The 57,671-nt window shown below is 74.1% G+C and carries 15 protein-coding genes (1 of these 15 running past the window's edge); 7 read left to right on the top strand and 8 right to left on the bottom strand.

Annotation, left to right across the window (positions count from 1 at the left end; genetic code table 11):
* The 6 genes from OO63_RS03155 to OO63_RS03130 form a co-directional block, all read right to left on the bottom strand.
* Window positions 1-16,651, bottom strand: partial view of a type I polyketide synthase gene (locus OO63_RS03155; RefSeq protein WP_051810491.1) — the 5' portion only. The gene continues 2,744 nt to the left of window position 1, outside the view; 16,651 of the gene's 19,395 nt are visible here — the first part of the coding sequence; it begins with the start codon at window positions 16,649-16,651; its stop codon lies off the left edge, out of view.
* Window positions 16,652-16,692: 41 nt separating this feature from the next.
* Complete coding sequence (locus OO63_RS41985) at window positions 16,693-27,648, bottom strand: type I polyketide synthase (protein ID WP_428835922.1); 10,956 nt, start codon at window positions 27,646-27,648, stop codon at window positions 16,693-16,695.
* Between the two features lie 410 nt (window positions 27,649-28,058).
* Entirely contained in the window at window positions 28,059-30,695 is a 2,637-nt protein-coding gene (locus tag OO63_RS47350) for a type I polyketide synthase (protein WP_051810489.1), read from the bottom strand.
* A 53-nt stretch (window positions 30,696-30,748) separates the two neighbouring features.
* Window positions 30,749-43,903, bottom strand: coding sequence for a type I polyketide synthase (locus OO63_RS47345; protein ID WP_106983541.1), 13,155 nt, complete (start codon window positions 43,901-43,903; stop codon window positions 30,749-30,751).
* A 1,671-nt stretch (window positions 43,904-45,574) separates the two neighbouring features.
* The gene (locus OO63_RS03135; RefSeq protein ID WP_030363377.1) at window positions 45,575-46,378 is read right to left on the bottom strand and encodes an NAD(P)-binding domain-containing protein; all 804 of its coding nucleotides are present in this window, start codon (window positions 46,376-46,378) and stop codon (window positions 45,575-45,577) included.
* A 46-nt stretch (window positions 46,379-46,424) separates the two neighbouring features.
* Window positions 46,425-47,387 (bottom strand): alpha/beta hydrolase, encoded by a 963-nt coding sequence (locus tag OO63_RS03130; RefSeq protein WP_030363378.1) that lies wholly within the window; start codon window positions 47,385-47,387, stop codon window positions 46,425-46,427.
* A 93-nt stretch (window positions 47,388-47,480) separates the two neighbouring features.
* Here OO63_RS03130 and OO63_RS03125 point away from each other — a divergent pair, with 93 nt between their 5' ends.
* Window positions 47,481-48,056 carry a TetR/AcrR family transcriptional regulator gene (locus OO63_RS03125; protein ID WP_030363379.1) on the top strand — a complete coding sequence of 192 codons (576 nt, stop codon included), beginning with the start codon at window positions 47,481-47,483 and terminating at the stop codon, window positions 48,054-48,056.
* 146 nt (window positions 48,057-48,202) lie between these two features.
* Here OO63_RS03125 and OO63_RS03120 read toward each other — a convergent pair whose 3' ends face one another.
* Window positions 48,203-49,663 carry an FG-GAP and VCBS repeat-containing protein gene (locus OO63_RS03120; protein WP_157853934.1) on the bottom strand — a complete coding sequence of 487 codons (1,461 nt, stop codon included), beginning with the start codon at window positions 49,661-49,663 and terminating at the stop codon, window positions 48,203-48,205.
* Window positions 49,664-50,019: 356 nt separating this feature from the next.
* Between OO63_RS03120 and OO63_RS03115 the strand changes: the two genes are divergently transcribed.
* The gene (locus OO63_RS03115) at window positions 50,020-51,903 is read left to right on the top strand and encodes a protein-arginine deiminase family protein (protein WP_051810487.1); all 1,884 of its coding nucleotides are present in this window, start codon (window positions 50,020-50,022) and stop codon (window positions 51,901-51,903) included.
* Window positions 51,904-52,029: 126 nt separating this feature from the next.
* Entirely contained in the window at window positions 52,030-52,689 is a 660-nt protein-coding gene (locus OO63_RS03110; RefSeq protein WP_234311458.1) for a hypothetical protein, read from the top strand.
* Between the two features lie 17 nt (window positions 52,690-52,706).
* Here OO63_RS03110 and OO63_RS03105 read toward each other — a convergent pair whose 3' ends face one another.
* A complete protein-coding gene (locus OO63_RS03105) occupies window positions 52,707-53,393 on the bottom strand; it encodes a GntR family transcriptional regulator (protein ID WP_078618844.1) in 687 nt (228 codons plus the stop codon).
* 110 nt (window positions 53,394-53,503) lie between these two features.
* Here OO63_RS03105 and OO63_RS03100 point away from each other — a divergent pair, with 110 nt between their 5' ends.
* The 4 genes from OO63_RS03100 to otnK all read left to right on the top strand — a co-directional run.
* Window positions 53,504-54,502 (top strand): phosphoglycerate dehydrogenase, encoded by a 999-nt coding sequence (locus tag OO63_RS03100; protein WP_030363384.1) that lies wholly within the window; start codon window positions 53,504-53,506, stop codon window positions 54,500-54,502.
* Window positions 54,503-54,621: 119 nt separating this feature from the next.
* On the top strand, window positions 54,622-55,470 hold the full coding sequence (locus OO63_RS03095; protein ID WP_234311459.1) for a hydroxypyruvate isomerase family protein: 849 nt from the start codon (window positions 54,622-54,624) through the stop codon (window positions 55,468-55,470).
* Entirely contained in the window at window positions 55,467-56,270 is an 804-nt protein-coding gene (locus OO63_RS03090) for a hypothetical protein (RefSeq protein ID WP_234311460.1), read from the top strand. Before OO63_RS03095 ends, OO63_RS03090 begins: the two co-directional genes overlap by 4 nt.
* A partial coding sequence (otnK, locus tag OO63_RS03085) for a 3-oxo-tetronate kinase (RefSeq protein WP_063750351.1) occupies window positions 56,258-57,671 on the top strand: 1,414 nt, incomplete at its 3' end. The genes OO63_RS03090 and otnK, both read left to right, overlap by 13 nt.

The raw sequence follows: 57,671 nt of genomic DNA, 5'->3' as shown, positions 1-57,671 counted from the left end.
CCGACAACGCGAGGATGGCCTTGCTCCGCAGCGCGGCGATCTTCGCGGCGTCGGCGAGCGAAAGGGCGCCCGCGACGTGCGCGGCGGCGATCTCACCCTGACTGTGCCCGACGACCGCCTCCGGCTCCACACCGTACGAACGCCACAGCGCCGCCAGCGACACCATCACCGAGAACAGCGCGGGCTGCACGACATCCACCCGCTCCAGCGCTTCCGCATCAGCAAGCACGTCCCACAGCGACCAGTCCACATACGGCGCCAGCGCCTCAGCACACGCCTCCATCGACGCCCGGAACACCGGCGACGACTCAGCCAGCTCAGCCCCCATGCCCAGCCACTGCGAGCCCTGGCCGGGGAACACGAACGCCACCTTGCCCGCAGGTCCGGCGACGCCCGTCGCCACCCGCGCCGACTCGACGCCCCGGGCGACCGCCGTGGGTCCCTCGACGACCGCGGCGAGACCGGCGAGCAGTCCGTCACGGTCCTGGCCGACGACGACCGCGCGGCTGTCGAAGGCCGACCGCGACACGGCGAGCGTCGCGGCGACGTCGCGCGGGTCGAGGTCGGGGTGCGCCGCGAGGTGGGCGCGCAGCCGGTCGGCTCCCGCGCGCAGCGCCTCGTCGTCCTTGGCCGAGACGAGCAGCGGCACCACGGACGTGTCCGGTTCGGCGCGCTGGTCGGTGGATTCGGTGGCGGGTGCCTGCTCGATGATGGCGTGCGCGTTGGTGCCGCTGAACCCGAACGACGACACGCCGAACCGGCGCGGCCGGTCGGTGTCCGGCCAGTCGTGCACCTCGGTGAGGAGCGCGACGTCACCGGTCGACCAGTCGACTTCCGACGTGGGCTCGGCGACGTGCAGGGTCTTGGGCAGCACGCCGTGCCGCATCGCCATGACCATCTTGATGATGCCCGCGACCCCGGCCGCGCCCTGCGTGTGCCCGATGTTGGACTTGACCGAGCCGAGCCACAGGGGCTCGCCCTCGCGGTCCTGTCCGTAGGTGGCGAGCAGCGCCTGGGCCTCGATGGGGTCGCCGAGCTTCGTACCCGTGCCGTGGGCCTCGACGGCGTCCACGTCGGACGCCCGGAGTCCGGCGCTCGCGAGGGCCTGGCGGATGACCCGCTGCTGCGAGGGGCCGTTGGGGGCGGTGAGGCCGTTGGACGCGCCGTCCTGGTTGATGGCGGATCCCCGGACGACCGCGAGCACTTGGTGCCCGTTGCGCTGGGCGTCGGAGAGCCGTTCCAGGACGACCGTGCCGACGCCTTCGCCCCAGCCGGTGCCGTCGGCGTCCGACGAGAACGGCCTGCACCGGCCGTCGGTGGACAGGCCCCGCTGGCGGCTGAACTCGATGAACGAGCCCGGCGTCGACATCACCGTCACGCCGCCCGCGAGCGCCATCGAGCAGTCGCCGGTGCGCAGCGCCTGCACCGCCATGTGCAGCGCGACGAGCGAGGAGGAGCAGGCGGTGTCGACCGTGACCGCGGGTCCTTCGAGCCCGAAGGCGTAGGCGACGCGCCCGGAGACGACACTGGCCGCATTGCCCGTGCCGATGAACCCTTCGACGGTCTCGTCGCTGTTCGCGAGAAGCAGGGTGTAGTCCTGCACGTTCGAGCCGGTGAAGACGCCGATGTCGCGCCCCCGCACCGCGCTCGGGTCGATCCCGGCGCGCTCGAACGCCTCCCATGACGTCTCCAGGAGGAGGCGCTGCTGCGGGTCCATGGCGAGGGCCTCGCGGGGCGATATCCCGAAGAACGTCGGGTCGAACTGGTCCGCGTCGTACAGGAAGGCTCCTTCCCGTGCGTACGAGGTGCCCGCGTGGTCCGGGTCGGGGTTGTACACGTTCGCCAGGTCCCAGCCGCGGTTCCCGGGGAACTCGCCGACGGCGTCGACGCCGTCGTGGACGAGCCGCCACAGGTCCTCGGGCGAGTTGACGCCGCCGGGGAAGCGGCAGCTCATGGCGACGATCGCGATCGGGTCGTCGCTCACCGATGCCACCGTGCGGGTGGCCGTCACGACGGCGGGAGCGCCGGTGAGTTCGGTGCCGAGGTGCGCGGCGAGGGCCGCGGGGCTCGGGTGGTCGAAGACCAGGGTCGCGGACAGGCGCAGCTCGGTGGCGGCGCCGAGGCGGTTGCGCAGTTCGACGGCGGTGAGCGAGTCGAAGCCCAGCTCCTTGAACGCGCGGTCGGGCACGATAGTGTGCGCCGAGCCGTGGCCGAGGACCACGGCCACGTGCTCCAGGACCACGTCGAGGAGCGCCTTCTCCCGCTCGGCCCCCGTCAGCCCTGCCAGCGACCGGGCCAGCGCGGATCCGGCGGCGGCACCGGACTCGGCGGTCCTGCGCGCGGCGGTGCGCACCAGGCCGCGCAGCAGGTGCGGTACGGGGTTGGTGCGTGCCTGCCGGTGCAGGGCGGGCAGGTCGAGCGGGACCGGCGCGAGGACGGCGCGGCCTGTGGTGCCCGCCGCGTCGAACAGCGCCAGACCCTGGGCCGAGCGGAGCGGGATGACACCGCCCCTGCTCATCCGCTTCACGTCGGCCTCGTCGAGCTGTCCGCTCATGCCGCTCGCGTCCGCCCACAGGCCCCAGGCCAGGGAGGTCGCGGGCAGCCCGGCCGCGCGGCGGTGCTGCGCGAGGGCATCCAGGAACGCGTTCGCCGCCGCGTAGTTGCCCTGCCCCGGGCCGCCGAACACGCCGGCGACGGACGAGAACAGCACGAACGCCGACAGGTCCAGGTCGCGGGTCAGCTCGTGCAGGTGCCAGGCCGCGTCGGCCTTGGGCCGGAAGACGGTGTCGATCCGTTCCGGGGTGAGCGAGCCGATCGTGCCGTCGTCGAGGACACCGGCGGTGTGGACGACGGCGGTCACAGGGTGCTCGGCCAGGAGCGCCGCGACGGCGTCGCGGTCGGAGACGTCACAGGCCGCGTACGTCACTTCGGCGCCCAGCGCGACCAGTTCGGTACGCAGGTCCTCGGCGCCCTCGGCGGCGGCGCCACGCCTGCTCACGAGCAGCAGGTCGCGTACGCCGCGCTCCGTGACCAGGTGCCGGGCGACGAGGCCGCCCAGCGTGCCGGTGGCGCCGGTGACCAGCACCGCGCCGGAGCCGAAGCCCGGGTCGTCCACCACGGAGGGGCTGACCCTGGTGAGGCGTGGGACGCGGATGTCGCCGGACCGGAGGGCGAGTTGGGGTTCGCCGGTGGCGAGTGCGGCGGGCAGCGCGTCGAGCGAGGCCGCCTCCTCGTCGAGGTCGACCAGGACGATCCGGTCCGGGTTCTCCGACTGGGCCGTGCGCACCAGGCCCCACACGGCGGCGTCGGCGACGTTCCGTACGTCCTCGTCGTCCGTGGTGGCGACCGCGCCCTTGGTCACGACGACCAGGCGGGCCGCCTCGAAACGCTCGTCGGACAGCCAGGCCTGGACCGTGGTCAGGGCCCAGTGCGCCGCTTCGTGCGCGGCGGCGACGGGGTCGGGCGTGGAGGCGGTCGGGCACGACAGGACGGCGAAGTCGGGGAGTTCCGTCGCCCCGGCCAGTTCCTCCAGGTCGGACAGGTCGGTCCGCCGGGTCGTCGGTGCCTCGCCGTCGGGCAGCGGGGCGGATGTCCAGTCGACGCCGAAGAGTGCGTCGCCGCGCTCGTCGCGGGCGAGCTGGTCGGCCTGGACCGGGCGCAGCATCAGCGAGTCGATCGTGGCCACCGGGGCGCCCGCCCCGTCCGCGATCACCAGTGTCACGCCGTCCGCCGTGTCCGTGGGCGTGAGGCGCACCCGCAGCACGGTCGCGCCCGAGGCGTGCAGGCGCATGCCCCACCACGAGAACGGCAGCTGGTCGGGGTCCGTGCCGTCGGTGAGGCCGATGGCGTGCAGGGCCGCGTCGAGCAGCGCCGGGTGCAGCCCGAAGCCGTCCGCCTTCACGCCGTCGGGCAGCGCGACCTCGGCGAACACCTCGCCGTCCTTGCGCCAGGCGGCCTTCAGGCCCTGGAACACCGGGCCGTAGCCGAACCCGGCGTCAGCCCGCTCGTCGTAGAAGCCGTCCAGGTCCACGACCTCGGCCCCCGCGGGAGGCCACACCTCCAGGGAAACCCCCTCGGCGCGGCCGCCCTCGCGCAGCACACCGACCGCGTGCCGGGTCCACGCACGACCGTCCTCGACATCACCCTCGCTGGAGTAGAACGTCAGCTCGCGCCGACCCGACTCGTCCGACGCGCCGACCCACACCTGCATCCGCACCGAGCCGGACTCGGTCAGGACGAGCGGCGCTTCGAGCGTCAGCTCCTCGACCAGGCCGCAGCCGACCTGGTCCCCGGCGCGCACCGCCAGCTCGGCGACCGCGGCGCCCGGCAGCAGTGCCGAGCCATGGACCACGTACTGGGCCAGCCACGGGTGCGTCTGGACCGAGACCCGCCCGGTCAGGAGCACACCGTCCGTGCCGCCGACGGCAACAGCCGCCCCCAGCAAGGGGTGTTCCGCCGAGCCGAGGCCGATCGCCGCGGCGTCGCCGGTCGAGTACGAGGCGTCCAGCCAGTAGTACTCGCGCTGGAAGGCGTACGTCGGCAGGTCGACGCGGCGCGTGCCACTGCCGTCGAAGAACGCCTCCCAGGCGACCTGGACGCCGCGCACGTGCAGTTGTCCGGCGGCGGTCGTGGCGGCGACGTCCTCGGGGCGGTCGCCGCGCAGCATCGGTACGAAGACCGCGTCCGGGGCGGACTCCTGGCCAAGCGCCGACAGCGCCCCACCGGGGCCCACCTCGACGAACATCGCCACACCCTCGGCGGCCAGAGCGCTCACGGCGTCGGCGAACCGCACCGCCTCACGGACGTGCCGCACCCAGTACTCGGGCGAGGCCAACTCCTCGGCAGACGCCCGGGCACCGGTCAGCGTCGACACGATAGGGAGCGACGGCTCTCCGTACGACACGCCCTCGAGGACCGCGCGGAAGTCGTCCAGCATCGGATCCATCAACGGCGAGTGGAACGCATGGCTCACCTTCAGGCGGGTCGCCTTACGGTCCTCCGCACGCCAACGCTCGGCAACCGCCTCGACATCGGCGGCCACACCGGAGACGACAACTGAGTGAGAACCATTAACCGCCGCAATACCCACCGTCTCCGGCAAGCCCTCATCAGCGACCTCCGCCTCGGACGCCTGGATCGCGACCATCGCACCACCGGACGGCAGCGCCTGCATCAACGCACCCCGCGCCGACACCACCTTCACCGCATCCGACAGCGACCACACACCAGCCACATGCGCCGCAGCCAGCTCACCGATCGAGTGACCGGCCAGCACATCCGGACGGACACCCCACGACTCCAGCAACCTGAACAGCGCCACCTCGACCGCGAACAGCGCAGGCTGCGTCACCCCCGTCTCGTTCAGCTCGGCCACCGCCGCCAGAGCCGTCAGGAACTCGTCCCGCTCACCGCCGACGACCACCGCACGGTGCTCGAGGACCGCCCGCGACGACACCAGGGCACGCCCCACGTCCGGCACGGTCAGCTCGGGGGCCGAGTCCACGAGGGACTTCAGCCGCGCGGCCTGCGCCCGCAGCGCTTCGGCGCTCCGGGCCGAGAGGACCCACGGCGCGATGCCGTCGGGCACCGGCGCCGCGTCTGCGGCAGGCTCCTCCCCCACCGGGGCCTGTTCGATGATGGCGTGGGCGTTGGTGCCGCTCACGCCGAACGACGACACACCGGCCCGGCGCAGATGGCCGGTCTCCGGCCACGGCTGGGTCTCCGTGAGGAGCTTGACGGCGCCCGCCGACCAGTCGACGTGCGACGACGGCGCGTCCACGTGCAGCGTGCGCGGGAGCACACCCTGACGCATCGCCATGACCATCTTGATCACACCGGCCACACCGGCGGCGGCCTGCGTGTGGCCGACGTTCGACTTCACCGAGCCGAGCCACAGCGGGTCACCCGCACGGTTCTGCCCGTACGTGGCGAGCAGCGCCTGCGCCTCGATCGGGTCGCCGAGCTTCGTGCCGGTGCCGTGCGCCTCGACGGCGTCCACGTCGGACGGTGCCAGGCCGGCGCTCGCGAGCGCCTGGCGGATCACGCGCTGCTGGGAGGGGCCGTTCGGGGCGGTGAGGCCGTTGGACGCGCCGTCCTGATTGACCGCCGAACCCCGTACGACGGCGAGGACCTTGTGGCCGTTGCGGCGGGCGTCCGACAGCCGCTCCACGAGGAGCATGCCGACGCCCTCGCCCCAGCCGGTGCCGTCCGCGCCCTCGGCGAACGCCTTGCACCGGCCGTCCTCCGCGAGCCCGCGCTGGCGGCTGAACTCGATGAACGCACCCGGCGTCGACATCACCGTCACACCGCCGACCAGAGCGAGATCGCACTCGCCCTTGTTCAGCGCCTGGCCCGCGAGGTGCAGGGCGACCAGCGACGAGGAGCACGCGGTGTCCACGGTGACGGCCGGGCCTTCGAGGCCGAATGTGTACGAGAGGCGGCCCGAGATGACGCTCGCCGCGCTGCCCGTGCCCGCGTACCCTTCGGCGCTCTCCCGCGCGGCCATCAACAGCGCCGCGTAGTCCTGGCCGTTGGTGCCGACGAACACGCCCGAGCGGCTGCCGCGCACCGCGTGCGGGTCGATCCCGGCCCGCTCGAACGCCTCCCAGGACGTCTCCAGGAGCAGCCGCTGCTGCGGGTCCATCGCCAAGGCCTCGCGCGGCGATATCCCGAAGAAGTCCGCGTCGAACTCCCCGACGTTGTGCAGGAATCCGCCTTCACGCGCGTAGGTCGTGCCCGCGTGGTCGGGGTCCGGGTCGTAGAGGGACTCCACGTCCCAGCCGCGGTCGGTGGGGAAGCCGGACAGCGCGTCCGCACCGGACTCGACGAGCCGCCACAGGTCCTCGGGTGACTCGACGCCGCCGGGGAAGCGGCAGCTCATGCCGACGATCGCGATCGGCTCGTCGGTCGTGGCCATGGCCGTGCCGGTGACCGTCTCGACCACGGTGACGCCCGCGAGTTCGGCGCCGAGGTGTGCGGCGAGCGCCGCGGGCGTCGGGTAGTCGAAGACGAGGGTGGCGGGCAGGGCCAGTTCGGTCGCCGCGTTGAGGTGGTTGCGCAGTTCGACGGAGCTGAGCGAGTCGAAGCCGAGGTCCTTGAACGCGCGGCCGGGTGCGACGGCGCCCGCCGAGCTGTGGCCGAGCACCACGGCCACGTGGCCGAGCACCAGGTCGAGGAGTGCCTTCTCGCGGTCCGCGAGACTCAGGCCGGCGAGCGAGCGGGCCAGCGCCGAACTCGCGCCGGGGCCGGACTCGGCGGTCCTGCGCGCGGTACCGCGCACCAGGCCGCGCAGGAGGTGCGGAACGGGGCGGGTGCGGGCCTCGCGGCGCAGCACGGCCAGGTCCAGGGGCACCGGCACGAGCGCGGCGCGGCCGGTCGAGCCCGCCGCGTCGAACAGGGCGAGGCCCTCGGCCGTGCGGAGCGGGAGCAGGCCGCCCCGGCCCATCCGCTTCATGTCGGCCGCGCCGAGGTCGCCGGTCATGCCGCTGGCCTCGGCCCACAGGCCCCAGGCCAGCGAGGTGGCGGGCAGCCCGGCCGCGCGGCGGTGCTGCGCGAGCGCGTCGAGGAACGCGTTCGCCGCGGCGTAGTTGCCCTGGCCGGGGGCGCCCAGCGTGCCCGAGACCGAGGAGAACAGGACGAACGCGGACAGGTCCAGGTCGCGGGTCAGGTCGTGCAGGTGCCAGGCCGCGTCGACCTTCGGGTGGAAGACGGTGTCGATACGTTCCGGGGTGAGCGAGCTGATCACGCCGTCGTCGAGGACGCCCGCGGTGTGGACGACCGCAGAGACGTCGTGCTCGGCCAGCAGCGCGGCGACAGCCTCGCGGTCGGCCACGTCGCAGGCGGCGAGCACCACTTCGGCGCCCTGCGCGGCCAGTTCGGCCCGCAGTTCCTCGGCGCCTTCGGCGGCGGCGCCGCGCCTGCTCACCAGGAGCAGATCGCGTACGCCGCGCTCGGCGACCAGGTGCCGGGCGACGAGGCCGCCCAGGGTGCCCGTGGCACCGGTGACCAGCACCGCGCCCGACCCGAAGCCGGGGTCGTCCACCACGGACGGGCTGACCCTGGCCAGGCGCGGGGCGCGTGCGGTGCCCGAGCGGAGCGCCAACTGCGGCTCGCCGGTGGCGAGCGCGGACGGCAGCGCGTCCAGCGAGGCCGTCTCGTCGTCGAGGTCGACCAGGACGATCCGGTCGGGGTTCTCCGACTGGGCGGACCGCACCAGGCCCCACACGGCGGCCTGCGCGACGTCCTGTACCGCCTCGTCGGCCGAGGTGGCGACGGCACCCCTGGTCACGACGGTCAGGCGGGCCGTGTCGGAGCGCTCGTCGGCCAGCCAGTCCTGGACCGTGGTCAGCGCCCAGTGCGCGGCGTCGTGCGCGCCGACGGCCGGGTCGGACGCCGAGGTGTCGGGGCAGGACAGGACCACGAAGCCGGGCAGTTCCATGGGCAGCGACTCGGTGAGCGCTTCCAGGTCGGCCCGTTCGGCCGTCGGGGCGTCGCCGTCGGACAGGGGCACGGGCACCCAGTCGACGCCGAACAGCGATTCGCCGAACAGCGACTCCGCGTCGTGCCTCGACAGCGTCTCCGTCACGGGACGCAGGACGAGGGAGTCCACCGTCGCGACGGGGGCGCCCGCGCCGTCGGCGAGCGTCAGCGTCACCGCGTCCGCTCCGGCGGGGGCGAGGCGCACCCGCAGCGCCGTCGCGCCGGAGGCGTGCAGCCGCACACCCGACCACACGAACGGCAGCCTGTCGTCGGCGTCCTCGCTGTCCGTGAGGCCGACGGTGTGCAGTGTCGCGTCGAGCAGCGCCGGGTGCAGCCCGAAGCCGTCCGGCTTCACGCCGTCGGGCAGCGCGACCTCGGCGTACACCTCGCCGTCCTTGCGCCACGCGGCCGTCAGGCCCTGGAACACCGGCCCGTAGCCGAACCCGGCGTCAGCCCGCTCGTCGTAGAACCCCTCCAGGTCCACGACCTCGGATCCCGCAGGAGGCCACACCTCCAGGGAGACCCCCTCGGCGCGGCCGCCCTCGCGCAGCACACCGACGGCATGCCGGGTCCAGGACCGTCCGTCCTCGACGTCACCCGCACTGGAGTAGAACGTCAGCTCACGCCTGCCCGCCTCGTCCGACGCACCGACCCACACCTGCACGCGCACCGAGCCGTCCGAAGGCAGGACGAGCGGCGCCTCAAGAGTCAGCTCCTCCACCAGATCGCACCCGACCTGGTCCCCGGCGCGCACCGCCAGCTCGACGAACGCCGCACCGGGCAGCGACGCCGCACCCTGGACGACGTACTCACCCAGCCACGGATGCGTCCGAACCGAGAGCCGACCCGTCAGCAGCACACCGTCCGTGCCGCCCACAGCAACAGCCGCGCCCAGCAGCGGGTGTTCCGCCGAACCGAGTCCGGCCGCGGTGACGTCGCCCGTCAGCGCCGACGCCTCGGGCCAGTAGCGCTCGTGCTGGAAGGCGTACGTCGGCAGCGCCACGCGGCGCGCGCCGCGCCCTGCGAAGAACGCCGCCCACTCGACCTGGACACCACGCACGTGCAGCTGTCCGGCCGCCGTGGTGGCGGCGGTCGCTTCCGGCCGATCAGCACGCAGCAGGGGTACGAAGACCGCGTCCGGGGCGGACTCCTGGCCCAGCGCCGACAGCGCCCCGCCGGGGCCGACCTCGACGAACGTCGCCACTCCCTCGGCGGCCAGAGCGCCCACGGCGTCGGCGAAGCGCACGGCCTCGCGCACGTGCCGCACCCAGTAGTCCGCAGAGGCCAGCTCCTCGGCCGTGGCGAGCTGTCCGGTCAGCGTCGACACGATCGGGAGCGACGGCTCTCCGTACGACACGCCCTGAAGGACCGTGCGGAAGTCATCCAGCATCGGGTCCATCAACGGCGAGTGGAACGCATGGCTCACCTTCAGACGGGTCGCCTTACGGCCCTCCGCACGCCAACGCTCCGCCACCGCCTCCACGTCAGCGGCCACACCAGAGACGACGACTGAGTGAGGACCATTAACCGCCGCGATACCCACCGTCTGCGGCAAGCCCTCATCAGTGACCTCAGCCTCGGACGCCTGGATGGCGACCATGGCGCCGCCCTCGGGCAGCGCCTGCATCAACGCACCACGCGCCGACACCACCTTCACGGCATCCGCCAACGACCACACACCAGCCACGTGCGCGGCCGCCAGCTCACCGATGGAGTGGCCCGCCAGCAGGTCGGGGCGCACACCCCACGACTCAAGGAGACGGAACAACGCCACCTCGACCGCGAACAGCGCGGGCTGCGTCACCCCGGTCTCGTTCAGGGCGTCGGCGTCCTCGCCGAACAGCACGCCACGTACCGACGGGTCGAACTCACCGAGGACAGCGTCCAGCGCCTCCGCGAACACCGGGAAACGCTCCGCCAGTTCACGCCCCATGCCGAGCCGCTGCGACCCCTGCCCCGAGAACAGGAAACCCACCCGGCCGGGCTCAGCGGCGACACCCGCGACCACGGCACCGCTCGACTTGCCATCGGCCACCGCCGCCAGAGCCGTCAGGAACTCGTCCCGGTCACCGGCGACGACCACCGCACGGTGATCCAGGGCCGACCGCGTCGTGGCGAGCGAGTAGCCGACGTCGGCGAGCGTGTGCTCGTCGACAAGGGACGTGAGGCGCTCGGCCTGCCCGCGCAGGGCGTCCTCGCCGCGTGCCGAGAGCACCCACGGAAGAGGCCCGTCGGCCACCGGCTCCTGAGCTTCCTCGGGCGCCACGGCGGGGGGCTGCTCGACGATGACGTGCGCGTTGGTGCCGCTGAACCCGAAGGACGACACACCGGCACGCCAGGGCCGGTCGACGGCGGGCCACGAGCGGGTCTCCGCGAGGAGTTCCACCGCGCCCGCGGACCAGTCGACGTGCGGCGACGGCTCGTCCACGTGCAGCGTCCGGGGCAGCACGCCGTGCCGCATCGCCATGACCATCTTGATGATGCCCGCGACGCCCGCGGCGGCCTGCGTGTGGCCGATGTTCGACTTCACAGAGCCGAGCCACAGCGGCCGCTCGTCGGCACGGTTCTGGCCGTAGGTGGCGAGGAGCGCCTGGGCCTCGATCGGGTCGCCGAGGGTCGTGCCCGTGCCGTGTGCCTCCACGGCGTCCACGTCGGCGGCGGCCAGGCCGGAACTCGCCAGGGCCTGGCGGATGACGCGCTGCTGCGAGGGGCCGTTCGGGGCGGTGAGGCCGTTGGACGCACCGTCCTGGTTGACCGCGGAGCCGCGCACGACCGCGAGGACGGGGTGCCCGTTGCGCTGGGCGTCCGAGAGACGCTCGACGAAGAGCATGCCGACGCCCTCGCCCCAGCCCGTGCCGTCGGCGGCCGCCGCGAAGGCCTTGCAGCGGCCGTCCTGCGAAAGGCCGCGCTGGCGGCTGAACTCGATGAACGAGCCCGGCGTCGCCATCACGGTCACGCCGCCCGCGAGGGCCAGTGAGCACTCGCCCGACCGCAGGGCCTGGATGGCCAGGTGCAGGGCGACCAGCGAGGACGAGCAGGCCGTGTCGACGGTGACAGCCGGGCCCTCGAAGCCGTACGTGTAGGACAGACGGCCGGAGGCGACGCTGGACGCGTTGCCGGTCGCCGCGTAGCCGCCGGTGTCCTCGGCGGCGCCGCCGAGGACGTACGCGTAGTCATGCATGTTCGAGCCCACGAACACGCCGACGCTCTCGCCGCGCAGCGACGCCGGGTCGATTCCGGCACGCTCGAAGACCTCCCAGGAGGTTTCGAGGAGGAGCCGCTGCTGCGGGTCCATCGCCAAGGCCTCGCGCGGCGAGATGCCGAAGAACCCCGCGTCGAAGCCGCTCACGTCCGACAGGAACGCGCCCGACTTCAGATAGGTGGTCCCGACCGCGTCCGGGTCAGGGTCGTACAAGGCCTCCACGTCCCAGCCACGATCGGCAGGGAACTCCGTGACCGCGTCGCCGCCGGAGAGGAGCAGCTGCCACAGGTCCTCCGGGCTGGCCACACCCCCGGGGAACCGGCAGCTCATGCCGACGATCGCGATCGGGTCGTCGGCCGCGACGGAGGCGGCGGCGACCGGAGCGGCCGCGATGTCCGCACCGGACAGTTCGGTACGCAGGTAGGCGGCCAGGACGGCGGCCGTCGGGTAGTCGAAGACCAGGGTCGCGGGCAGGGCGAGACCTGTCGCCTCGGTGAGGCGGGCGCGCAGTTCGACGGCCGTCAGCGAGTCGAAGCCCAGGTCACGGAAGGCACGGGTCGCCGAGAACGCGTCCCCGGACACATGGCCGAGGACGGCGGCGGCCTCGTACCGCACCAGCTCGGTGAGCTGCCGCTCCTGCTCCGCCTCGTCCAGACCGGCCAGACGCCGCGCGAGCGCCGACGTGCCCTGCTCGGCCGGGGCGGTGGCGAACGCGGCCTGCACGTCGGGGAGTTCACTCAGCAACGGGCTCGGGCGCTGCGCCATGAAGGTGCCCGCGAACCGCTCCCAGTCCATGTCGGCGACGACGACGTTCCCGTCACCGCGCTCCAAGGCCGTGGCCAGACCGGCGATCGCCACGACGGGAGCCATCGAGTTCAGGCCCCGGCGGCGCAGCTGTGCCGCCGAGTCCGCACCGGAGTTGGCGACCATGCCGCCGTCGGCCCACGGACCCCAGGCGACGGCGGTGGCGGGCAGGCCCGCTGCCCTGCGGTGCTCGGCCAGGGCGTCGAGGTAGGCGTTGGCAGCCGCGTACGCGCCCTGCGCACCGCTCCCCCACACACCGGCGATGGACGAGAACAGCACGAACGCGTCCAACGGCGTGTCGCCCAGGAGCTCGTGCAGGTTCCGCGCACCGTCGACCTTCGCCGCAAGCACACCGGCCAGGTCGTCCTCGTCCAGCTCCGCGAGCGGAGCCGTGCGCTCGATGCCGGCCGCGTGCACGACGGCGGTGAGCGGGAACTCGGCGGGCACGGAGGCGATTACGTCGGCCAGCGCGTCCCGGTCGGCGGCGTCGCAGGCCGCGATGGTGACGCGCGCCCCGAGCGTGGTCAGCTCCGCACGCAGTTCCTCGGCGCCTTCGGCCGCGGCGCCGCGCCTGCTCGTGAGGAGCAGGTGCTCGGCGCCCTTCGCCACCAGCCACCGGGCGACGTGCGCGCCGAGCGCGCCGGTGCCGCCGCTCACCAGGACCGTCCCGCGCGGCGACCAGCCCTCGGGCGCGGCACCGCCGAGCGGCGCGGGCGCCAGCCTGCGGCCGAGTATCCCCTCGCCGCGCAGCGCGACCTGGTCCTCGCCCCCCGTACCGGCGAGCACCGCGGCCAGGAGGTCACCGGTCGCCTCGTCGGGCGCCGCGGGCAGGTCCACCAGACCACCCCAGCGGCCCGGCTGCTCCAGCGCGGCCACCCGGCCGAGACCCCATACCAACGACTGCTCGAACCCGGCGACCGCGTCGCCGTCGGCCGCCGCGACCGCACCGGACGTGAGGCACCACAACGGCGCGGACACGTCCGCGTCACCCAGGGCGCGTAACAGACCGATCGTGGCCGCGACACCCGTGGGCACCGCCGAATCGCCACTGTCCGCAAGCCCGAGCAGCGAGACGACGCCGCCGAGCGCGGGCAGTTCGCTCAACTGCTCCGCCCAGTCGACCGCCTCCGGGTCCACGTCCAGGGTGTGGACGTCCGCTCCGCCCCGGGCAAGCGCCGCACGCACCCACTCCGCACGGTCCTCGCCCATCGGCGCAACGACCAGCCAGGCACCGTCCAGTTGACGGCTCGCGGCGGTTACCGGGCTCCAGTCGATCCGGTAGCGCCAGCCGTCCACGGTGGCCCGCCCCTGCTGCTCCGTGCGCCAGGCGGACAGCATGGGCAGCACGTCGCTCAGCGGGTCGTCCGACGACACGTTCAGCATGCGGGCCAGGTCGGCGAGGTCGCCCTCCGCGATGGCCTCCCAGAACCGCGCCTCCACCGGCGACATGCGCTCGGTGCGCGCGTCGGCGGGCACGTCGAGCCAGAAGCGCTCGCGCTGGAACGCGTACGTCGGCAGCTCGACCTGCCGGGCGCCGCTGCCGTGGAAGCAAGCGGTCCAGTCGACCGCCACGCCGTGCGTGTGCAGCGCGGCGACCGTGGTGAGGAACGCGTTCTCCTCGGGCCGGTCCGTACGCAGCGCGGGCAGGAACACCGCCTCGGGCGCACTGCCCAGGCCGAGAGCGCACAGCGTGCCGCCGGGGCCGACCTCCACGAACGCGTCGACACCCTGCTCGCGCAGCGTCACGACGGCGTCGGCGAAGCGCACGGACTCACGCACGTGCCGCACCCAGTAGTCCGGGGACGCCAGCTCCTCAGCCGTGGCCGGCCGACCGGTGAGCGTCGACACGATGGGGAGCGACGGCTCCGCGAACGAGACGCCCTCAAGGACCGCGCGGAAGTCGTCCAGCATCGGGTCCATGAGCGGTGAGTGGAACGCGTGACTCACCTTCAGGCGGGTCGCCTTACGGCCAGCCCCGCGCCAGCGCTCCGCCACCGCCTCCACGTCGGCGGCCACACCGGAGACGACCACCGAGTGAGGACCATTAACCGCCGCAATACCCACCGTCTCCGGCAAGCCCTCATCAATCACCTCAGCCTCGGACGCCTGAATCGCCACCATCGCACCACCGGACGGCAGCGCCTGCATCAACGCACCACGCGCCGACACCACCTTCACGGCATCCGCCAACGACCAGACACCAGCCACGTGCGCGGCCGCCAGCTCACCGATGGAGTGACCGGCCAGCAGGTCGGGGCGCACACCCCAGGACTCAAGGAGGCGGAACAGCGCGACCTCGACGGCGAAGAGCGCGGGCTGCGTCACCCCGGTCTCGTTCAGGGCGTCGGCGTCCTCGCCGAACAGCACGCCACGTACCGACGGGTCGAACGCCGCGAGGACCTCGTCCAGGGCTTCGGCGAACACCGGGAAACGGGACGCGAGTTCACGCCCCGCGCCGAGGCGCTGCGAGCCCTGACCCGAGAACAGGAAGCCCAGCAGGCCGCTGCCGGTGGTGCCCGTCACCAGGCCCGGGGTCTGCCTGCCCTCGGCCAGTGCCGTCAGGGCGGTCAGGCGGGACCCGTGGTCGTCCGCGACGACGACGGCACGGTGTTCCAGCGCCGCCCGTGTGGTGGCGAGCGAGAAGCCGACGTCCTGGGGGTGGAGGCCGGCGACGTGGGAGCGGAGCCGCTCGGCCTGGACGCGCAGCGCCTCGGGGCTCCGGGCCGAGAGGACCCAGGGCACCAGGCCGTCGCGTACCGGCTCCTGGGCCTCCTCCTGCTCGACGGCGGGAGCCTGCTCGATGATGGCGTGCGCGTTGGTGCCGCTCACGCCGAAGGACGACACACCGGCGCGGCGCAGGTGGCCGGTCTCCGGCCACGGCCGGGCCTCCGTGAGGAGTTCGACGCCGCCCGCCGACCAGTCGACGTGCGTCGAGGGCCGGTCCACGTGCAGCGTCTGCGGCAGTACGCCATGGCGCATCGCCATGACCATCTTGATCACGCCCGCGACACCGGCGGCGGCCTGGGTGTGGCCGACGTTGGACTTCACGGAGCCGAGCCACAGCGGCTCGGCGCTGCGGCCCTGGCCGTAGGTGGCGAGGAGTGCCTGGGCCTCGATCGGGTCGCCCAGGGTGGTGCCGGTGCCGTGCGCCTCCACGGCGTCGACGTCGGTCGGGGCGAGGCCCGCGCTCTCCAGGGCCTGGCGGATGACGCGCTGCTGCGAGGGGCCGTTGGGGGCGGTGAGGCCGTTGGACGCGCCGTCCTGGTTGACCGCGGAGCCACGCACGACCGCGAGGATCTTGTGGCCGCGCCGCTGGGCGTCCGACAGGCGCTCGACGAGGAGCATGCCGGCGCCCTCGCCCCAGCCGGTGCCGTCGGCGGCCTCGGCGAACGCCTTGCACCGGCCGTCCACGGAGAGGCCGCGCTGACGGCTGAACTCCACGAAGGAGCCGGGTGTCGACATCACCGTCACGCCGCCGACGAGCGCCATGTCGCACTCGCCCTTGTGCAGGGCCTGCGCCGCGAGGTGCAGGGCGACCAGCGAGGACGAGCAGGCCGTGTCCACGGTGACGGCCGGGCCCTCGAGGCCGAACGTGTACGAGAGGCGTCCTGAGATGACGCTCGCCGAGATGCCGGTGCCCGCGTAGCCCTCGACGGTCTCCATCGCGGCCATCAACAGGGCGGCGTAGTCCTGGCCGTTGGTGCCGACGAACACACCCGACCGGCTGCCGCGCAGCGACTGCGGGTCGATGCCCGCCCGCTCGAACGCCTCCCACGCGGTCTCCAGGAGCAGCCGCTGCTGCGGGTCCATGGCGAGGGCCTCGCGCGGCGAGATCCCGAAGAAGCCGGAGTCGAAGTCCGCGGCGCGGTCAAGGAAGGCGCCCTTGCGGCTGTAGGTGGTGCCGGAGCGGTCGGGGTCCGGGTCGTAGAGGGACTCCACGTCCCAGCCGCGGTCGGTCGGGAAGTCCGACACCGCGTCCGTGCCGGACTCGACCAGACGCCACAGGTCCTCGGGCGACTCGACGCCGCCGGGGAACCGGCAGCTCATGCCGACGATCGCGATCGGCTCGGCGGCCTTCTCCTCGACCTCGCGCAGCCGTTGCTTGGTCTGCCGCAGATCCGTGGTGACGCGCTTCAGGTAGTCGAGGACCTTGTCGTCGTTCGACATGTGCTTTGTTACCCCTTTTGGTGAGAGTCCGGACCTGCGGTTCAGGACTCAAGTTCCTCGTCGATGATGTTGAACACGTCGTCGAGCGTTGCCGAGTCGAGGTCGCCCGCCGCGCTCTCCGGCTCCTTGTCGTCCCAGGTGGACAGGAGTGACCGGAGCCGCAGCCGGATGTCGCCGACCAGCGCGTCGTTCGGGTCGAGCTTGGAGATGGTGACCGTCAGCTTGTTCAGCTCGCCGAGCACCTCCGCGGCGGGTGTGCGGTCGTCGGCGAGCACCGTCGTCCGCAGGTGGGCCGCGAGTGCCGCCGGGGTCGGGTGGTCGAAGACCAGGGTCGCGGGCAGTCGCGTGCCGACCTCGGCGTCGAGCCTGTTGCGCAGCTCCACGCCGGTGAGCGAGTCGAATCCGAGTTCCTTGAAGGCCCGTTCCGCCTCGACGGCCTCCGGTCCGGCGAAGCCGAGCACGGCCGCCGTGTGGGTGCGGACGAGGTGGACGAGGGTGCGGTCCCGCTCCGCCTCGGTGAGGCCCGCGAGCCGCTGGGCGAGCGAGACCGTGCCGGGACCGTCGCCGGACCGCGCGGCCCTGCGGGCGGGTGTGGGCACCAGGCCGCGCAGCAGCGGCCGCACCTGCTCCGGGTGGGCCCGCAGCGCCGCCAGGTCGATCGCGGCGGGCACCGCCGTCGCGGCGCCGGTCGCGCGCGCCACGTCGAAGAGTGCCATGCCGTCGGCGGAGGACAGCGGGGCCATGCCGCCGCGCGCCATCCGCTGGACGTCGGCGTCGTCGAGGTGCCCGGTGATGCCGCTGGCCTCGGCCCACAGGCCCCAGGCGAGCGATGTCGCGGGCAGTCCGGCGGCCCTGCGGTGCTGGGCGAGCGCGTCCAGGTAGCTGTTCGCCGCCGCGTAGTTGCCCTGGCCCGGGCTGCCGAACACACCGGCGACGGCGGAGAACAGGACGAACGCCGACAGGTCCGCGTCGCGGGTCAGCTCGTGCAGGTGCTGCGCGGCGTCGCCCTTGGGGCCGAACACCGCGTCGACGTGCTCCGGGCTCAGGGACTCGATCACGCTGTCGTCCAGGACACCGGCGGTGTGCACGACGGCGGTCACGGGGTGCTCGGCCAGGAGCGCCGCCACCGCGTCGCGGTCGCTCACATCGCACGCGGCGATCGTGACCCGTGCGCCCGCCTCCTGAAGTTCCCGGCGCAGTTCCTCCGCGCCCGGCGTCGCCGGGCCGCGGCGGCCGGTGAGGACCAGGTTGCCGACGCCGTGGCGGGTGACGAGGTGGCGTGCGGTGAGGCCGCCGAGCACGCCGAGGCCGCCGGTGACGAGGACCGTGCTGTCGGCGGTGAACGCCGCGGGCTCGGGGGTGTGGCCGGGCTCCGCCGCGTCGGCAGGAGTCGCGAGCCGTGCCAGCCTGGCCACGGAGGCGGCGCCGTTCCTGATCGCGAGCTGCGGCTCCCCAGCGGCCACCGCGGCGGGCAGCCCGCGCAGCGACTTCTCGTCCTCGTCGACGTCGACGAGGACGAACCGCTCCGGGTGTTCCGACTGTGCCGACCGGACCAGGCCCCATGCGGGAGCGCGGACCAGGTCAGGGACGTCCTCGTCGGGCCCTGCCGCCACCGCGCCGCGCGTGAGGAGCACGAGCTGCGCGTCGGCGAACCTGTCGTCGGCGAGCCACTTCTGGAGCAGGTCGAGGGTGTCGCGTGTCGCCGCGCGCGGGGTCGTCGCGCCCTCGCCGGGCGTCACGGCCACGCGCCGGGGCACGGGCGCGCCCCCGTCGACGGCGGCGACGAGCGCGGCCAGATCGCGGTGCTCGTCGACCGGCTCGCCCGCCGCGGTGAGCGCGTGGGTGAGGCGGGCGGTGTCGCCGCCGAGCACCGCCCACGTGCCGGTGTCGGGAGCGGCGTCCCGTACGGGGACCCACTTCACCTCGAACAGCGAGTCGCGGTGGGCGGACCGGGCGAGGTCGAGCTGGTCGGCCGAGAGGGGCCGCAGGCTCAACTGGTCGACGGCGGCAACGGGTTCACCGGAGCCGTCGGCGACGAGCACCGCCACGGCGTCCACGCCGACGGGCGTCAGCCGCACCCGCAGCACCGTCGCGCCGGTCGCGAGCAGCCGCACCCCGGCCCACGAGAACGGGAGCCCGTCCGAGCTCACCCCGAGCCCGGCCGTGTGCAGCGCGGCGTCCAGGAGGGCCGGGTGCAGGCCGAAGCCCTCGCCCGTGAGGCCGTCCGGAAGCACCACTTCGGCGAACACCTCGTCGCCCTTGCGCCAGGCGGCGCGCAGGCCCTGGAAGGCGGGGCCGTGGTCGAGGCCCGAGGCGGCGACGGTGGCGTAGTGGTCGTCGACATCGACCGGTTCGGCCTCGGTCGGCGGCCAGGCGACGAGGTCGTCGGTGACGGGTTCGGCGTCGGCCGCGAGGGTGCCGGTGGCGTGGCGGGTCCAGGCGCCGCCCGCGTCTCCTCGGGAGTCCACGGTGAACGCCCGGCGGCCCGCCGCGTCCGGCCCGTCGACGCTGAGCCGCACCTGGACGCCGTCCCGCTCGGGCAGCACCAGGGGCGCCTCCAGGACGAGGTCGTCCAGGGACGCGCAGCCGACGTGGTCGCCGGCGCGCAGCGCGAGGTCCACGTAGGCCGCGCCGGGGAGCACGGGGGTGCCGAGGACGCGGTAGTCGGTGAGCCACGGGTGGGTGCGCGCGGACAGCCTGCCGCTGAACACGAGGCCTTCGGAGTCGGCGAGTTCGGTGACGGCGACGAGCACGGAGTGGTCCACGCGGCCGAGGCCGGCCGAGGTCACGTCGCCGGACGCGGTGTGTGCCGCCGTGGGCCAGAAGCGCTCGCGCTGGAACGGGTACGTCGGCAGGTCGACGCGCTGTGCCGCGGGGAGCGGCCACTCCACCCGGCCGCCGCGTGTGAACAGCGTGGCCGCCGAGGTCATGAGCCGGGCCGGGCTCCCGTCGCCGCGCCGCAGCGAGCCGACGACCACGCCGTCGGCGCCGACCAGTTCGCCGAGACCGGCCACGAGGACCGGGTGCGGGCTGACCTCGACGAAGCTGCTGAAGCCCGCTGCCACCAGCGCGGAGACGGAGTCGGCGAACTGCACGGTCCGGCGCAGGCTGCGGTACCAGTACGCGGCGTCCAGCTCGCGGGTATCCAGCCAGGCGCCGGTCAGCGGTGAGAAGTACGGCACGTCCGCGGAGCGCGGCGTCACGTCCGCGATGCCCGCGAGGAGTTCCGCCTCGATGCGCTCGACGTGGTGGGAGTGCGGGGCGTAGTCCGCCTGGACCCGCCGCGCCCACACGCCCTTCTCGGCGCAGAGGTCCACCAGTTCGTCCAGCGCGGCGGCGTCGCCGGACACGACGACGGAGGCGGGGCCGTTCACCACGCCGATGTCGAGCTGCCCGTCCCAGGGCGCGACGAGGTCCCGTACGGCGTCGACGTCGAGCGCGACGGACACCATGCCACCCTGTCCGGCGAGCGCGGTCAGCGCCTTGCTGCGCAGGACGACGAGGCGCGCCGCGTCCTTCAGGGGCAGGGCGCCCGCGACGCAGGCCGCCGCGATCTCGCCCTGCGAGTGCCCGAGGACGGCGCTCGGTTCGACGCCCCACGACCGCCAGGTGGCGGCCAGCGACACCATCACGGCGAAGAGGGCGGGTTGGACGACGTCCAAGCGCTCCATCAGGGCGGGGTCCTGGACGGCGTCGAGGAGCGACCAGTCGACGTGCTCGCCGAGGGCCTCGGCGCACTCCCGCATCCGCGCGCGGAACACCGGCGAGGACTCCAGGAGTTCGAGGGCCATGCCGACCCACTGCGTGCCGTGGCCGGGGAACACGAACACCGTGCCGGTGCCGTGGTCGCCGGCCGCGCCGGTGACGACGTTCGGTGCCTCGCGGCCGTCGGCGAGGGCGGTGAGGCCGCTGAGGAAGTCCTCGCGGTCGACGCCCACCAGCACGGCGCGGTGGTCGAAGGCCGGCCGGGACCGCAGTGTGTGGGCGACGTCGGCGACCGGCACGTCCGCCTTGTGGCCGAGCTCGTCCCGGAGCCGGGCCGCCTGCTGCCGCAGCGCCTCGCCGGACCGGGCCGAGAGGACCCACGGCAGGACGCCGGGCTCCGTGGGCTCCGTCGGCTCCGTCGGCTTCGTCGCCTCGGCGGGCGTCGGCGCGGGTGCCTGCTCGATGATGGCGTGCGCGTTGGTGCCGCTGAACCCGAAGGACGACACACCGGCACGCCACGGCCGGTCGACGGCGGGCCACGCACGCTCGTCGGTGAGCAGTTCCACGGCGCCCGCGGACCAGTCGACGTGCGGCGACGGCTCGTCGACGTGCAGGGTTCGCGGCAGGACGCCGTGCCGCATCGCCATGACCATCTTGATCACACCGGCGACACCTGCGGCGGCCTGGGTGTGCCCGATGTTGGACTTCACGGAGCCGAGCAACAGGGGCTCACCTGCGCGGTCCTGGCCGTAGGTGGCGAGGAGCGCCTGGGCCTCGATGGGGTCGCCGAGCTTCGTGCCGGTGCCGTGGGCCTCGACGGCGTCCACGTCGGACGCCTGGAGTCCGGCGCTCGCGAGGGCCTGGCGGATGACGCGCTGCTGGGAGGGGCCGTTGGGCGCGGTGAGGCCGTTCGACGCGCCGTCCTGGTTGACCGCCGAGCCGCGGATCACCGCGAGGACGGGGTGCCCGTTGCGCCGGGCGTCCGAGAGGCGTTCGACGAAGAGCATGCCGACGCCCTCGCCCCAGCTGGTGCCGTCGGCGGCGGCAGCGAAAGCCTTGCAGCGGCCGTCCTGCGAAAGGCCGCGCTGGCGGCTGAACTCGATGAACGCACCGGGTGTGGACATCACGGTCACGCCGCCCGCGAGCGCGAGGTCGCACTCGCCCGACCGCAGCGCCTGCACCGCCAGGTGCAGCGCGACCAGCGACGAGGAGCACGCCGTGTCGACGGTGACGGCCGGGCCCTCGAAGCCGAACGTGTACGACAGGCGGCCGGACGAGACGCTGGCCGCGTTGCCGGTCGCCATGTAGCCGCCGACGTCCTCGGCGGCCTCGCCGAGCACGAGGCCGTAGTCCTGCGCGTTCGAGCCCACGAACACGCCGACGCTCTCACCGCGCAGCGCCGCCGGGTCGACCCCGGCCTGCTCGAGAAGTTCCCAGGAGGTCTCCAGGAGGAGCCGCTGCTGCGGGTCCATGGCCAGGGCCTCGCGCGGCGAGATCCCGAAGAACCCCGCGTCGAAGCCGCTCACGTCCGACAGGAACGCGCCCGACGTGAGATAGGTGGTCCCGACCGCGTCCGGGTCGGGGTCGTACAGCGCCTCCACGTCCCAGCCGCGATCGGCAGGGAACTCCGTGACCGCGTCGCCGCCGGACAGGAGAACGTTCCACAGGTCCTCCGGGCTGGAGACGCCTCCGGGGTACCGGCACGACATCGACACGATCGCGATCGGCTCGTCGCTCACGCCGGAGACCGCGACCGGAGCCGAGTCCGTGGGTGCCGCACTGGCGCCGCACAGTTCGGTACGCAGGTAGGCGGCCAGGACAGCGGCCGTCGGGTAGTCGAAGACCAGGGTCGCGGGCAGGGCGAGACCGGTGGCGTCGCTGAGGCGGGCGCGCAGTTCGACGGCCGTCAGCGAGTCGAAGCCCAGGTCACGGAAGGCACGGGTCGCGGAGAAGGCGTCCCCGGACACATGGCCGAGGACGGCGGCGGCCTCGTACCGCACCAACTCAGTGAGCTGCCGCTCCTGCTCCGCCTCGTCCAGACCGGCCAGACGCCGCGCGAGCTCCGACGTACCCTGCTCGGCCGAGGAGGACCCGAACGCGGCCTGCACGTCGGGCAGTTCACTCAGCAACGGGCTGGGGCGCTGCGCCATGAAGGTGCCCGCGAACCGGGACCAGTCGACATCGGCGACGACGACGTTGCCGTCACCGCGCTCCAAGGCCGTGGCCAGACCGGCGATCGCGACCGCCGGAACCAGCGTCGACAGGCCCCAGCGCCGCAGCAGCGCGGTCTGCTCGGCGGTGGCGACCATGCCGCCGCCGCCCCACGGCCCCCAGGCGACCGCCGTGGCGGGCAGGCCCGCTGCCCTGCGGTGCTCGGCCAGGGAATCCAGGTAGGCGTTGGCGGCCGCGTACGCGCCCTGCCCGCTGCTGCCCCAGACTCCGGCGATGGACGAGAACAGCACGAACGCTTCCAGCGGCGTGTCGCCCAGGAGTTCGTGCAGGTTCCGCGCACCGTCGACCTTCGCCGCGAGCACACCGGCCAGGTCGTCCCGGTCCAGCTCCGCGAGGGTGGCCGAGCGCTCGATGCCCGCCGTGTGGACGACGGCGGTGAGCGAAGGGACGCTCTCCAGGAGCGCCCGGACCGACTCCTTGTCCGTCACGTCGCAGGCGGCGACGGTGACGCGCGCGCCCAGCTCGACGAGCTCCGCCTCCAGTTCCTCGGCGCCCTCGGCGTCCGGGCCGCGACGCCCCGCCAGTACGACGTGCTCGGCGCCGCTCGCCGCAAGCCAGCGCGCCACATGGCCGCCCAGGGCGCCGGTGCCGCCGGTCACCAGGACCGTGCCGCGCGGCGACCAGCCGGAGCCGGAGCGGGCCGCGCCGAGCGGCGCGGGCACCAGCCTGCGGCCGAGGATCACGTCGCCGCGCAGCGCGACCTGGTCCTCGCCGCTCGTCCCGGCGAGGACGGAGGCCAGCAGGCCGCCGGTCGCCTCGTCCGGCGCCTCGGGTACGTCGACCAGACCGCCCCAACGGCCGGCCTGCTCCAGGGCGGCCACGCGGCCCAGACCCCACAGCATCGACTGCTCGAACCCGGCGACGACGTCGTCCTCGGCCGCCGCGACCGCACCGGACGTCAGGCACCACAACGGCGCCTCCACGCCCGAGCGACCGAGCGCCCGCAGCAGGTCGACCGTGCCCGCGACACCCGTGGGCACCGCCGACGCGCCCACATCGGCGAGCCCCAGCAGCGAGACGACCCCGTCGAGCGCGGGCAGTTCGCTCAACTGCTCCGCCCAGTCGACTGCCTCCGGGTCCACGTCCAGGGCGTGGACGTCCGCTCCGCCCCGGGCAAGCGCCGCACGCACCCACTCCGCACGATCCTCGCCCATCGGCGCAACGACCAGCCACACACCGTCCAGTTGACGGCTCGCAGCGGCTACCGGCCGCCACTCGACCCCGTACCGCCACCCGTCGGCGACGGACCGGTCCCGCTGCTTCCTGCGCCACGCCGACAACCGAGGCAGCACCGCACTCAGCGGATCGTCCGACGACACGCCCAGCGTGCGGGCGAGATCGGCGCGCACGGACTCGCGGACGTGCCGCACCCAGTAGTCCGGCGATGCCAGCTCCTCGGCCGTGGCGAGCTGTCCGGTCAGCGTCGACACGATCGGGATCTCGGGTTCGCCGCACGCGACTCCCTCGACCACTGCACGGAAGTCGTCCAGCATCGGGTCCATGAGCGGCGAGTGGAACGCGTGGCTCACCTTCAGGCGGGACACCTTGCGGCCCTCCGCACGCCAGCGCTCCGCGACCGCCTCGACATCGGCGGCCACACCGGAGACGACGACCGAGTGAGGACCATTAACCGCCGCTACACCCACCGTCTCCGGCAAGCCCTCGGCCGTGACCTCGGCCTCCGTGGCCTGGATCGCGACCATCGCGCCACCGGACGGCAGCGCCTGCATGAGCGCACCACGAGCCGCCACGACCTTGACGGCGTCGGCCAGCGACCACACACCAGCCACATGCGCCGCAGCCAACTCACCGATCGAGTGACCAGCCAGCACATCCGGACGGACACCCCACGACTCAAGGAGCCGGAACAGCGCCACCTCGACCGCGAACAGCGCGGGCTGCGTCACCCCCGTCTCGTTCAGCGCCTCGGCATCCGCACCGAACAGCACCTCCCGCACCGACGGATCGAACCCCGCGAGCACCTCGTGCAGCGCCTCGGCGAACACCGGGAAACGAGCCTCCAGTTCACGGCCCATCCCCAGGCGCTGCGACCCCTGCCCCGAGAACAGGAAGCCCAGCCGGTGCGGCGCCGCCTCCCCCACCGCGACACCCGGACCGCCACGCCCCTCGGCGAGCGCGGCCAGGCCCGACCGGAAGTCGGCGGCATCAGCGGCGACGACCACGGCTCGGTGCTCGAGGACCGCCCGCGAGAACACCAGCGCGCGGCCCACGTCCGGCACCGACAGCTCAGGCGCCGCTTCCACGAAGGACGTGAGCCGCCCGGCCTGCTCCCGCAGCGCCTCGGGGGTCTTGGCCGAGAGGAGCCACGGCACGACCGCGCCGACCGGCAGCGGCTCCGGGACGTCCTCCCCCACGACCACGGGGGCCTGCTCGATGATGGCGTGCGCGTTGGTCCCGCTGAACCCGAACGACGACACACCGGCACGCCACGGCCGGTCCGCAGCAGGCCACGGCCGGGCCTCCGACAGCACCTCGACCGCGCCGGCGGACCAGTCCACGTGCGGCGACGGCTCGTCCGCGTGCAGCGTCCGCGGCAGCACGCCGTGTCGCATCGCAAGCACCATCTTGATCACACCGGCGACTCCGGCGGCGGCCTGGGTGTGACCGATGTTCGACTTGATCGAGCCGAGCCACAGCGGCTCACCCGCACGGTCCTGGCCGTAGGCGGCGAGGAGCGCCTGGGCCTCGATCGGGTCGCCGAGCTTCGTGCCCGTGCCGTGCGCCTCGACCGCGTCCACGTCGGACGGCTCCAGGCCGGCGGCAGCAAGAGCGGCGCGGATGACGCGCTGCTGCGAGGGGCCGTTCGGGGCGGTGAGGCCGTTGGACGCGCCGTCCTGGTTGACCGCCGAGCCGCGCACGACGGCGAGCACCTGGTGGCCGTTGCGCTGCGCGTCGGAAAGACGCTCGACGAGCAGCATGCCGACGCCCTCGCCCCAGCCGGTGCCGTCGGCGTCCGCGCCGAACGCCTTGCACCGGCCGTCCACCGAGAGCCCGCGCTGGCGGCTGAACTCCACGAACGCGGCGGGCGTCGACATCACCGTCACACCGCCCGCGAGCGCGAGATCGCACTCGCCCTTCTGCAGGGCCTGCACGGCCAGGTGCAGCGCGACGAGCGACGAGGAGCACGCCGTGTCCACCGTCACCGCGGGGCCTTCGAGGCCGAACGTGTACGAGAGCCGGCCGGAGATGACGCTCGCCGCGCTGCCGGTGCCGAAGTAGCCGTCGACGGTGTCCTGAGCGGCCGTCATCAGCCGTGTGTAGTCCTGGCCGTTGGTGCCGACGAACACACCCGACCGGCTGCCGCGCAGCGACTGCGGATCGATGCCCGCCCGCTCGAACGCCTCCCAGGAGGTCTCCAGGAGCAGCCGCTGCTGCGGGTCCATCGCCAAGGCCTCGCGCGGCGAGATCCCGAAGAGCGCGGGGTCGAAGTCCGCCACGCGATCGAGGAAGGCACCCCTGCGGGAGTACGACGTGCCGACGCCCGCGCCCTCCGGGTCGTACAGCGACTCGACGTCCCAGCCGCGGTCGGTCGGGAAGTCGGTCACCGCGTCCACGCCCGACCGCAGCACCTGCCACAGGTCCTCGGGGCTGGACACGCCGCCGGGGAACCGGCACGACATCGCCACGATCGCGATCGGCTCGTCGCTCACACCCGCGGCAGCCGCGGCGGCCGTGGGGGTAGCGGCGGCAGCTCCGGACAGTTCGGTACGCAGATAGGTGGCCAGGGCGGCGGCCGTCGGGTAGTCGAAGACCACGGCGGCGGGCAGGGCCACGCCCGTCGCCTCGCTGAGGCGGGCGCGCAGTTCGACGGCCGTCAGGGAGTCGAAGCCGAGGTCGCGGAAGGCGCGGGTGGCCGAGAAGGCGTCGCCGGACGCATGGCCGAGGACTGCGGCGGCCTCGTACCGGACCAGTTCGGTGAGCTGCCGCTCCTGCTCGGCCTCGTCCAGTCCGGCCAGGCGCTGGGCGAGCGCCGAGGTGGCCTGCTCGGCCGGGGCGGTGGCGAACGCGGCCTGTACGTCGGGGAGTTCACCGAGGAGCGGGCTGGGGCGCTGCGCCATGAAGGTGCCCGCGAACCGGGACCAGTCGACGTCGGCGACGGTGATCTGTCCGTCGCCGTGGCCGACGGCCGCGCCGAGACCGGCGAGCGCCGCGTCGGGGGCCATCGTCGTCAGGCCCCTGCGGTGCAGTCGCGCGGCCACGTCCGCACCGGCGTCCTCGACCATGCCGCCGTCGGCCCACGGGCCCCAGGCGACGGCGGTGGCGGGCAGGCCCGCGGCCCTGCGGTGCTCGGCCAGGGCGTCGAGGTAGGCGTTCGCGGCGCCGTAGGCGGCCTGACCGCCGCTGCCCCAGACTCCGGCGATGGACGAGAACAGCACGAAGGCGTCCAACGGCGTGTCGCCCAGGAGTTCGTGCAGGTTCCGCGCGCCGTCGGCCTTCGCCGCAAGCACGTCGCCGAATGCGGCGAGGTCGCCCGGGTCGAGGTCGGCGAGGGCGGCGGAGCGCTCGATGCCGGCCGTGTGGACCACGGCGGTGAGCGCGGGGACGCTCTCCAGGAGCGCCGCGACAGCGTCCCGGTCCGCCATGTCGCAGGCGGCGAACGTGGCGCGCGCGCCCAGCTCGACGAGTTCCGCCTCCAGGGCGGCGGCGCCTTCGGCCGCGGCACCGCGACGGCTCACCAGGACGACGTGCTCGGCGCCGTGTGCCGCGACCCAGCGCGCCACATGGCCGCCCAGGGCGCCGGTGCCGCCGGTCACCAGGACCGTCCCGCGCGGCGACCAGCCCTCTGCGGCGGCAGCGCCGAGCGGCGCGGGCACCAGCCTGCGGCCGAGGATCACGTCGCCCCGCACGGCGAGTTGGTCCTCGCCGCCCGTGTCCGCGAGCGCCTTGGCCAGCAGGCCCCCTGTCGTCCCGTCCGGCGCCGCGGGTACGTCGACCAGTCCACCCCAGCGGTCAGGGTGCTCCAGGGCGGCAACCCGGCCGAGGCCCCACAGCATCGACTGCTCGATTCCGGGGACCGCGTCGCCCTCGGCCGCTGCCACCGCGCCCGACGTGAGGCACCACAACGGCGCGGACACGTCCGCGTCACCCAGGGCGCGTAACAGACCGATCGTGGCCGCGACACCCGTGGGCACCGCCGACTCGCCCACATCGGCGAGCCCGAGCAGCGAGACGACCCCGTCGAGCGCGGGCAGCTCGCTCAACTGCTCCGCCCAGTCGACTGCCTCCGGGTCCACATCCAGGGTGTGAACGTCGGCTCCGCCCCGGGCAAGCGCCGCACGCACCCACTCCGCACGGTCCTCGCCCATCGGCGCCACGACCAGCCACACACCGTCCAGTTCACGGCTCGCAGCGGCTACCGGCCGCCACTCGACCCCGTACCGCCACGCATCGGCGACAGACCGGTCCCGCTGCTTCCTGCGCCACGCCGACAACCGAGGCAGCACCGCACTCAGCGGATCGTCCGACGACACGCCCAGCGTGCGGGCGAGATCGGCGGCTCGGGGCGATCACCGCGCAGCGCGGGTACGAAGGCGGCCTCCGGCGCCGTGAGCTGCCCGAGACCGGACAGCACTCCGCCGGGGCCGACCTCGACGAACACGTCGGCGCCCTGCTCGCGCAGCGTCACGACGGCGTCGGCGAAGCGCACGGACTCGCGCACGTGCCGCACCCAGTAGTCCGGCGATGCCAGCTCCTCGGCCGAGGCGAGCTGCCCGGTCAGCGTCGACACGATCGGGAGCGACGGCTCTCCGTACGACACGCCCTGAAGGACCGTGCGGAAGTCGTCCAGCATCGGGTCCATCAACGGCGAGTGGAACGCGTGACTCACCTTCAGACGGGTCGCCTTGCGGCCCTCCGCACGCCAGCGCTCGGCAACCGCCTCGACATCGGCGGCCACACCAGAGACGACGACTGAGTGAGGACCATTAACCGCCGCAATACCCACCGTCTCCGGCAAGCCCTCATCAATCACCTCGGCCTCGGACGCCTGGATGGCAACCATGGCGCCACCGGTCGGGAGCGCCTGCATCAACGCACCACGCGCCGACACCACCTTCACCGCATCCGAAAGCGACCAGACCCCGGCCACGTGCGCGGCCGCCAGCTCACCGATCGAGTGGCCCGCCAGCAGGTCGGGGCGCACACCCCACGACTCAAGGAGACGGAACAACGCCACCTCGACCGCGAACAACGCGGGCTGCGTCACCCCCGTCTCGTTCAGGGCGTCGGCGTCCTCGCCGAACAGAACGCCACGTACCGAAGGATCAAAGGCGGCAAGGACCTCGTCCAGCGCGTCCGCGAACACCGGGAAACGAGCGGCCAGTTCACGCCCCATGTCGAGCCGCTGCGACCCCTGCCCCGAGAACAGGAAACCCAGCCGGTGCGACGCGGCTTCACCGACGACGACGCCCGGGCCGCCACGCCCTTCGGCGAGCGCGCTGAGCCTGTCGAGGGTGGTGGCGCGGTCCTCCGCCACAAGCACGGCGCGGTGCTCGAACAGGGAGCGGGTCGTGGCCAGGGAGAAGCCGGTGCCCGCCGGGTCGAAGTCGGTGGCGGCCGCCACGGCGGACCGGAGTCGGTCGGCCTGTGCGCGCAGCGCGTCGGGAGTGCGGGCGGACAGCGCCCAGGGTGTGACGGCGACGGCCGACGCGTCGGTGTCCGTCGTGGGCCGCGGGTCGGTGGCGGGCGTCTCCTCCTGGGCGGCGGGTGCCTGCTCCAGGATGACGTGGGTGTTCGTGCCGCTGACGCCGAACGAGGACACACCGGCGCGGCGCGGCTCGCCGGTCTCCGGCCACGGCTGTGCCTCGGTGAGCAGGGCCACGGTGCCGGCCGACCAGTCGACGTGGCTGCTCGGCTCGTCGACGTGCAGGGTCTTGGGCAGCGTGCCGTGCCGCATCGCCATGACCATCTTGATGATGCCGCCGACACCGGCCGCCGCCTGGGCGTGGCCGATGTTCGACTTCAGGGAGCCGAGCCACAGGGGGCGTTCGGCGGTGCGCTCGGCGCCGTAGGTGGCGATGAGGGCGTGTGCCTCGATGGGGTCGCCGAGGGTGGTGCCGGTGCCGTGCGCCTCGACGGCGTCGACCTGGGCCGGGGTGAGTCGCGCGCTCGCCAGGGCCTGGTTGATGACTGTCTGCTGGGAGGGGCCGTTGGGCGCGGTGAGGCCGTGGGACGCGCCGTCCTGGTTGACCGCGGAGCCGCGGACCACCGCGAGGATCGGGTGGCCGTTGCGGCGGGCGTCGGACAGGCGCTCCACGAGGAGCATGCCGACGCCCTCGCCCCAGCCGGTGCCGTCCGCGCTGTCGGAGAACGCCTTGCAGCGGCCGTCCACGGACAGGGCGCGCTGCCTGCTGTACTCGACGAACGTGCGCGGCGTGGCCATGAACGTGGCGCCGCCCGCCAGGGCGAGGGAGCACTCCTCACGACGCAGCGCCACCATCGCGAGGTGCAGGGCGACCAGCGACGAGGAGCACGCCGTGTCCACCGTCACCGCGGGCCCGACGAGGCCGAGGGTGTAGGCGATGCGGCCGGACGCGATGCTGCCCGCGCTGCCGTTGGCGAGGAAGCCCTCGAAGCCTTCGGGCGCCTGCGGCAGCCGCGTCGCGTAGTCGTTGTACATGACGCCCGCGAAGACACCGGTCCTGGTGTCCTTGGCCTGTACGGGGTCGATGCCCGCGCGCTCGAACGCCTCCCACGACGTCTCCAGGAGCAGTCGCTGTTGCGGGTCCATCGCCGCGGCCTCGCGCGGGCTGACCCCGAAGAACGCCGGGTCGAAGCCCGCGGCGTCCTGGAGGAAGCCGCCGTGCCGGGTGATGGACGTGCCCGCGTGGTCCGGGTCGGGGTCGTAGAGCGTGTCGGCGTCCCAGCCGCGGTCGGCCGGGAACTCCACCACGGCGTCCCCGCCGTCGGCGACGAGCTGCCACAGGTCCTCGGGCGAGGCCACGCCGCCGGGGTAGCGGCAGCTCATCCCGATGATCGCGATGGGCTCGTGCTCCCGGTCCTCTACCTCGCGCAGGCGTCGGCGCGTGTTGCGCAGATCGGTGGTGGCCCGCTTGAGGTAATCGCGGAGCTTGTCCTCGTTCTCCATCTGGCGTGTACTCCTTACGGCGGTGCGGACGTGTGCGTCTCGGTCCGACCGGTTCACGAGGTCTCAAGTTCGTTGTCGAGGTAGCCGAAGAGTTCGTCGTCGGTGGCCGCGTCGAAGCCGGCCTCCGCGTCGTCCTCGGCGTCGTCGGCCCGGGTTTCGCTCCAGGTGGCGAGCAGGGCGCGCAGCCGAAGGTCCACCTTGGTGGCGGTGCCGTCGTCGGTGAGCGCGAGCAGCGCGCTCTCCAGTTGGTCGAGCTGGTCGAGTACGCCGGTCCCCGGGTCGGGCTCGTCGCTCGGGAGCAGCGTGAGCAGGTGCCGGGTGATCGCGGCGGCCGACGGGTGGTCGAAGACGAAGGTCGAGGCGAGCCGCAGGCCGGTGGCGGCGGTCAGTCGGTTGCGCAGTTCCACCGAGGTCAGCGAGTCGAACCCGAGGTCGCCGAGCGCGCGGCCGGGGTCGACCTCGGTGCCGGGCGCGTGGCCGAGCACCGCCCCGACCTGCGTGCAGACCAGGTCGAGGACCGTCTGCTCGCGTTCCTCGGCGGGCCGGCCCGCGAGGGTGTCGGCGAACGTCGCGGCCGCGACAGGGGCCGTCGGCGTGGCGCGGCGGGCGGGGGCGCGGACCAGGCCGCGCAGCAGCGGGGGCAGGGTGCCGTCGGCCGCCTGACCGCGCAGTGCGGCGGTGTCGAGGAGGACCGGCACGAGTGCCGCGCGGTCGTCGCGCGTCGCGGCGTCGAACAGCGCGAGCGCGTCGTCGGTGGGCAGTTCGAGGACACCGGAGCGGCCTAGGCGGGCCCGGTCGCCCTCGTCGAGCCCCGCCGTCATGCCGCTCGCGGCGGCCCACAGGCCCCACGCCACGGAGACGCCGGGCAGGCCGAGCGCGTGACGGCGCCGCACGAGCGCGTCGAGCGCCGCGTTGGCGGCCGCGTAGCTGCCCTGGCCCGCGCTGCCGAGGACTCCGGCCGCCGAGGAGAACACCACGAACGCGGACAGGTCGGCGTCCCTGGTCAGCTCGTCCAGGTGCAGCAGGCCGTCGACCTTCGGGCCGAAGACGCGGTCGACGCGTTCGGGTGTCAGCGACTCCAGTACGCCGTCGTCGACGACACCCGCGGTGTGCACGACCGCGCCGAGCGGCCGGTCCAGCGAGGCGAGGAGCGCCGCTACCGCGTCCCGGTCGGCCACGTCGCAGGCCGCCACGGCCACCTCGGCGCCCAGCGCGGCCAGTTCGTCGCGCAGTTCCTCGGCGCCCTCGGTCGCCAGGCCCTTGCGGCCTACGAGGACGAGGTTGCGGACGCCTCGTTCGGCGACGAGGTGCCGGGCCACGATCGCGCCGAGCGTGCCGAGGCCGCCGGTCACCAGGACCGGGCGGTCCGCGTCGATCGGTGCGGGCACGGTCAGCACTGCCTTGCCGGTGAGCCGGGCCTCGGCGACGTGACGGAACGCCTCGGGTGCGCGGCGGACGTCCCAGGCGCGCACCGGCAGGGAGGTCAGCACGCCCGCCTCGCAGAGCGCGAGGATGTCGGCGAGCATCTCCTGGCAGCGGTCGGGGTCCGGCTGCTGCTGGTCGAACGCGGCGTACGTGACGCCGGGCGGCAGCGCGTCGGGCTCGTGGCCTTCGGCCCTGCCCGGCTCGACGAACCGTCCGCCGTCGGGCAGCAGTTCCAGGAAGGCGTCGGTGAACTCCCTTGCCGCCGGGGAGGTGTCCGCGTGCTCCCGCGCTTCCGTGGCAGCCGCCGCGGACTCCCGCGCCTGCGGGTTCAGGACCACGTGCACGCCGCGCCCGCCGGTCTCCACGGCGAACTTCGCCGCAAAGTCGGTGTCGTCCGACGACGCCAGGCGCGCATCGGGCACACCCGCCGCCCGTACGACGTCCCACTCCTCGGGGCGCGCGGTCGCGAACACCTCCGCGCCCCAGTGCCGGGCGAGTTGTACGGCGGCCAGGCCGACGTCGCTCGCCGCCCCGTGGACGAGGACGGACTCGCCGCGGCGCAGGTCCGCCAGGTCGCGCAGGGCGTGGTACGCGGTGAGGAAGGCCAGCGGCACCGTGGCGGCGTCCGCGAAGGACCAGCCCGCGGGCACCGGGGCGAGGAGCCTGTGGTCGGTGACCGCGAGCGGTCCGAAGCCCTGGCCGGCCAGGCCGAGCACGTGGTCGCCCACGGTCAGGCCGGTCACCGCCGAGCCGGTCCCGGTGACCACGCCCGCGATCTCGCTGCCCGGTTCGGCGGCGTCGGGGTGGGCGTCGAGGGCGAGCAGCGCGTCGCGGAGGTTCAGTCCTGCCGCGCGGACGGCTACGCGTACCTCGCCGGGTGCGAGGGGCGCGGTGGCGTCCGGGTGCGGCACCAGGGCGAGGCCGTCCAGGGAGCCGTGCGGCTGGACGTCGAGGCGCCACGGGCCGTCGGCGGGCGGGGTGAGCACCCGGTCGGCGGTGGTGCGGGCGAGCCTGGGCACGGTCACCCTGCCTGCGCGTACGGCCAGTTGGGGCTCGTCGGAGGCCAGCGCGGCGGGCACGGCGAGGGCGGACTCGGCGGTGCCGTCGAGGTCGACGAGCACGAACCGGCCGGGGTTCTCGGTCTGTGCCGATCGGATCAGGCCCCACACGGCGGCCTGCGCCGCGTCGGTGAGATCGGTGTCGACGGCGCTGTGGGTCACGAACACCAGGCGCGTGCCCGTGGTCCGCTCGTCGGCGAGCCAGGCCTGGGCCAGGGCGAGCGCCCAGGACACCGTGTCCCGGGCCGCCGTCCCGTCCGCGCCGGACGCCCGGGGGCAGCGGACGAGCAGGTCGCTCACGCCGTCGAGGGCGGCGAAGTCGGAGACGGTCGGGGTGCCGGGGCCGAAGTCGGCCGCGTCCGGGCCGAGGCCGTCCACGCCGAGGCCGTCCGCCCCGAGCGCGTCCGCCCCGAGCCCGTCCGTCCCGAGCACGCCGAGGCCGTCCGCCCCGAGCGCGTCCGTCCCGAGCACGGCGAGCCCGACCGGCCTCTGCCCGCCCGCGGCAAGCGGCGGCCACTGCACTTCGAGCAGGGCGTCGGTGGTCCGGGAGCCGGTCCCGCGGAGGTCCGCCGGTCGCATCACCAGTGACTCGACGGTCGCCACCGGCCGCCCTGCGGGGTCCGCGACGGACAGCGACATCTCGTCCATCCCCTGCCCCGTCGGCGACCAGCGCACCCGCAGCGCCGAGGCGCCGACGGCGTGCAGCCGCACTCCCCTGAAGCTGAACGGCAGCCGGGGGCCCGCGCCGACCTCGTCGAGGGCGCGCAGCACGGGTGCGTGCAGCGCGGCGTCGAGCAGGGCGGGGTGCACGCTGAAGCCGTCGCCGGCGGTCCCGTCCGGCAGGGCCACCTCGACGTACACGTCACGGTCGAGGCTCCAGGCCGCGCGCAGCGCGCGGAACACGGGCCCGTAGCCGTAGCCGAGTTCGTCGAGGCGGTCGTAGACGCCGTCGACGTCCATCGCTGTCGCGCCTCGCGGCGGCCACGCCGCGAGGTCGGTCTCCTGCACGTCGCCCGTGGTGAGCAGGCCGGTGGCGTGCTCGGTCCACGGCGCGTCCCGGTCGGCGTCGTCGGCCCGTGAGTGCACGCGGATGCTCCGCGTGCCGTCGTTCTCCGCGCCCACCGTGACGCGCAGGGCGAGGTCGCCACGCTCGGGCAGGGCCATCGGGGCCTGCAGGGTCAGTTCGTCGACGGTGTCGAGGCCGCAGTGGCTCGCGGCGTGCAGGGCGAGGTCGAGGAAGCCGGTGCCGGGGAACAGCACCCGGCCGCCGACGCCGTGGTCGGCGAGCCACGGATGGGTCCGGGTGGAGAGCCTGCCGGTGAAGACGACGCCGTCGGCTTCGGGCAGCGCGACCGCGGCGCGCAGCAGCGGGTGCTCGCCCGCGGCGACACCGAGGGCCGCTGTCGCCCCGTCACCGGCGGGGGCGACGGCGGCGGTCAGCCAGTAGCGGTCGTGCTGGAAGGCGTAGGTGGGCAGGTCGACCCGGCGGCCCGGGCCGCCGAGCGCGGCGGCGGCATCCAGCGTCGCGCCGCGGACGTACAGGTGCGCGGCGGCGAGGGTGAGCGCGTCCGGTTCGGGCCGGTCGGAGCGCAGCGTCGGCACGAACACCGTGTCGGGGGCGCTGTCCTGGCCCATCGCGGCGAGCACGGTGCCGGGCCCGACCTCCACCATCGTCGTCACGCCCTGCGCGACGAGTGCCGTGACGCCGTCGGCGAACCGCACGGGCCGGCGCACGTGTCGCACCCAGTGGTCGGGCGAGGCCAGTTCGTCGGCGCCGACCGGCGCGCCGGTCAGCGTGGACACGATGGGCAGCGTCGGCGGATGGGCGGTGGCGCCCGCCACGACACGGCGGAACGCGGCCAGCATCGGCTCCATGAGCGGCGAGTGGAACGCGTGGCTGACACGCAGCCTGGTCACCTTGCGGCCCTGTGCCTTGAGGCGGTCGGCGAGGTCGAGCACCTCGCGTTCGCTGCCGGACAGGACCAGGGAGTTCGGGCCGTTGATGGCGGCGATGCCGACGTGCTCGGAGAGCTCCGGCGCGATCTCGTCCTCGGCGGCCTGCACGGCGACCATGACGCCACCGGCGGGCAGTTCCTGCATGAGCGCGCCGCGGGCGGCGACGATCGCGCAGGCGTCGGCCAGCGAGAAGACCCCGGCGACGTGGGCGGCGGTGAGTTCGCCGATGGAGTGGCCCGCGAGCGCGTCGGGCTGAAGGCCCCAGGACTCCCACAGGCGGTAGAGGGCGACCTCGACGGCGAACAGCGCGGGCTGGGCGTACTCGGTGCGGTCGAGGAGTGCTTGGTCGTCGCCGAAGACGACGTCGCGCAGCGGCAGCGCGAGGTGCGGGTCGAGGTGGGCGAACGCCTCGTCGAGGGCGTCGGCGAACACGGGGTGCGCCGCGTACAGGCCGCTGCCCATGCCGATGCGCTGGGAGCCCTGGCCGGAGAACAGCACGGCGAGCGTGCCGCCGTCGGGGGTGCCGCGCACCACCGCCGGGTCGTCGCCGCCGACGGTCAGCGCGTCGAGTCCGACGCGCAGTTCGGAGGTGTCGGTGCCGAGGACGACGGCGCGGTGGTCGAGCGCGGCGCGTCCGGTGGTGAGCGTCGTGGCGACGTCCACCGGGGACAGGCCGGGCCGCTCGTCGACGGTGGCGGCAAGGCGGGCCGCCTGGTCGCGCAGCGCGGCGGTGTCGCGGGCGGACAGCGCCCACGCCAGGGTCCGTCCTTCGGGCTCGGCGGTCGGGGCCGCGGGTACGGACTCGGCCTGGGCGTCGGCCTGTTCGAGGATGACGTGTCCGTTGGTGCCGCTGACCCCGAACGCGGACACGGCGGCCCGCCGGGGCCGGTCGGCCTCGGGCCACGGCCGGTCGTCGGCGAGGAGTTCCACGGCGCCGGTCGTCCAGTCCACGTGCTGGGACGGGCGGTCCAGGTGCAGGGTGCGCGGCAGCACGCCGTGGCGCAGCGCCTGCACCATCTTGATGACGCCCGCGATGCCCGAGGCCGCCTGGGTGTGGCCGATGTTGGACTTCAGCGCGCCGAGCAGCAGCGGCCGGTCGGCGGGCCGTTCCTGGCCGTACGTGGCGAGGAGTGCCTGGGCCTCGATGGGGTCGCCGAGCCGGGTGCCCGTGCCGTGGCCCTCGACGGCGTCCACGTCCGCGGCGGACAGGCCCGCGCTCGCGAGCGCCGCGCGGATGACCTGCTGCTGTGCGGGCCCGTTGGGCGCGGAGAGGCCGTTGGAGGCGCCGTCCTGGTTGATGGCGGAGCCGCGGACGACGGCGAGCACTTCGTGGCCGTTGGCCCGGGCGTCGGAGAGGCGTTCCAGCAGGATCAGGCCCGCGCCCTCGCCCCAGCCGACGCCGTCGGCGGCGTCGGCGAAGGGCTTGCACCGGCCGTCGGGGGCCAGGCCGCCCTGCAGGCTGAACTCGGCGAAGGGCATCGGCGTCACCATGATCGCGGTGCCGCCCGCCAGGGCCATCGAGCACTCCCCCGACCGCAGCGCCTGCACGGCGAGGTGCAGGGCGACCAGCGAGGACGAGCAGGCGGTGTCCACGGTGACGGCGGGGCCGCGCAGGCCGAGGGAGTAGGCGACGCGGCCCGACACGACGCTCAGGGCGTCGCCGGTCAGGCGGTAGCCGTCCATCTCGGGCGTCGCCTGCTCCATGGCGCCCGAGTAGCTCTGCGGCGAGGCGCCGACGAACACGCCGGTGAGGCTGTCGTGCACGGAGGACGGGTCGATGCCCGCCCGTTCGAAGGCCTCCCAGGCCAGTTCGAGCACCTGCCGCTGCTGCGGGTCCATCGCGAGGGCCTCGCGCGGGGCGATGCCGAAGAAGCCCGCGTCGAAGCCGCCCGCGTCGTCGAGGAAGGCTCCTTCCAGGGTGCGGCTGCGGCCCTGGGCCGCGGCGTCGGCCGGGTACAGCCGGTCGGTGTCCCAGCCCCGGTCGTCGGGGAACGCCCCGACGGCGTCGTGTCCGGCCATGACGAGCGACCACAGGTCCTCGGGTCCGCGGACGCCGCCGGGGTAGCGGCAGCTCATCGCCACCACGGCGATCGGATCGTCGGCGGCCCCGGTCGTGGTGGTCGGGGTCGGGGCGGCGGTCTGCTGTGCGCCGAGCACGACGGTGTGCAGTTCGGCGGCGAGGGCCGTGGGGGTCGGGTGGTCGAACACGACGGTCGCGGGCAGTCGTACGCCGGTCGCCGTGTTGAGGCGCTTGCGGAGCTCGATGGCGGTCAGGGAGTCGAAGCCCAGCTCGCGGAAGGCTCGGTCGGGCGTGACGGTGTCGGGTCCTTCGTGGCCGAGCACCGCGGCGGCGTGGCCGCGGACCAGGTCGAGCAGGAGCCGGCGCCGGTCGGCGTCGGTGAGCCCGGCGAGGCGGTCGGCGAGCGCGCCACCGGCGGCGGGCTGCTCCGCCGCGTCCTGCTCGGCGAGCGCGACGACGTCGGGTATCTCGCTGATCAGGGGGCGGGAGCGGGCGGCCGTGAAGCCGGGGGCGAAGCGGGCCCAGTCGAAGTCCGCGACCGTGAGGGTGGTCTCGCCCGCCGCGAGGGCGGTGGCGAGCGCGCCGACCGCGAGCTCCGGCCGCATGGGGCGCAGACCCCGGCGGCGCAGCTGGTCGTCCAGGTCACCCGTGACCATGCCGCCGCCCGCCCACATGCCCCAGGAGACCGAGGTGGCGGGCAGTCCGTCGGCGTGGCGGCGCTGTGCGAGGCCGTCGAGGAAGGCGTTGGCGGCGCCGTACGCCCCCAGTTCGCTGCTGCCCCACACCGCGGAACCGGAGGAGAACAGCACGAACGCGTCCAACTCGCGTCCGGCGCACAGCTCGTCGAGGTGGGCCGCGCCGACGGCCTTGGCGCCGACGGCGTGGGCGAGGTCCGAGGTGGTGGTGTCGGAGAGGGGCAGGGACGGGACGGTGCCGGCCGCGTGGAAGACGGAGCGGACGGGGGTGCCGTCGGCGTCGAGCCGGGCGAACAGGTCGGCGAGGGCGGTGCGGTCGGCGGCGTCGCAGGCGGCGACGGTGGTCCGGGCGCCGAGCGCGGTCAGTTCGGCCACCAGGTCCTGGACGCCGGGGGCGTCCGGGCCGCTGCGGCTGGTCAGCACGATGTGGTCGGCGCCGCTTGCCGCCAGCCAGCGGGCGACGTGCCCGCCGATGGCGCCGGTGCCGCCGGTGATCAGCGCGGTGCCGCTGGTGCGCCAGGCGGGTGCCGCCGCAGGTGCGGGCGCCGGTACGAGCCGCCGCACACTCACGCCGGAGGCGCGGACGGCCAGTTGGTCCTCGTCGGTCTGCCCGGCGAGGACGGCGGCGAGCCGGGTGCCGGTCCTGGCGTCGGGGGTCACGGGGAGGTCGACGAGGCCGCCCCAGCGCTCCGGGTGCTCCAGGCCGACGGCGAGGCCGAGGCCCCACACCTGGCTCTGCGCCGGGTGGGTCAGCGGGTCGGAGCGCCCGACGGACACCGCGCCGGTCGTGGCCAGCCACAGGGGCGCGCCGATCCCGGCGTCGCCGAGCGCCCGGACCAGCGCCAGCGTGCCGGAGAGGCCACCGGGGACGGTCGGCGCCGCGGGGTCCGGCCGCTCGTCGAGGGCGAGCAGGGACAGCACGCCACTGGGTACGACGTCCAGGGCGCTCAGCGACTCGGCTGTGCCGTCGACGTGCAGGACGTCGGCGCCGTGGGCGCGCAGCGCGGTGGCGGCCGCCGTCCGCCACGGGTGCTCCGCGTCGGACGGCGGGCCGACCAGGAGCCAGGTCCCGGTCAGGGTGGGGGTGGCGGCGGTGCCGAGCGGGCGCCAGGTGATCCGGTGGCGCCAGGAGTCGACGGCGGTCCGCTCCTGGCTGCGGCGCCGCCAGTCGGCGAGGCTGGGCAGGACGTCGGTCAGGGGCGCGTCGGCGGGCACGTCGAGCGTGGTGGCGAGGTCGCCGCGCTCCACCGCGGCCCAGAACTCCGCGAACGCGGGGTCGTCGCCGCCCGCCGCGGGGCGGGACGTCTCGTCGAGCCAGAACCGCCTGCGCCGGAACGGGTACGTCGGCAGGTCCACGTGCCGCCCGGCGGGCACGACGGCACGCCAGTCGAAGGACAGGCCCTCCACGTACGCCTCGGCGGCGGAGAGCAGGAACCGGTCGAGGTCGCCGTCGGTGCGGCGCAGGGTGCCGACGACGATGGCGTCGCCTCCGGTCGCGTCCACGGTCTCGCGGACACCGATGGTGAGCACGGGGTGCGGGCTGCACTCGACGAACGCGCCGACACCGTGGTCGATCAGGCCGCGAGTCGCCTCCTCGAAGCGCACGGTGTGCCGCAGGTTCTGGTACCAGTAATCGGCGCCCACCTCGGTGCCGGTCAGCCACTCCCCGGTGACCGTGGACAGCATCGGCACATCCGCGGCCTGAGGCTCCACCCCCGCCAGCACGCGCGCCAGCTCGTCCTCGATGCGCTCGACGTGCGGCGAGTGGGACGCGTAGTCGACGGGGATCCGCCGGGCCCGCCTGCCGTCGGCGGCGCAGGCCTCGACCAGCTCGTCCAGGGCGTCCGCGTCACCCGCGACCACCACCGAACCCGGACCGTTGACGGCGGCGACCGAGATCCGCTCGTCCCACGGCGCGATCCACTCCCGGGCGTCGTCGACCGTCGCCGCGAGCGACACCATGCCGCCCTGACCCGACAACGCGAGGATGGCCTTGCTCCGCAGCACGACGATCCTGGCGGCGTCGGCGAGCGAGAGCGCGCCCGCGACGTGCGCGGCGGCGATCTCACCCTGACTGTGCCCGACGACCGCCTCCGGCTCCACACCGTACGAACGCCACAACGCCGCCAGCGACACCATCACCGAGAACAGCACGGGCTGCACGACATCCACCCGCTCCAGCGCTTCCGCATCGCCAAGCACGTCCCACAACGACCACTCCACATACGGCGCCAACGCCTCAGCACACGCCTCCATCGACGCCCGGAACACCGGCGACGACTCAGCCAGCTCAGCCCCCATCCCCAGCCACTGGGAACCCTGGCCGGGGAACACGAACGCCACCTTCCCCGCGGGCCGCGCCACGCCGATCGCCACCCGCGCCGACTCGGCCCCCTGGGCCACCGCTGTCAGCGCGTCGGCGCCGCCCGCCACCACCACGGCCCGGTGCTCGAAGACCGAGCGGGACAGCAGACCGGCCGCCATGTCGGCGGGCGTCAACTGCTCCACGACAGCGGCGAGTCGGGCGGCGTGGGCGCGCAGGGCGTCCTCCGAGCGCGCGGAGAACACCAGCGGCACGGACGCGGACGACGGCTCCGGGTCGGCCGGAACCTCGTCGGGCGCCTGCTCCAGGACGGCGTGGGCGTTGGTGCCGCTGATGCCGAACGAGGACACACCGGCCCGCCGGGGGCGCTCGACCTCCGGCCAGGGCGTGTTCTCGGTGACCAGGGACACCGCGCCCGTCGTCCAGTCCACGTGCGGGGTGGGCTCGGTGATGTGCAGGCTCTTGGGCAGCTCGCCGTGCTGCAGCGCGAGGACCATCTTGATCAGGCCCGCGACGCCGGACGCGGCCTGTGTGTGGCCGATGTTCGACTTCACCGAGCCGAGCAGCAGCGGCCGGTCGGCCGGGTGCTCCTGGCCGTAGGTGGCGAGCAGCGCGTCGGCCTCGATCGGGTCGCCGAGCTTCGTGCCGGTGCCGTGCGCCTCGACGGCGTCGACCTCGGCGGCGGACACGCCCGCGTCGGCGAGGGCCTGCCGGATCACGCGGCGCTGGGCGGGGCCGCTGGGGGCGGTGAGGCCGTTGGAGGCGCCGTCCTGGTTGATGGCGGTGCCCTTGACGAGGGCGAGCACGGGGTGTCCGTTGCGGCGCGCGTCGGAGAGCCGCTCCAGGAGCACCATGGTGGCGCCCTCGGCGAGGCCGAACCCGTCCGCGCTGGCCGAGAACGCCTTGCTGCGGCCGTCGGGGGCCAGCGCGCGCTGGCGGCTGAACTCCACGAACAGGCCCTGCGACGGCATGACCGTGACGCCGCCCGCGAGCGCGACCGTGCACTCGCCGCGGCGCAGCGACTGCACGGCCAGGTGCAGGGCGGCCAGCGACGACGAGCATGCCGTGTCGACGGTGACGGCGGGGCCTGAGAAGCCGAACGTGTAGGAGAGCCTGCCGGACGCGACGCTCGCGGTGTTGCCGGTGAGGAGGTAGCCCTCCAGGTCCGCGGGTGCCTCGTGCAGTCGCGGTCCGTAGTCCATTGTCATCGCGCCCACGAACACGCCCGCGCGGCTGCCCCGCAGCCTGGCCGGGTCGATGCCCGCGCGCTCGATCGCCTCCCAGGAGATCTCCAGGAGCAGCCGCTGCTGCGGGTCCATGCCGAGGGCCTCGCGCGGTGAGATCCCGAAGAACTCCGGGTCGAACTCGGTGGCCTCGTGCAGGAATCCGGCTTCGCGCTGGTAGTAGCCGCCCGCCCGCTCGGCGTCCTCGTCGTAGCGTCCGTCCAGGTCCCAGCCGCGGTCGGCGGGGAACGCGGTGACGCCGTCGCCGCCCGCGGACAGCAGCTCCCACAGGTCCTCGGGGCTCTGTACGCCGCCGGGCAGGCGGCAGCTCATCGCGACGACGGCGATCGGGTCGTCGTCGCCGGCCCTCATGGGGGCCAGGGGCTCGTCGTCCTCGTCGGCCGTGCCGAGCAGGACCCGGTCGATGTGCGTGGCGAGGCCTCGGCACGTCGGGTTGTCGAACACCGCGGACACGGGCAGCTTCAGGCCGGTGGCGACGTTCAGGAGGTTGCGCAGCGACACCGCGCCCGCCGAGTCGACGCCCAGTTCCAGGAGCGGCGCGTCCACGTCGCCCAAGAGCGCGGCGTCCCCGCCTGCGACCGCGGCGACCTGCGCGCGGACCAGGTCGAGGAGGAGTTCGTGGCGGTCGGGGGCGGCCGCGAGCCGGTCGGTGAGGGACGGGGCGGGGGTGGCTGCGGGCGCCGCGTCCAGCGGGTAGGCGGGCAGCGGTACCGTGCGGGCGTCCCGGCCCGCGAACACCGCGTCCCAGTCGGGGAGTACGCCGTGCGCGTGCAGGGTGGCGAGGGCGGCGGTCAGGTGGTCGGCGCTGCCCGGGCCCCGGCGCAGCGTCCCGAGGACGACGGCGTCGACGGCGGCGTCCTCGGCGGTCTCCTGCACGGCCCTGGTGAGGACGGGGTGCGGGCTCGACTCGACGAGCAGGCGGTGGCCCGCGGCCAGTGCGGCGCGGGTGGCGCCCTCGAAGTCGGCGGTGTGGCGCATGTTGCGGCACCAGTGGTCCGCGGTGAGCGTGAGCGGGTCGACCCGCTCGCCCGTGGTGCCCAGGTAGATCGGCACGTCCGTCGGGCGGGGCTCGATCGGGGCGAGGTCGGCGCGCAGCCCGTCGAGGACCGCGTCGACCTGGCGGCCGTGCGCCGCGATGCGGATGTCGATGGCCCTGGCCTTGACGCCGTCCGCGGCGAGTTCGGCGAGGAGTGCGTCGGCCTCGGCCTCGACGCCGGAGACCAGGACCGAGCCGGGGGCGTGCACGGCGGCGAGGTCGAGCCCGTCGTAGCGGGTCAGGCGTTCGCGTACCTCGTCGGCGGACGCGAGGACGGACAGCATCACGCCGCCTTCGAGCAGGTGCACTTGTGCCTGGCCGAACAGGGCCACGGCCCGCGCGCCGTCCTCGACGGACAGCGCGCCCGCGACCGTCGCGGCCGGGAGCTCGCCGGCGCTGGAGCCGATCACGGCGTCGGGCACCACGCCCCAGGACCGCCACAGGGCGGCCAGGGACACCATCATCGCCCAGAGCGCGGGCTGTCCCACGTCCGGCCGGTCGAGCGACGGGGTGTCCGTGCAGCCGCGCAGTACGTCCATGACGGGCCAGTCCACGTGCGGCGTAAGGGCGTCCGCGCAGGCCCGCAGGTGCTCGGCGAACACCGGGAAGCGGTCCGTCAACTCGTCGGCCATGCCCGGCCATTGGGGTCCGTGTCCGGGGAACACGAAGGCGAGGCCGTCCGCGGCGGCCGGGGCGGGGCCGCCGGTGGCGAGTCCCGGGACGGGTAATCCGCCCTTGCTGAAGGCGGCCAACTCGTCGGTGAGGCGGGCCCGGTCGGCGCCGACGAAGACGGCGCGCTCGGCGAGCGCGGGGCGGGTGGTGGCGAGGGACAGGGCGACGTCAGCGAGCGGCAGTTCCGGCTCGGCGTCGAGGAGTACGCACAGGTCGGCGGCGCGCGCCCGCAGGGCGTCCTGGCTGTGGGCCGAGAGTGCGATCGGGACGGCGGGGCCGGGCGTCGCTTCGCGGCCGGGGGCGGGGCGGCCCGAGTGCAGGGCGGCCTCGACGAGTGCAGAAACGTTGTCAGGCCAGGTGTGGTCGGGGCCGACGCGGTAGCCGAACGTCGCGGTCCTGGCGTCGTCGCCCGGCACGAGCACGGCGTGGGCGCCGTCGGCGCCGACGAGCGCCAGGTCGCACGCGCCGGAACGCACGGCGGCGAGGGCCTCGGCCAGGGCGTCGGGTCCGGTACGGCGCGGGCCGCGGAGGCCGAGCGCGTCCGCTAACTCGTCGGCGTCACCTGCATCCGCGCCGTCGGCGGTCAGGTAGACGCCGATGCCCGCCCGGTCGTCGCCGACGCCCGCGTCCTCACAGGCCGTCCACGCCGACTCCACGGCGGCGGTCCGGTCCGCCGGCGGTGTCGCACCGGTCAACTCGGCCCACACAGCGGGATCCGGCTCGGTCCGCACCGGTGCCGCGGGGGCGACTCCGATGACGGCGACAGTGCCGATGTCCACTCGTGCCAATTCGCACATGGCAGCCTCTGCCCTCGTCAATCGTCCACTAAAGAACACACACTTGATTGGCCCGAATTGACTTCGAAGACTTCTCTGCCAATCGGTCCCGACAACTGGCGCAAGTCAAGACCAGGGCTCCAGAAATTGTCAACTGACGTCCATTTCAAGTCGACCGACGACTATTTCCGGTCTCAACCATCGCTGGCGGGATTTGAACCTGCGGGTATCGCGCCCGCGCGAGGAATACACACCATCGCCACACAGACGCCAGTCGGCGCGCCCTGACTCGTGAAATTTACGGGGCCGACCTCGGGAATTTACCGGGGTAGTTGCCCTCCAGCGCAAGGAAAACCCCAGCTCATACCATGCGAGGCGACCGGAGAGACAGCCGAGGATGTGACGAGGCTGAAACATCTGGTGCACGCGTGGACATGTCCCTGTCATGCGACTGTCAGCCTCGGGTCACGCGAAGCTCCATAACAGGTAAACGCCTTCCCATATTCGCGTCGAAACGCCACTCGCATGACGAAAAGAAGACGCCGAGCGGACCGGTGGTGTAACCCCGGGAAACACCCGCGCGGCGCTCAAGGCATGGCGGCGGCGCGGATGCTGACGCGGTATCGGCGTGGCACCGCGACGGCCCGGAACGCCCAGGCCGGGGCGATCACGGGTCGGCAATGCCCCGCATGCCGGGGCACGGCGCGGCCGTGAACTGGGATGACGGTCGCGCCGGTGGCGTTGGCCACGCGGACCCGCCGGAGGGCGGTACGGGAAGGGCGCGTCAGCACCACCCGGAGGGGGGCCGGGGGCGCGGGCTCAGGCGGCCTTGGCGCCGCCTGGCCGGACAGGGACGTAGTGGCGCGTGTCAGCCGTCGGCGGAGCGCCGGGACAGGAAAGCGTGGCGATCGGCGATCTCACGGTCTTCGGGACGCGCGGGAATGGAAGGAGAAACCCCTGGTTCCGCTTTCGAAAGAACACGAGTGAGATAGAGGCATGCAATACGTCGAGGCATGAAATACATCGGGGTTCGCCATCCATGAACCATGCGGGACCGAGTGGCACGGGACGCCGGGGGTCTACTTGGCTTTAGGCATGGACAACGGCCCGGAATGGTCTCCGCAGGGCGGTCGGCAGGGCGCGCCGGGAAGAACCAGAACCTGCTTCGCGGGTCACCGGACCTCAGTCTCCCTTTACCTGGACTCCACATGAGCATCGGGCTCACTGCGGGAAGTCGGGGGAACGACTCTCCGGGAGGCCCAATGGGGGTACGCGGCTGTCTCGCTCACCGGTCAGATGAATGCGATGTCACCGCGTTGCGCCTACGGCAACAGTATCGGACGCCCCTTTGCCCGTACCACCCTGACCTTTTGTGGCTATCGGTGGCGCGACCACACTTCCTTACTCCTGCGTAAGATCAGTCGCCGCGCACACCGAACGCCCCATTTATATGCCTGAGCGAAGAGTCGCCGACCTTGCCACCTGGGCGTCAGCCCTGCCCGGTTCGCATCCGCGATACCCGGGACCGACACCCGCGAGGCGTCGTTCTCCACTCCCGGGAACGCACATCCAGGCAGGCGACCGTGCCCGTTTGGCCACCAGGGCTGCCCGTTTCCCGCCCGTATCGGGCCCTTAGATGATCATCGTGGCCCATCTCACAACGCACCCGGTCGCTCACGCACCGCAGTCCCGCGGGGCCCGCCTCAGATCGGCGACGAGGCCGTCGAGCGCACCGCACAGAGCCGCGGAGTTGGCCCGGTCGAACCAAGTGGTGCGGATGCGCTCGTTGTTGCCGCGCGGGGTCTCGTGGTCGGCGGCGAGCCGGTCCAGGGAGCGGCTCGCGTCGCCCAGGGAGCGGCCGACGCCCTCGAAGAGCCCCCGGACGTAACGCTCGGCGTCCTCGGGGGCGATGCCCTGGTCGGCAGCCCACGACGCGAGCGTGGCGAGATACGCGTAGTGGGTCGTGAGCGTCCCTGTCAGCGCGGAGAAGACGTCGAAGGCGGCCTCGTCCGCGACCGGGAGCGCCCCGCCGAGGCGCTCGAAGAGCGCGTCCACGACCGGATGCGACGGATACGTGACCGTGACGGAACGGCGTTCGCGGATGGCGGGCAGGGGGATGGCTCGTGTCAACGGAGCTTCCGTGGCGAGTGTGCGGCGCAACTCGTCGTTGCCGACGCCGGCCATCACATTGACCACGACCTTGCCGTCGTCCACCCACAACCCGGCGAGCGCCGCCCGCTGGTCCTGGCGGCGCACAGCGATGAACACCACGTCCGAGCGGTCCACCACCTCCTGATTGTCCGCGCAGGTCCGCACGCTCTCGTAACGCGCCGACAACTCTGCGGCCGCGCGGGCCCCTCGGGGCGAGAGGAACACCTCCGGCGCCCCCTCGCCCCCGCCCGCCTCCCCCTCGCACAGGCCCGTCACGACCGCCCGTCCGATCTCGCCGACCCCGATCACGCCGATGCGCTTCACCATGTCTCCCTCTCCTCCGCGTGCTGATCGGGGCCCATGCTCCGTCGCCTCACCCGGCGAGGGAAGCGCGGAGGAAGTCGAGGATCTCCGCCCGCGCGGGCTCGGCCTGCGGGACCACGCCCGGCAGGCTCAGGAACGCGTGCGGGGCTTCGGCGTGTTCGGTGAGCCGCACGGACGTCCCGGCCGCGCGCAGCCCTTCGGCGTAGCGGCGGCCGTGATCGGCCAGCGGGTCGTGGGTCGGCACCACCACGAGCGCCGGGGGCAGCCCGCCCAAGTCGTCGGCGTACAGCGGCGAGAGCGCGCGGGGGTCGGTCCCCTCCGGCACGGCGAGCCGCTGGAGCAGGCGCAGGACCGGCAGGGCGAGGGTCGGGGTGTGCGCGTGCTCGGTGATCGAGGGGTACGCGAACATCGTGCCGGTGACGTCGACGGCGGGGTTGACGAGCACCTGCGCCCGCAGGCCCACACCGGCCCGCCTGGCCCGGATCGCCGTCAGGGCGCAGATCAGCGCACCGCAGCTCTCGCCGAAGACAGCGGTCCGCGCCGGGTCGACACCCCAGCGCCCGGCCTCGCTCAGCACGTGCGTGAGCACGTCCCAGCCGTCGTCGACAGCGTCCGCGAGGGGGTGGTCCTGGTCGACGAGGCGGTGCTCCACCGACACCACGACGGCGGGCAGCCGGGCCGCGACATGGCTGGTGACCCAGTCGCACTGCGCCGCCGTCCCCACGAACCCGCCCCCGTGCACGTGGAGTACGAGCGGCAGGCCGGTGCGCCCGGCGCTCCCGTCGTCATGCCCCGGGGCCGGACGGTAGACCCGGACCGGGAGTTCACGTCCGGGCAGCGCCACCGTCTCCCACTGGACGGTGGCGCCGGGGTCCGGCTCGCCCAGGAACGGCCGTGCCGCGCTCGACGCCCGGAAGCGGTTCTCCGCCTCGCGGTAGGCGACCAGTTCCTCGGCCGTGATCGTCGCCCAGTCGGGCTCCTGCGGGCGCTGCGCGGCAGTGATGTCGCTCATGTTTCTTCTCCTTGCCCAGAGTCGGTCATCACCCGGAGTTTCGCGACTCCAGGTATCGATACTCAAGGTAGCGAAAAGAGGTAGGGTGTGGATATGACATCGCCCACATCCGCCAGGCCGCCGGGCCGCCCGCGCGCCGGCGTCAACGCGGCGGTCTTCGCCGCCACTTTGAGCACGGTCCAGGAGGTCGGATACGCGCGCGCCACCGTCGAACGCATCGCCGGCGCGGCGGGCGTCGCGAAGTCGACGGTCTATCGGCGCTGGCCGACGAAGGGCGCGCTGATCGTGGACTGCCTCCTGGACGCGTTCGGCCCGGCGCCGCTCGCGGGCGGCAGCCGGGCCGAGCTCATGACCTCGACGATCCGCTGGGTCGCGGCGAAGGTCGGCGAGCCCGGGGTGGGCGACGCGTTCGCCGGAGTGTTCAGCGACGCCGTCAGCGACCCGGCCCTGCGCGAGATCCTGTCCACGCGGTTGCAGGACCCGTACCGGATCGCGCTCCAAGAGGCGCTCGACGAGCCGGAGAACCGGGTCCTGTTCTTCATCGACGTCGTCGTCGGAGTCCTGCTGCACCGGATGGGCATGACCGGCGAGCCGATGGTCGAGCGCGACGTCGACGCCCTGATCGACATGATCCTGCCGCACTTCACCGAAGGACCGAGCCGGGCCTGACGCTTCATCGGGCCACGTCCGGGGCCCGGCGTCCGGCGCCGCGCGCCGCGAACACCCGGGCCACGGGCGCCGGAACGCCTCAGGGGCACTGTCGCCGACGAGTGTCGAGCGACAGGGCCCCTGAGTCCTCAGAAATCGCGGGCGGCTCAGCGGGCGAGCACGCCGAACTCCCCGCCGGGCCACGGGACCTCGGAGGCCGTCGGCGGCTTCACCACGCGGGTGGGCGCGGTCCCGGCGATCTTGCCGCCCTTCGTTCCGACCGACCACACCTCCGACACGTTCGCCCGGACGGGAACGGTGATCTCGGGCTGCTTGTCCCCGTTCAGGTCCGTCATCTTGAGCTGCTGGGGGATGCGGTAGACGCCCGCGGGACGGGGCAGGCCAGGCGCGTTGTAGCTGGTGAACAGGGCGCCGGTGCCGGTCACGCCCTTCTTCGTGCCCTTGAGCACGTACAGGCCGCCCCCGCTGATGTAGCAGTGCTCGCAGGTGGCGTGCCGCTCACCGGGAGCGCCGACGACCAGGTCGGCGTAGCCGTCCTTGTTGAGGTCGCCCGCGGCGACGTCGATGCCGAAGCTGTCGCCCGCCTCCACACCGCCCGGGACTCCGGGGCTGTCCTCGGTGAGCACCTTGGCGGCGCGGTTCTCGTCCACGCCCCCGGAGGAGCCGTACTGGACCAGGACGCGGCCCGCGTGACGCTCGGTCTCCCGTACGTACGTCGAGTCGCCCACCGCGATGTCGCCGTACCCGTCCTTGTCGAAGTCGCCGACCGTGACGCTGTTGCCACCGCGGACGGTGGCCGCCGTCTTGCGGAGCCCGGACGCACCGCCGAGCAGCACCCGGCCCGGCCTGCGTTCGTCGCCGAGGACCACGAGGTCGTCGATGGCGCCCTTGTTGATCCGGCCGACGGCCAGCCGCTTCTGGGCGTCGGTGTACCTGAACCCGGCGCCGACGTCCACTGTCTTGGCCGACGCGGGCGAGCCGTCCGCCTTGAAGGGCCCCTTGTGCAGGCGCAGCGCCGTGGAGTAGCCGACGATCAGGTCGGTCTTGCCGTCCCCGGTGAAGTCACCGGCCTTGAGGACCGTGCCGAACCCGGGTCCGAACTCGCTGCCGGGCATCGTGGTGCCGCCCTTGAGGCCGGTGCGGCTGCCCCAGAGCAGCGTGACCACGTCGCGGCCCTCGGAGCGGGACGCGACGGCGAGGTCCGCGTAGCCGTCGGCGTTGAAGTCGCCGTTCGCGAGCGTCCGGCCGAACACCTGGTTCTGCTTCGCGTCGCCCGGCACACCGGGGCTGTTCTGGGTGACGGCCTTCAGGCCGGTCTTCTGGGCGCCGTTCTTCGAGCCGTACGAGACGGTCACGTAGCCCGCGTTCAGGGCCCGGGTGGTGCCGCCGTCCGCGCCTGGGACGTCCAGGCCGCCGTCCGGGGCGCCGATCGCGAGGTCGCGGTACCCGTCGCCGTTGAAGTCGTCGGCGTACCGGGTGGGCGCGGGGCCCGCGGGAGCGGCCTGGGCCGCCTGGGTGCCGGTGAGGCCCGGCAGCCCCCCGGTGAGTGTCATGACCGTCGTGGCCGCCGCGGCGACCACGATCGCGCGACGGATGTGGCTACGCACGTCCGTTCCCCCTCTGGGAAGTAAGTAGATGGCACCCCCAAGACCCGTGACGTGCGGGAACGGTTGTGCGGATCTTCACGGCACTTTCACCGCCGCGGCCGGACCGCCCCACGGCCGCACCGGCGGGGACTGCGGACGAGGGCCGGGTCCCCACCCGTAGGAGGACGGCGCGCCGGAACGCTGGCCCCATCGATGTACCGGCGCGCTCCGCACTCGGCACGATGAACGGCCCCTCGGCGGGGACGAGCATGGAATACGGACATTCTCCCCACCGCACACCCCCGCACGTACCCCTCTCGTACCTGCCCGTACCTGCCCGCACCTGTTCGCCCCCGCCGCCTCGAGGAGACCCCGTCGTGCCCAAGGCATCGAGATCACGGACGCAGCGCACCACCACGGCCGTCGCCGTCACCCTGCTTGCCGCCACCGCCCTGACCGGGCCACCGGCCGCCGCCGACGACCACCCGCCGAGCGCCGACCTGCGCGCCGACGTGAACCAGGACGGCCGCGTGGACGTCACCGGCGGCTCGGACGAGGCCGGTGAGGACTCCTGGCGGCCGGGGCGCGGCGCGGTGTTCCTCGCCAACGTCGACGACGACTCGCGGCGCTGCCGGACGCGCCCCGGCGACCTGGACCGGATCGACCCGGCCGTGGACACCCGCCTCGCCGCCTGCCACGACGCGGCCGACGAGAAGGTCAACGGGCGGCGCGACGCGGCCGATCTGGCGCCGCTGCGCATCGCGCCCACCGAGGTGGGCGACGACGCGACGGGCCACGTCACGGTGCCCTCGGCCCAGCGCCCGTACGTCCGCCTCTTCGTCAGGCGCGACGGCCGGCTGCGCGTGCTGCGCGGCCCCCTCACCGCCGCCGAGCTGCGCGCCGGGGTCGAACTGGCCCTGGAGGGCCGCGACATCGTCCGCGACCCGCGCCGCTGGAACGGCCTGGTCGACGTGGCGCTCACCGTGCGCGGCCAGGGGCACCGAAGCTCCGACCGCGTGCGTCTGAAGGTGGCGCCCGTCCTCTTCCAGAACGACCTCCAGCGCGCGCAGAGCGTCTTCGCCGCGAAGCCGGGCCCCGGCAGCGGTGCCGTCCCCGGGGGCGTCGGCGCGGGCTACCGGCCGCGCGAGTGGAAACCGTTCGCCTCCTCGCTGCGCCGGGCCGCGCGCGCCGCGGGCCTCGCCGACCGGGACGTGACGTTCACGGCCGGCACCCGGCAGTGGTGGCGCGAAATCTGGCGGCAGGACATGGTCGAGCCCACCGTCGCGAGCGTGCCCGCGCCCGGCGGCCGGGTGCACACCATGCGCGTCCTGCTGCGCAGCCCCATGAAGTGGCTCTCCCCCGACGGCGGCGAGACGACCCTCAGCCGGTCGGGCCGGCTGCTGTTCCGCGACTTCCGCGGTCCGGACGTCGGCGTCGTGCAGCAGTTCGCTCCCGGCCGCGAGCCGGACGGCATGGACCTGCAGAACGCCACCGGCAACTTCGAGTCCCTGCCGCCCTCTCCGGGCCATCCGCAGGGGCGGGTCCTGTACGGCACCGATCCGCTCCGGCAGCCGGACGCGTCGTACGTGAAGATGATCGAGGCACAGGCCCAACAGCCCTCCGTCACCATCGACACCTCCTGGCTGCTCGTCGGCCACGTGGACGAGACCGTGCACGTGGTGCGGGCGGACAACGCACGCGGCTGGACGCTCGCCGTCGCCGACCCGCGCCAGGCCCTCGGCCTGCTGCGACGCACCCAGAGCGCGGGCCAGGGCGGGCAGCGGATGTTCGCCGCGACGAGCATGCCCGACAAGCCGACCGTCGACGAGCTCCTGGCCGACGAGAAGTTCCTCGCCGACAACGCGAAGGCCGCGGGCCACATCGACGGCCAGATCCGTGCCCTGCTGCGGCAGACCGGCCTCAGCGAGCGCGACCTGGTGCGCCTGCCCGTGCTCTACACCATGGCCACCGTCCACCCCGAGATCCCCGAGGGCGCGGTCGCCCTCTCCCCCAGCATCCCCAACGGCCTGTCCCTGACCAGCCGTGACTACGCCGCACCCGACCCCCACGGTCCCCGCTTCCGCGGCCGCGACCTGTTCCGCGACGCGGCCGAGAAGGCGCTGGCCACCGGTGGGGTGCGCGTGCACTGGGTGGAGAACTTCGCCTGGGCGCACCTGGCCGGCGGCGAGGTGCACTGTGCGACGAACGCCCTGCGGGACACGTCGGGGACGGCGCGGTGGTGGACTCGGCGCATGGCATAGCAGGACATAGAGTGATCGGTCGCAGCCCGCGGCCGAGTGTGCCGCGGGCTCTTGTTCGTCGGTCACCTCTCGGTGGCGCCCGGCCGACGCCGGGCGCCACGGTTCTCTCAGCCAGGAGTTGTTCCCTTGTCCTCACGTGAGCATGTGAAGTCGCGGGCGTCCGCCGGGTCCGCGTACGTCGGCACGGCGGCGGTCGGGCGTGCCCGGCGGCTGTCCGCGGCGGCCGTGGTGGCCGGTTCGGTGGCCGTGGCCTGTCTCGCGGGCGCCGTCCCGGCGCACGCGGCCGAGGGCGCCGGGCCCGTCGGCCACCGGGTTGCGGCGGCGCCGTCCGCCGCCGGCAGCGTCGCAGCGGCGACGACCGTGGTGACGGAGGGCCAGGTCAAGGAGGCGGCACCCGGCGGGACGCTCCTGTACCCCAGCGTCACCAGCTGTCTGACCGTCACCGTCCACCTCCGCTCGGGCGGCGCGGTCGGCGCGCACGCGAGCCTCTTCCAGGTCCCGGGCGAGCTGCGCTCGGACCAGATCCTGGACCGGGTCAAGGCCCTGGTGGGTACGCGCGAGGTGGCGTCCGTGGAGGTCAGGGGCGCGGTCGGGGCCTGGCATCCGGCGTACTTCACCAAGGCGATCGAGAGCTACGGCGAGGGCGAGGAGGTCCCCGTGCCCACGGGCCGGGACTTCGCGGGGCTGACGGCGGCGGTGGCTCGGGGCCTCGGCGTGCCGACGGACACGGTGACGGTCACGGACGTACCCGACGGCGATCAGGTCGTGGAGGTGCGGCGGCACTGACCCTCGGACCCGGACCGTCAGGCCTCCGCCACCGCCTGGCGGTCCGTCAGGGCCCGCGCCTTGGCGTTCTCGATGTGCCGCCGCATCGTCTTCGCGGCGCCGACCGCGTCGCCCGCCGCCATCGCCTCGTATACAGCGGTGTGTTCGCGTGCGGGGGACTCGGCCTCGGAGGAGCCGAGTTCGGTGAAGAGGCGGAAGCGCTGGACGTGGCCGCCGAGGGAGCGGTAGGCGGTCTCCAGGAACGGGTTGTCGCACTGGGCGGCGATGCGCAGGTGGAAGCGCTCGTCGGCGGCCCAGTACGGACGCACCGACGCCGACCGCGGCGCCGCCGCGCAGCGCCTCAGCTCCTCGATGCTCTCCTTCAGCTCGTCCAGGAACTCCGGCGTGGTGCGGCGCGCCGCCTCCTGGACCATCGCCGGTTCCAGGACGAGCCGCGCGTCCATCAGCTTGATGAGTTCGCGCTCGGTGAAGAGGGGCGCGACCCGGTAGCCCTTCAGGGCCTCGCGGCGCACCAGGCCCGTGTGCTCCAGGCGGGCGAGCGCCTCGCGGAGCGGCGTCTGGCTGACGTTCAGCTCCCGGGTCAGGGCCCCGATGTTGAGGGACTGCCCCGGTGACCACAGCCCGTCCATGAACTGCCCGAGCAGGACCTCGTACATCTGGTCGGCCAGGGGTTGCCGGGCGGGCGGGCGCGTCGTAGCCATCATGCCTCCTTCGCGCTCGACCCTAGCGCAGCCGTCCCCACTCTTGATCACGGCCAGATCCTATACTATTTTGCTCATCGCTATAGTATAGCCAGCGATCGAGGAGGACTCCCATGCCTGCCACGCGGGTGCTCGTGACCACGGCGTATCTGGAACCCGGCGGAGAGGTCGACCGGCTGTTGCGGGAGGCCGGACTGCATACGGTCTTCGCGCGCCCCGCGGACCGGCGTGCGACGGGCCGGTCCCTGGCCGCGGCCGTCGCCGAAGCGGGCGCCGCGGGCATCGTCGCGGGGACCGACCCGTTCCCGGCCGCAGTGCTGGACGCCTCCCCCGCGCTGCGGGTTGTCGCCCGCTGCGGCGCCGGGTACGACAACGTGGACGTGGCCGCCGCGACGCACCGCGGCGTCGCCGTCACCCACACCCCCGGCGCCAACCGCCGGTCCGTCGCCGAGCACGTGCTCGGCCTGATGGTGAGCTGCGCGCGGGGCATTCCGCAGAACGTCGCCGACGTACGGGCGGGCGGCTGGTCGCAGCCCAGCGGGCGGGAGTTGGCGGGTGCGACGCTCGGGGTCGTCGGGCTCGGCTCGATCGGGCGGACCGTGGCGCGCCTCGGCCTGGCCATCGGCATGCGCGTCGTGGGGCACGATCCGCGGCTGGACCCGGCGTTCCACGCGGAGACCGGGGTGGCCGCGCTGTCCCTGGAAGAGGTGCTCGGCCAGGCCGACTTCGTGACCCTGCACCTGGCCCTCGACGACTCCACCCGGCACCTCGTCGACGCCGCCGCGCTGCGCCGGATGCGGCCCGGCGCGTACCTCATCAACACCGCGCGGGGCGGCATCGTCGACGAGGAGGCCCTCGCCGACGCCATCGCCGAGGGGCGGCTCGCGGGCGCCGCGCTGGACGTGACGGAGCAGGAGCCGCTGCCTGCGGACTCCAGGCTCCGGGCGTTCGGCGGCGTCCTGGTGACGGGACACATCGCGGGCGCGACGGCACAGGCCCGGTCGCGCTCCAGCCTGGCGGCCGCTCGGCAGGTGATCGACGTGCTTTCGGGGCGGGATCCCGCGCACGTGGTGAATCCGGAGTGGGCCGCGGCGCGCGCGGAGGTGCGGTGATGGCGGGCGACGAGGTGCCGGGGACACTACCGGCAAAGTCGGCCCCCGCACCCGCCGGAGCAGCCGTGCCTCCCGGAGCACCCGTGCCTCCCGGAGCACCCGTGCCTCCCGGAGCACCCGTGCCTTCCGGAGTACCGGTACGTTCCGGAGCACCCACGCCCCCCGAAGCCCTGCGCATACCGGGCGGCCCGCCCCTCGCCGCGAACCTCACGTGGCTGTTCACGGAGCTGCCCTTCGAGCGGCGCTTCGACGCGGCGGCCGGGGCGGGCTTCGCGGGGGTCGAGTACGCCGACCCGTACCCGTATCCCCCGGCGCGGCTGCGCGGCCTGCTGCGGGACGCGGGGCTGCGGCAGGTGCTCATCAACTCGCCCGCCGGTGCGGCGGGTTCGCCGGAGCGGAGAGGTCTCGCCTGCCACCCGGGCCGCACCGCCGACTTCCACGCCGGGATCGAGCGCGCCCTTGAGTACGCCACCGATCTTGGCGCCGGGCTCCTGCACGTCCTCGCCGGGGTCACACCCCCGGACATACGCCCCGAGCGGGCCTTCGCCACGTACGTCACGAACATCGCCTGGGCCGCCGAGCGCGCGCACGGCACCGGGGTGCGCGTCGTCGTCGAGGCGCAGAACCAGCGGGACGCGCCCGGCTACTTCCTGCGCACCCAGGAGCAGGCGAAGGACGTGGTGGAAGCGGTCGGCCCCGACCGGGCCGGACTGCTCCTCGACCTGTACCACGCCCAGGTCACGGAGGGAGACCTCGTCCGGACCCTGGGCGCCTCGCTGCCGTTCGCCGCGCACCTCCAGATCGCCGACCCGCCCGACCGCAGCGAGCCGGGCAGCGGCGAGATCCGGTGGCCGCGCGTCTTCGATGCGCTGCACACGGGCGGGTACGCGGGCTGGATCGGCTGCGAGTACCGACCCGCGCACGGCACGGTCGCCGGGCTCGGTTGGGTCTCCGAGGTGAGCGCGTGACCGCCTCCGCCCGCCCGCACCCCGGCCCCCTGCCGCCGCGCGCCCGCCCCCGCATCGCTCTCATCAGCGCCACCCCGGCCGCGATCGGTCCCGCCGTCGCCGGGCTCGCCGCCGCCTTCCCCGAGGCCGAGCCCTGGAATCTGCTCGACGACACGCTGCTCCCCGACGCCGAGGCGCAGGGCGGGCTCACTCCGGCGCTCACCGACCGGATGCGGCGGCTCATCGCGTACGCCGTCGAGGGCGGCGCCCAGGGCGTCCTGCTGACGTGCTCGCTCTACGGGCCGGTGGCCGAGTCGGTCCGCGGGCCGTCGGCGGACTCGCGCCCAGGCTCGGCGGCCGACTCGCGCCACGGGCCTTCGGCCGAACGCGCCGACCCGCCCGTCCCCGTACTCGCCGCGGACTCCGCCGCCTTCGCCGAGGCGCTTGCCGGAGGCCATCGCCGGATTCTCGTCCTCGCCTCCTTCGCCGGGGCGTTGGAGGACTCCCTGGAGCGATTCCGCGCCGCGGCGCGGGCCGCCGGCTCGCCCGTGGAGGCGGTCGGTCGGGTGATCGTCCCGGGGGAACTCCCGGATCCGGGCGGCGCGGACGCGGCCCTCCTGGCGCAGTACTCACTGGCCCCGCACGCCGAGGACCTGGCCGCCGCGCTCGGGCTGCCCGTCCACACCGGGCCGCACAGCGCGGCCCGTGCGCTGCGCCTCGCGACCGGTGAGGACACGGCGACCACCCCAAGTGGGGCAGATGAGGCAATAGCCACGAACAGTTCATCAGCGACAGAAGGGGATCCGTCATGCTCGGAGTGATCGCCGACGACGTGACCGGGGCGAGTGATGTGGCCCTGGCCCTGCGTGCGAGCGGGCTGCGGACCGTCCTGTACTTCGGGGTGCCGGACGCGGACGTGGCGCCGACGGACGGGTGCGAGGCGGTCGTCGTCGCGCTCAAGAGCCGGATGGCACCGCCGCCGCACGCCGTCGCCGAGTCACTGGGGGCCCTGCGCCGTCTGCGGGAACACGGCGTGCGGCAGGTGTACTTCAAGTTCTGCTCGACCTTCGACTCCACCGCCGACGGCAACATCGGCCCGGTCCTCGACGCGCTCGCCGACGCCCTCGACGCCCCGGCCGTGCTCCTGACGCCCAGCTCGCCGGAGCACGGACGCACCCAGTACGAGGGCCAACTCTTTGTGAACGGCGTGCCGTTGGCCGAGTCGCCCATGCGGCACCACCCGGTGACGCCGATGACGGACTCGTCGCTGCCGAGGCTGCTCCGGGCCCAGACGGACCGGCCGGTGGAGCTCGTCCGGTGGGGCACCGTGCGCGCGGGCGCCGACGCCGTCCGCGCGGCGATCGCCGAGGCCGCCGCGCGCGGAGTCCGCTATCTGCTGGCCGACGCCCTCGACGTGGACGACCTGCGCACCCTCGGCCACGCGGCGGCCGACGCGGCGCTCACCGCGGGCGCGGCCGGGCTCGCGGGCGGCCTCGCGCACGCGGCCCCGGGCAGCGCCCTCGACACGTACGAGGAGAAGGACCCGCTGGCCGCCTGGCCCGCGGCCGTCCTCAGCGGAAGCTGCTCCGCGCGCACCCTGCAACAGCTCGACGTCCTGCGCGCCCAAGGCCGGCCCGTGTACCGGCTCGACCCCGTCGCCGAGCCCGACCCGGCGGCGCTGGCCGGGCGGGCGCTCGACTGGTACGACGCGCTGCCGCCCGGCTCGCCCGCCGGGGCACCCGTCATCCACTCGTCCGTCGGTCCCGGCGAACTCCGCGCCGTCCAGGGGGCCTTGGGTGCCGAGCGCGCCGCGGCCGTCCTGGAAGAAGCCACCGGCCGCATCGCCGCCGGGCTCGTGGCACGCGGCGTACGACGTGTCGTCGCGGCGGGCGGTGAGACGTCGGGCTCCGTGGTGGCGGCGCTCGGCATCACGGGCGCCTGGATCGGCCGGGCCGCCGCCCCTGGCGTGCCGTGGCTCCGTCCCACGTCCGGCCCCGGCATCGCGCTGCTGCTCAAGTCCGGCAACTTCGGCGCCCCCGACTTCCTGGCGGCCACATCGGCACCGCCCGGGGCCCAGCCTCCCGGGGCCCAACCTCCCGGGGCCCGGGCCCCGTCTCCGGAAGCCCCTCCACGACGGCCCCCGGACGCCCCCGCTCCCCCGACCCCTTCCGCATCCCGGCACCACGCCGGGCCCCCGCGTCACACCCCCGCCCCTCCCTCTC

The organism is Streptomyces alboflavus (assembly GCF_000716675.1).
GTDB classification, from domain to species: Bacteria; Actinomycetota; Actinomycetes; order Streptomycetales; family Streptomycetaceae; genus Streptomyces; species Streptomyces alboflavus.
This window is presented reverse-complemented; position numbering and strand designations above follow the sequence as displayed.

Coding starts and splice junctions, on each gene's coding strand:
- OO63_RS47350 (WP_051810489.1), bottom strand. CDS start 30,695: ATGGAGAACGAGGACAAGCTCCGCGATTACCTCAAGCGGGCCACCACC.
- OO63_RS03135 (WP_030363377.1), bottom strand. CDS start 46,378: ATGGTGAAGCGCATCGGCGTGATCGGGGTCGGCGAGATCGGACGGGCG.
- OO63_RS03130 (WP_030363378.1), bottom strand. CDS start 47,387: ATGAGCGACATCACTGCCGCGCAGCGCCCGCAGGAGCCCGACTGGGCG.
- OO63_RS03125 (WP_030363379.1), top strand. CDS start 47,481: ATGACATCGCCCACATCCGCCAGGCCGCCGGGCCGCCCGCGCGCCGGC.
- OO63_RS03105 (WP_078618844.1), bottom strand. CDS start 53,393: ATGATGGCTACGACGCGCCCGCCCGCCCGGCAACCCCTGGCCGACCAG.
- OO63_RS03100 (WP_030363384.1), top strand. CDS start 53,504: ATGCCTGCCACGCGGGTGCTCGTGACCACGGCGTATCTGGAACCCGGC.